Annotated in this window: 46 protein-coding genes, 6 tRNA genes, 1 pseudogene and 1 riboswitch (1 of these 54 running past the window's edge); of the genes and pseudogenes, 17 read left to right on the top strand and 36 right to left on the bottom strand. The window is 60.8% G+C overall.

Annotation, left to right across the window (positions count from 1 at the left end; translation table 11 throughout):
• Nucleotides 1-56: 56 nt before the first annotated feature.
• The 12 genes from CORAM0001_RS06315 to CORAM0001_RS10895 all read right to left on the bottom strand — a co-directional run bounded on the left by CORAM0001_RS06315 (nt 57) and on the right by CORAM0001_RS10895 (nt 11435).
• A tRNA-Ser gene (locus CORAM0001_RS06315) sits at nt 57-142 on the bottom strand.
• A gap of 187 nt (nt 143-329) precedes the next feature.
• Nucleotides 330-677: a metal-sensitive transcriptional regulator gene (locus tag CORAM0001_RS06320; protein ID WP_005510950.1), complete on the bottom strand. Its 348-nt coding sequence runs from the start codon at nt 675-677 to the stop codon at nt 330-332.
• Nucleotides 670-2868, bottom strand: coding sequence for a heavy metal translocating P-type ATPase (locus tag CORAM0001_RS06325; RefSeq protein ID WP_005510977.1), 2199 nt, complete (start codon nt 2866-2868; stop codon nt 670-672). The genes CORAM0001_RS06320 and CORAM0001_RS06325 overlap by 8 nt, the downstream gene beginning before the upstream one ends.
• Before the next feature lie 35 nt (nt 2869-2903).
• The gene (locus CORAM0001_RS06330; RefSeq protein ID WP_005510971.1) at nt 2904-3113 is read right to left on the bottom strand and encodes a heavy-metal-associated domain-containing protein; all 210 of its coding nucleotides are present in this window, start codon (nt 3111-3113) and stop codon (nt 2904-2906) included.
• 37 nt (nt 3114-3150) lie between these two features.
• Complete coding sequence (locus CORAM0001_RS06335) at nt 3151-4329, bottom strand: HNH endonuclease signature motif containing protein (RefSeq protein ID WP_005510879.1); 1179 nt, start codon at nt 4327-4329, stop codon at nt 3151-3153.
• A gap of 120 nt (nt 4330-4449) precedes the next feature.
• On the bottom strand, nt 4450-5970 hold the full coding sequence (locus CORAM0001_RS06340) for an AMP nucleosidase (RefSeq protein WP_005510969.1): 1521 nt from the start codon (nt 5968-5970) through the stop codon (nt 4450-4452).
• A gap of 172 nt (nt 5971-6142) precedes the next feature.
• Nucleotides 6143-6496, bottom strand: a complete 354-nt coding sequence (locus tag CORAM0001_RS06345) for a hypothetical protein (RefSeq protein ID WP_005510884.1) — start codon at nt 6494-6496, stop codon at nt 6143-6145.
• A gap of 10 nt (nt 6497-6506) precedes the next feature.
• A riboswitch (SAM riboswitch) is annotated at nt 6507-6627 on the bottom strand.
• A 116-nt stretch (nt 6628-6743) separates the two neighbouring features.
• A complete protein-coding gene (locus CORAM0001_RS06350) occupies nt 6744-7982 on the bottom strand; it encodes an Nramp family divalent metal transporter (RefSeq protein WP_005510940.1) in 1239 nt (412 codons plus the stop codon).
• A gap of 68 nt (nt 7983-8050) precedes the next feature.
• Entirely contained in the window at nt 8051-8503 is a 453-nt protein-coding gene (locus tag CORAM0001_RS06355) for a flavodoxin family protein (protein WP_005510893.1), read from the bottom strand.
• 24 nt (nt 8504-8527) lie between these two features.
• Nucleotides 8528-9469, bottom strand: a complete 942-nt coding sequence (gene gluQRS, locus CORAM0001_RS06360; protein WP_005510963.1) for a tRNA glutamyl-Q(34) synthetase GluQRS — start codon at nt 9467-9469, stop codon at nt 8528-8530.
• 539 nt (nt 9470-10008) lie between these two features.
• A complete protein-coding gene (locus CORAM0001_RS11515; RefSeq protein ID WP_244262009.1) occupies nt 10009-10128 on the bottom strand; it encodes a glutamate--tRNA ligase family protein in 120 nt (39 codons plus the stop codon).
• A gap of 29 nt (nt 10129-10157) precedes the next feature.
• Entirely contained in the window at nt 10158-11435 is a 1278-nt protein-coding gene (locus CORAM0001_RS10895; protein WP_157752538.1) for an MFS transporter, read from the bottom strand.
• A 202-nt stretch (nt 11436-11637) separates the two neighbouring features.
• Here CORAM0001_RS10895 and CORAM0001_RS06370 point away from each other — a divergent pair, with 202 nt between their 5' ends.
• Both CORAM0001_RS06370 and CORAM0001_RS06375 read left to right on the top strand, forming a co-directional pair.
• Nucleotides 11638-12330, top strand: coding sequence for an ArsR/SmtB family transcription factor (locus CORAM0001_RS06370; protein ID WP_005510924.1), 693 nt, complete (start codon nt 11638-11640; stop codon nt 12328-12330).
• Nucleotides 12331-12352: 22 nt separating this feature from the next.
• On the top strand, nt 12353-13129 hold the full coding sequence (locus CORAM0001_RS06375; RefSeq protein ID WP_005510854.1) for a queuosine precursor transporter: 777 nt from the start codon (nt 12353-12355) through the stop codon (nt 13127-13129).
• A gap of 59 nt (nt 13130-13188) precedes the next feature.
• On the opposite strand, the gene CORAM0001_RS06380 is transcribed toward CORAM0001_RS06375, so the two are convergent.
• The 5 genes and pseudogenes from CORAM0001_RS06380 to CORAM0001_RS06400 all read right to left on the bottom strand — a co-directional run bounded on the left by CORAM0001_RS06380 (nt 13189) and on the right by CORAM0001_RS06400 (nt 20027).
• Nucleotides 13189-13968, bottom strand: coding sequence for an ABC transporter permease (locus CORAM0001_RS06380; RefSeq protein WP_040361429.1), 780 nt, complete (start codon nt 13966-13968; stop codon nt 13189-13191).
• Between the two features lie 13 nt (nt 13969-13981).
• Complete coding sequence (locus CORAM0001_RS06385; RefSeq protein ID WP_005510868.1) at nt 13982-14935, bottom strand: ABC transporter ATP-binding protein; 954 nt, start codon at nt 14933-14935, stop codon at nt 13982-13984.
• 226 nt (nt 14936-15161) lie between these two features.
• Nucleotides 15162-16463 (bottom strand): tRNA guanosine(34) transglycosylase Tgt, encoded by a 1302-nt coding sequence (gene tgt, locus CORAM0001_RS06390; protein ID WP_005510890.1) that lies wholly within the window; start codon nt 16461-16463, stop codon nt 15162-15164.
• 625 nt (nt 16464-17088) lie between these two features.
• Nucleotides 17089-19512, bottom strand: a pseudogene (locus tag CORAM0001_RS06395) (MMPL family transporter); the annotation flags it as partial.
• Nucleotides 19513-19936: 424 nt separating this feature from the next.
• Nucleotides 19937-20027 (bottom strand) — tRNA-Ser (locus CORAM0001_RS06400).
• Between the two features lie 233 nt (nt 20028-20260).
• On the opposite strand from CORAM0001_RS06400, the gene CORAM0001_RS06405 reads away from it, so the two are divergent.
• Nucleotides 20261-21241 (top strand): diaminopimelate dehydrogenase, encoded by a 981-nt coding sequence (locus tag CORAM0001_RS06405; protein WP_005510907.1) that lies wholly within the window; start codon nt 20261-20263, stop codon nt 21239-21241.
• Between the two features lie 108 nt (nt 21242-21349).
• Here the strand turns inward: CORAM0001_RS06405 and CORAM0001_RS06410 are convergent, their stop codons facing one another.
• The 3 genes from CORAM0001_RS06410 to CORAM0001_RS06420 all read right to left on the bottom strand — a co-directional run bounded on the left by CORAM0001_RS06410 (nt 21350) and on the right by CORAM0001_RS06420 (nt 22751).
• Nucleotides 21350-21538 (bottom strand): CsbD family protein, encoded by a 189-nt coding sequence (locus CORAM0001_RS06410; RefSeq protein WP_005510930.1) that lies wholly within the window; start codon nt 21536-21538, stop codon nt 21350-21352.
• Nucleotides 21539-21673: 135 nt separating this feature from the next.
• Nucleotides 21674-22117, bottom strand: coding sequence for a nucleoside deaminase (locus tag CORAM0001_RS06415; protein ID WP_005510864.1), 444 nt, complete (start codon nt 22115-22117; stop codon nt 21674-21676).
• A gap of 76 nt (nt 22118-22193) precedes the next feature.
• Nucleotides 22194-22751 carry a tRNA adenosine deaminase-associated protein gene (locus tag CORAM0001_RS06420; RefSeq protein WP_005510946.1) on the bottom strand — a complete coding sequence of 186 codons (558 nt, stop codon included), beginning with the start codon at nt 22749-22751 and terminating at the stop codon, nt 22194-22196.
• Nucleotides 22752-22789: 38 nt separating this feature from the next.
• Between CORAM0001_RS06420 and CORAM0001_RS06425 the strand changes: the two genes are divergently transcribed.
• The gene (locus CORAM0001_RS06425) at nt 22790-23815 is read left to right on the top strand and encodes a prephenate dehydrogenase (protein ID WP_005510941.1); all 1026 of its coding nucleotides are present in this window, start codon (nt 22790-22792) and stop codon (nt 23813-23815) included.
• Between the two features lie 9 nt (nt 23816-23824).
• On the top strand, nt 23825-24673 hold the full coding sequence (locus tag CORAM0001_RS06430; protein WP_005510853.1) for a CoA transferase: 849 nt from the start codon (nt 23825-23827) through the stop codon (nt 24671-24673).
• 50 nt (nt 24674-24723) lie between these two features.
• Here the strand turns inward: CORAM0001_RS06430 and CORAM0001_RS06435 are convergent, their stop codons facing one another.
• The 5 genes from CORAM0001_RS06435 to CORAM0001_RS06455 all read right to left on the bottom strand — a co-directional run bounded on the left by CORAM0001_RS06435 (nt 24724) and on the right by CORAM0001_RS06455 (nt 30759).
• Nucleotides 24724-25713, bottom strand: a complete 990-nt coding sequence (locus CORAM0001_RS06435; RefSeq protein ID WP_005510857.1) for an LLM class flavin-dependent oxidoreductase — start codon at nt 25711-25713, stop codon at nt 24724-24726.
• Nucleotides 25714-25998: 285 nt separating this feature from the next.
• Nucleotides 25999-26071 (bottom strand) — tRNA-Arg (locus CORAM0001_RS06440).
• A gap of 221 nt (nt 26072-26292) precedes the next feature.
• Nucleotides 26293-29952, bottom strand: a complete 3660-nt coding sequence (locus CORAM0001_RS06445; RefSeq protein WP_005510852.1) for a phosphoribosylformylglycinamidine synthase — start codon at nt 29950-29952, stop codon at nt 26293-26295.
• A 636-nt stretch (nt 29953-30588) separates the two neighbouring features.
• A tRNA-Arg gene (locus CORAM0001_RS06450) sits at nt 30589-30664 on the bottom strand.
• A gap of 3 nt (nt 30665-30667) precedes the next feature.
• Nucleotides 30668-30759 (bottom strand) — tRNA-Ser (locus CORAM0001_RS06455).
• A gap of 223 nt (nt 30760-30982) precedes the next feature.
• Between CORAM0001_RS06455 and CORAM0001_RS06460 the strand changes: the two genes are divergently transcribed.
• The gene (locus CORAM0001_RS06460; protein WP_005510951.1) at nt 30983-32122 is read left to right on the top strand and encodes a histidinol-phosphate transaminase; all 1140 of its coding nucleotides are present in this window, start codon (nt 30983-30985) and stop codon (nt 32120-32122) included.
• A gap of 14 nt (nt 32123-32136) precedes the next feature.
• Here the strand turns inward: CORAM0001_RS06460 and CORAM0001_RS06465 are convergent, their stop codons facing one another.
• The 3 genes from CORAM0001_RS06465 to CORAM0001_RS06475 all read right to left on the bottom strand — a co-directional run bounded on the left by CORAM0001_RS06465 (nt 32137) and on the right by CORAM0001_RS06475 (nt 34077).
• Nucleotides 32137-33030, bottom strand: a complete 894-nt coding sequence (locus CORAM0001_RS06465) for a hypothetical protein (RefSeq protein WP_005510917.1) — start codon at nt 33028-33030, stop codon at nt 32137-32139.
• On the bottom strand, nt 33023-33715 hold the full coding sequence (locus CORAM0001_RS06470) for a hypothetical protein (RefSeq protein ID WP_081451105.1): 693 nt from the start codon (nt 33713-33715) through the stop codon (nt 33023-33025). Before CORAM0001_RS06470 ends, CORAM0001_RS06465 begins: the two co-directional genes overlap by 8 nt.
• Before the next feature lie 277 nt (nt 33716-33992).
• Nucleotides 33993-34077 (bottom strand) — tRNA-Ser (locus tag CORAM0001_RS06475).
• Between the two features lie 209 nt (nt 34078-34286).
• Between CORAM0001_RS06475 and CORAM0001_RS06480 the strand changes: the two genes are divergently transcribed.
• A complete protein-coding gene (locus CORAM0001_RS06480; protein ID WP_005510945.1) occupies nt 34287-35255 on the top strand; it encodes an NAD(P)H-quinone oxidoreductase in 969 nt (322 codons plus the stop codon).
• Between the two features lie 16 nt (nt 35256-35271).
• Here the strand turns inward: CORAM0001_RS06480 and CORAM0001_RS06485 are convergent, their stop codons facing one another.
• A complete protein-coding gene (locus tag CORAM0001_RS06485; protein ID WP_005510967.1) occupies nt 35272-36540 on the bottom strand; it encodes an aminotransferase class V-fold PLP-dependent enzyme in 1269 nt (422 codons plus the stop codon).
• A gap of 531 nt (nt 36541-37071) precedes the next feature.
• On the opposite strand from CORAM0001_RS06485, the gene wzm reads away from it, so the two are divergent.
• From wzm to CORAM0001_RS06500, 3 genes are all read left to right on the top strand, one after another.
• Nucleotides 37072-37980 (top strand): galactan export ABC transporter permease subunit Wzm/RfbD, encoded by a 909-nt coding sequence (gene wzm / locus CORAM0001_RS06490; protein ID WP_050773618.1) that lies wholly within the window; start codon nt 37072-37074, stop codon nt 37978-37980.
• Between the two features lie 46 nt (nt 37981-38026).
• Complete coding sequence (wzt, locus tag CORAM0001_RS06495) at nt 38027-38809, top strand: galactan export ABC transporter ATP-binding subunit Wzt/RfbE (RefSeq protein ID WP_005510871.1); 783 nt, start codon at nt 38027-38029, stop codon at nt 38807-38809.
• 166 nt (nt 38810-38975) lie between these two features.
• Nucleotides 38976-40082, top strand: a complete 1107-nt coding sequence (locus CORAM0001_RS06500) for a glycosyltransferase (protein ID WP_005510878.1) — start codon at nt 38976-38978, stop codon at nt 40080-40082.
• A 393-nt stretch (nt 40083-40475) separates the two neighbouring features.
• Here CORAM0001_RS06500 and CORAM0001_RS06505 read toward each other — a convergent pair whose 3' ends face one another.
• The 6 genes from CORAM0001_RS06505 to CORAM0001_RS06530 form a co-directional block, all read right to left on the bottom strand.
• Nucleotides 40476-41606, bottom strand: a complete 1131-nt coding sequence (locus CORAM0001_RS06505; protein ID WP_005510867.1) for a PDDEXK family nuclease — start codon at nt 41604-41606, stop codon at nt 40476-40478.
• 154 nt (nt 41607-41760) lie between these two features.
• On the bottom strand, nt 41761-42402 hold the full coding sequence (locus tag CORAM0001_RS10900) for a hypothetical protein (RefSeq protein WP_005510974.1): 642 nt from the start codon (nt 42400-42402) through the stop codon (nt 41761-41763).
• Nucleotides 42403-42412: 10 nt separating this feature from the next.
• The gene (locus tag CORAM0001_RS06515; RefSeq protein ID WP_005510931.1) at nt 42413-44335 is read right to left on the bottom strand and encodes a glycosyltransferase; all 1923 of its coding nucleotides are present in this window, start codon (nt 44333-44335) and stop codon (nt 42413-42415) included.
• 18 nt (nt 44336-44353) lie between these two features.
• A complete protein-coding gene (locus CORAM0001_RS06520; protein WP_005510889.1) occupies nt 44354-44872 on the bottom strand; it encodes a GtrA family protein in 519 nt (172 codons plus the stop codon).
• A 78-nt stretch (nt 44873-44950) separates the two neighbouring features.
• Complete coding sequence (locus CORAM0001_RS06525; RefSeq protein ID WP_005510882.1) at nt 44951-45934, bottom strand: hypothetical protein; 984 nt, start codon at nt 45932-45934, stop codon at nt 44951-44953.
• Nucleotides 45935-45985: 51 nt separating this feature from the next.
• Nucleotides 45986-46639: a hypothetical protein gene (locus CORAM0001_RS06530; RefSeq protein ID WP_005510965.1), complete on the bottom strand. Its 654-nt coding sequence runs from the start codon at nt 46637-46639 to the stop codon at nt 45986-45988.
• Between the two features lie 19 nt (nt 46640-46658).
• Here CORAM0001_RS06530 and CORAM0001_RS06535 point away from each other — a divergent pair, with 19 nt between their 5' ends.
• The 6 genes from CORAM0001_RS06535 (at nt 46659) to CORAM0001_RS06560 (ending at nt 55988) form a co-directional block, all read left to right on the top strand.
• Entirely contained in the window at nt 46659-46886 is a 228-nt protein-coding gene (locus CORAM0001_RS06535) for a hypothetical protein (RefSeq protein ID WP_005510976.1), read from the top strand.
• Nucleotides 46887-46999: 113 nt separating this feature from the next.
• Nucleotides 47000-48469, top strand: coding sequence for a decaprenylphosphoryl-beta-D-ribose oxidase (gene dprE1, locus CORAM0001_RS06540; RefSeq protein ID WP_005510894.1), 1470 nt, complete (start codon nt 47000-47002; stop codon nt 48467-48469).
• Between the two features lie 25 nt (nt 48470-48494).
• The gene (dprE2, locus tag CORAM0001_RS06545) at nt 48495-49256 is read left to right on the top strand and encodes a decaprenylphospho-beta-D-erythro-pentofuranosid-2-ulose 2-reductase (RefSeq protein ID WP_005510898.1); all 762 of its coding nucleotides are present in this window, start codon (nt 48495-48497) and stop codon (nt 49254-49256) included.
• A gap of 110 nt (nt 49257-49366) precedes the next feature.
• A complete protein-coding gene (locus CORAM0001_RS06550; RefSeq protein WP_005510919.1) occupies nt 49367-51388 on the top strand; it encodes a galactan 5-O-arabinofuranosyltransferase in 2022 nt (673 codons plus the stop codon).
• Nucleotides 51389-51520: 132 nt separating this feature from the next.
• Nucleotides 51521-54919 carry an arabinosyltransferase domain-containing protein gene (locus tag CORAM0001_RS06555; protein WP_005510904.1) on the top strand — a complete coding sequence of 1133 codons (3399 nt, stop codon included), beginning with the start codon at nt 51521-51523 and terminating at the stop codon, nt 54917-54919.
• Between the two features lie 40 nt (nt 54920-54959).
• The gene (locus CORAM0001_RS06560; protein ID WP_005510865.1) at nt 54960-55988 is read left to right on the top strand and encodes a TIGR00730 family Rossman fold protein; all 1029 of its coding nucleotides are present in this window, start codon (nt 54960-54962) and stop codon (nt 55986-55988) included.
• A gap of 27 nt (nt 55989-56015) precedes the next feature.
• Here CORAM0001_RS06560 and CORAM0001_RS06565 read toward each other — a convergent pair whose 3' ends face one another.
• The gene (locus CORAM0001_RS06565) at nt 56016-56999 is read right to left on the bottom strand and encodes a glycoside hydrolase family 25 protein (RefSeq protein WP_005510962.1); all 984 of its coding nucleotides are present in this window, start codon (nt 56997-56999) and stop codon (nt 56016-56018) included.
• Between the two features lie 106 nt (nt 57000-57105).
• Between CORAM0001_RS06565 and CORAM0001_RS06570 the strand changes: the two genes are divergently transcribed.
• A protein-coding gene (locus tag CORAM0001_RS06570) for a M13 family metallopeptidase (protein ID WP_005510906.1) crosses the window boundary here: on the top strand, nt 57106-57671 show its beginning. It continues 1468 nt past the right edge of the window; only the first 566 of its 2034 coding nucleotides appear in the window; its start codon is at nt 57106-57108; its stop codon lies off the right edge, out of view.

The raw sequence follows: 57671 nt of genomic DNA on the forward strand, positions 1-57671 counted from the left end.
GCCGTTGTGGCCAAAAACAAGAAAACCCCCGGCGTATACCGGGGGTTTTCACTCTGCGGAGGATGTGGGATTTGAACCCACGAGGGATGTGACTCCCGCACGCGTTCCAGGCGTGTGACATAGGCCGCTAGTCGAATCCTCCAACGTCGTTAAAGACTACCCAACAAACCCGGTTTTCCCAAAACACGCCAATCACCAGGGAAAACGAGACGTTTAAGCGGCACTCCCGACACAACCCACGCAACCAACAACCAGAAGCGAAAGCCGACCGCCGTTTCGCCGTTTCGCTTCACGACATCCCCTTCCCACTCCCGGAATTTTTCCGGGAGTTACTTAGCCAGACGAGCAATCGCCGCCGACGCCTCCTCCAGCTTGGCATCCAATTCCTCCTGGCCGCCCTCAGCCGCATGCACCACACAGTGATGAAGGTGAGCATCCAGAAGAGTTAACGCCAACGACTTCAACGCCGAATTCACCGCCGAAATCTGGGTCAAAACATCGATACAGTACTCTTCGTTCTCAATCATCCGACCAATGCCACGAACCTGCCCCTCAATGCGACGAATACGGGACTCATAACGCCGCTTCTCCACGAGATAACCGGGATCAGTGGTGTCATGGCAGCAAGAATCGTCGTCAAGCGAATGCGATTGCGACGAACAACAAGACTCACTCATGAGCTACTCCTTTTTGACTATCTGATTGACTCGGAGAAAAACCGCGCAGACGCAGACTGTTGCCGACCACAAAAACCGACGAAAACGCCATCGCAGCGCCAGCCAACATCGGATTCAACAACCCCAGCGCGGCGACAGGAATTGCCAAAACGTTATAGAAAAACGCCCAAAAAAGATTCGACCGAATCGTGCGGAGCGTCCGGCGCGACAACCGCAGCGCATCCGCAGCCGCCAACAAATCACCACGCACCAGCGTGATATCCGCAGCCTCCATCGCCACATCGGTGCCCGTGCCCATCGCCATGCCCAAATCCGCCTGCGCAAGAGCCGCAGCATCATTGATGCCATCGCCGACCATCGCCACACACGCGCCGTCAGCCTGCAACTTCTCAATCGTCGCGACCTTATCCTCCGGCATCACTCCCGAAATCACATCCTCGCGAGCAATACCGACCTCTTCCGCGACCCGAAACGCGGGGGTGGCGGCGTCGCCGGTCAGCAGAATCGGCCGCACCCCCCACTCCCGGAATTTCGCGACCGCAGCCGCCGACGTCGACTTCACCGAATCCGATACCGCCAACGTGCCCAGGAGCTCGCCGTCGCGGCGCACCGCAACCACCCCGGAATTTTCCCCAGAGCGGCCGACCTCGATGCGGTGGCCATCCACGGTGCCTTCAACCCCCACTCCCGGAATATCCCGGAAATCCGAAACCGGGAGTAGAGAATTCGGATCCGCCGCACGCACAATCGCCTGCGCAATCGGGTGGTGCGACGCTGCCTCCACCGAAGCAGCAAGCGGCAGCAAATTTTCGGGAGTGGGAGGGACCTCCGTCAACTCCATCACACCCGTAGTCACCGTGCCGGTCTTATCCAGCACAACCGTATCGACCTTCCGCGCCGACTCCAGCACCTCCGGACCACGCAGCAACACACCAGCCTTGGCACCTTCACTCGTGCCGACCAGGAGCGCTGTGGGCGTCGCTAAGCCAAGCGCACACGGGCACGCGATGATGAGCACAGCGACCGCAGCCGTGACCGCCTCACTCGCGCCGTGCCCCGTAAGCAACCACGCGCCCAGCGTGACCGCGGCGATCGCGATGACGGCGGGCACGAACACTCCCGAAACCCGATCCGCCAGCCGCTGCACCGGCGCCTTACCCGTCTGCGCCGCCTCGACCATCGCCGCCATCTGCGCCAACTGCGTCTCCGAGCCCACTCGCGTCGCCCGCACAAGCAGCCGCCCAGACGTATTAATCGTCGCCCCCGTCACCTCATCGCCGGGGCCGACCTCGACAGGCATCGGCTCGCCGGTCAGCATCGACGCATCCACCGCCGACGCTCCCTCCACGACAACGCCGTCCGTCGCGATCTTCTCACCAGGCCTAACGACGAACACCACTCCCGGACGGAGCTGTTCCACGGGCAGCCGCTTCTCCACTCCCGAACTTTCGAGAACGGAGACGTCCTTTGCGCCGAGCTTCATCAACTCCCGGAGTACCTGACCGGCGTTGCGCTTGGAGCGCTTCTCGAAGTAACGACCAATCAGCACAAACATGATGATGCCAGCCATCGCCTCGAGGTAGATGTTCATATCGGCATCACCGGGAGTGACCGTGAAGTGGAACTCGTGCTTGAGCCCCGGCAGCCCGGCGCGGCCGAAAAACAGAGCCCAGACACTCCAGAGGAACGAGGCGGTAGTCCCCATGGTGATCAGCGTGTCCATGGTGACCTCGCCATGACGCAGATTCTTCAGTGTCGCGCGGTGGAACGGCCAGCCGGCCCACACAAAGACCGGCGCCGAGAGCGTGAGACACAGCCACTGCCAATTAGTGAACTGGAGGGCAGGGATCATCGAAATTGCGATGACGGGAGTGGTGAGGATGACAGCGCCGATGACACGGTTACGCAGGTCTTCCAGCTCCCGGTCTTTCTCTTCGGGAGCAGCACCCGGTTCCTGTTCGGGCTCCTCCTGCGGAAGCTCAGCGGTGTACCCCGCTGCCACGATTGTGTCGATCAGTTGCTGCGGGTTGATGTCCGACGGCGCCTCCACATGCGCCTTCTCGGTCGCATAGTTCACGCTCGCGTTAACGCCATCGAGTTTGTTCAGCTTGCGTTGAACACGGTTTGCGCACGACGCACAAGTCATCCCGCCGACGGGGATATCAAGGGTGAGAAGTTGCTGCTCAGACATCCGCTTTCCTCTTTGGGGGTTTAGTTTGGGGGGGGTTAGTTTGCGGCCGCCTTGTAGCCAGCTTCATCCACTGCTGCGATTATGGCCGCGGTGTCAATGTCTGCATCCGAGGTCACGGAAAGGAAATTCCGGGAGCGGTCAACCTGGACATCAGTGATTCCCGGGAGTTCAGAGACTTCCTCCCGCACCGATGCCTCGCAGTGTCCGCATGTCATGCCAGTAACAGTAAAAGTTTGATTAGCCATACCCCAAGATATACCCCCTATGGGTATATCTGTAAAGCTATTCGCGCTGACGGTAGCCCGAGTAGGCCCGCCCCGCGAGGGCTGTCGGGAAGGCAAGGTTGAATTCGGGCGGCGCGTGCGGAGACGGCGGGTGACGGTAGACCGCGCCGGAGCCGTCGTCACGCTCGAGATGCCCGTTGAGGCCTTGCCTGTCGTCATCGTTGGCGGCGTTGTGCTCTTTGCAGGTCATGACCATGTTTTCCATGGTCGTGGTGCCCCCGTTTTTTCTGGCGACCAGGTGATGGGCCTGCCCGGCGTGGGCGGGGCGCGGGCACCCGGGCCACGCGCAGATGGGATTGTCGAGGATCATCGCGATGCGCTGTTCCTCCGTCGCCAGGCGCGGGTTGTGTATCGGGAGTAGGTCGGTCGGCGTGTTGTGCTCGTCGTAGACCAGCACCCAGCCGGTATCCGCGAGCAATGCCTCGACGAATTGTCCGGGAGTGAGGACGGAGCCGTTGGAGGTCGCCGCAAACCGCGGACTGTACTCCACGATGTCTTGCGCGGTTACGATGAGCGCGGGCTGGTAACGGAGCTTGTCGACGTCGTCAAGCGGCCCCTCCGACCCGTACGCCAAGCGTTCTGCCAGCGCCTGACCGATACACCGATCCCGGGTGTAATCCTCGTGCGCTTTGGCGATTTCGGCTGCGCGCACGGTCAGCGGCGCGACCAGGTCATCAATCATGTTCGCCGGACCGGTGACCTGCAGATGCTTCATCCCGCGGATGTCCGGATTCCGGGAGACGTGGGCGCGCAGGTGCTGCGGCGGCTCGTCGGCGCGATTGAGCTCCTTGACCTTGGCACGCATGTAGGTATCGAGCCCCTCGAAGTCGTAGGCAGCGGCGGCGCGGGTGAAGTCCAGGCGGTAGTACTCCCGGATTTCGACGTTGTTGAGCTGCCCGGAGCGCTTGTCGATCTGCATGACCGTGTCCAGCGACAGCTTCAGCTCCCGGGCGACCGCGACGGCCTTGTCGCGGGATTCAATATCGACATCGCCCTCGACGGTGCCGAACAGTCGCTCGGCGCAGCGCAGCAGACGCTTGAGCCGGAAGGGGTCGAAGCCGATGCTGGCTGCCAACTCCCGATGTCCGGTGGATTTTTCCGGGAGTGCGGCGCGCAGGTCGGCGAGCACGTCAATACCCCGTGTCGCCAGCGCGCTGAGCAGTCCCAATGTCGTCATGGGGCTAAGGCTAGCGTCCGGGAGTGGGCGGCTTCAATCGCTTTTTGGCGTTGTCCACAGCCGTCGTAAAGCATGCACAATCTGCACAAACGGGCTTGACGACGCCCTACCGGAAGTGCCCTACCGGAACGCGACTTCCCCCACTGGCCGGCGCAACTTCCGGGAGTGGAGGGCATCGGGAGCCGCGGCCATGTCCTCGCACGCGCGTACAGCGGCCATGAGGTGCTCTTCCTTGGAGGATTGGTAGAACTCGCGGGCGGATTTCGGGAGTTTTGGTTTGTCGTGTAGCGGCATGTCCGAGACGCTGAGCAGCGCGCCGTAGGGCACGCGGAAGCGGTAGCCGTTGGCGGCGATGGTGGCGGATTCCATTTCGACGCCGATGGCGGTGGATTTCTGTAGCTCCCGGTAGAGGTCGGCCTGGGAGCGCCACTCCCAGTTGCGGTCGGAGGTCGACAGAACGGTGCCGGTGCGCAGGCGCTTTTTCAGCTCATCGCCGGAAAGCCCGGAGACGCGGGCGAGCGCGTTGGTGACGGCGAGCTGAATTTCCGCAATCGGTGGGATGGGTTTTTCCAGGGGCACGTAGTTGTCGAGGACTCCGTCGGCGCGGTCGTAGCCGTTGGCGAGAATCATGTCGCCGATGCGCATGCGGCCGTCGAGGCCGGCGCAGTGTCCGACCATCATCCAGCAGTGCGGTCGCGTGACGGCCAGGCAGTCAGTGATGGTTTTGGCATTCGAGGGGCCGACGCCGATGTCGATAATGGTGATGCCGCATTGGTCGTCGCGAAGCAGGTGGTACGCCGGCATCTGCGAGGCGTGCGCATGCTGACGGCAGATTCCGGGAGTGGGGATGGCGCCGATGTCGTAGCGCTTCCCACCCGGGCACGCCAGCGCCGTGTACCCGTGCGGATTTCCGGGAGTGAGGGTGGCGGCGTATTCGAGGAACACATCAGTGTGCAGCTGGTAGTTGGTGAACAGCACGAAGCGCTGGATGTTTGCGGCGTGCGACCCGGTGTAGTGCTCGAGGCGCTGGAGGGCGAGGTCGATGCGCTGGGCGGTAAAGAGGCTCAAAGGCTTGATGAGAAGGCCCAGGTAGTCGGCTTCGCCGTCGGCGATGGTGTCGTCGATGCAGGCGGAGTCGATGGGGGTGAACGTTTTCTCCACTGCCGCCAACATGCTTGCCGACGCCCCTTCCCTCCCCGCCGCTTCCTCGGCAGCCGCATCGAAACCGCGGCACATCCGCAGTGGGATGGGCTGGTCGGAGACGCGCACCTCGACTTCGCCGCCGTGATTGGCGAGCAGGTCGGTAATTTGCTCGATGAGGTAGGTACGGAACATCACCGGGCGGGTGATGGTGGTGGCATACACTCCCGGACGGTCGACGAAGCCGTGTGACAGGGAGGGGTCGACATCCTCGACGGCGCTGCCAGCGGGGACGGTGAAGCGTAGTTCGGGGTAGTAGGCGCGCACCGGCCCACTCCCGGAATTCCCTTCGGTGGCGGCGGTGTACTGCTCGACTAGGTAGGCCATTCCTGCCCGGTGGATTTCGGTGAGCCGGTCGACGGCTGCGGCGGCGTCGGTGTAAAAGTCGCCTTCGCCTTCGGTGGGCCAGAACGGGGGCGTTGCGGAGTCTCGTACCTGCATAGCCCAAGGCTAGGCGGAGAGTTTCCTGCTCGCATCCGCGCCGCGCTCATCACCACGCTCACCCACGCAATGCCGCGCTCACTACATCAGACGCGCCACGCTCATCACACCAGACGCGCCACGCTCATCCACGCAACGCCACGTCCATCACGCGAAGCTCACTGCACCACGCTCAGTGCCGGCTCCACACTCCCTCGCGGCTTCGGCGAACCTCAAAGACCTGGTGCACGTGGTAACCGCCGATGGTGGGGATGGTGAGGAAGTGGCGGCCGTCGTCAAGCTCGTGCCAGAGGATGCGACCGTAGCGCACGCCGTCGCGGACATGGGCGCTGAGGTAGTCGGCGCGTTGTTGGCCGCGGAGGGTGGCATAGAAGGCGGGGTCGACGGGTAGTTGGACGAGATTCCGGGAGTGGGGGTCGATGTCGGCTTCTTGCAGCCGGATGGCGACGGGGCGGCCGTCGACGAGGAGGTCAGCAGTGTGACGGCTGAGGTGGACGATGTGGACGTCGCTTATTGTGGTGTGCATTTTGCGCTCCTATTCGCTCTTCCCCGCAGGCGATCTGTGGGGCTGATCTTCCTTTGGGGCACCGGATCCGCGAATCGGGCGGTTGCCTATCGACGCTGTCAAAGGCCATTTCTCGTCGATATCTAGTGATCGTGTCGCCCACCCTAACACCAACTAGACAGCTTTGTCTACCGTCAAGAGCACGCTTTACGACGAAGCCCCTCCCCCGCCACTCCCGAAAGCTGCCGCCTTCCACCTCGTCCGCTGACTACCCCTTCCCCATCAGCACCAGGACCACCAGCGCCACGTTGAGCGCGATAATGAGCCCACAGATAACCCACGCGACTCGGCGCAGTAGTGGGGTGTTGGCCCAGATGCCCATCTCAGCACGCGAGGAGGTCATATACACCAGCGGGACCAGCGCAAACGGGATACCAATCGACAGCACCACCTGACTGAGCACCAGCGCCCAGGTCGGCTCCGCACCGCTGACGATAATCAGCAGCGCCGGGATGATGGTGACTACGCGGCGCACCAGCATCGGCACGTGCACTTTCAACAGGTCACGCATAATCAGGTCGCCGGCGTAGCAGCCGACAGAGGACGACGCCAGCCCGGAGGCCAGCAGCCCAACGCCGAAAAGCACGCCCACCACAGGACCAAGTGCGCTGGTCACGGCAGCGTGGGCGCCTTCGATGGAGTCAGTCCCCTCCACTCCCGGAAGTGCTTCGGCCGCCAGACACAGCATGCCAATATTCACCGACCCAGCCAGCACGAGCGCACCGAAGACATCGATACGCGTGGCCCGCAGGTGTTGGCGCAGCGAAGCGTCATCTTCCACCTTGTACTCGCGGTCGCGCACCAGCCCGGAGTGCAGGTAGACCGCATGCGGCATCACGGTCGCGCCCAGCATGGACGCCGCCAGCACCACGGTGTGCGCGCCCTGGAAGCGCGGCAGAATTCCGTTGGCCATCTCCCCGAGGCTCAAGCCCGTGACAAACAGCCCGGCCAGGAACCCCACCGTAATGACCAGCAGGAACGCCACAATCACGCCTTCAAAAGTGCGTTGCGACCGCCCGCCCTGCAGCAGCAACAGCCCCAGCGAGACCACACCGACAATGACGCCACCGAGCAGCATCGGCGTTCCGAAGAGCAGATACAGCGCGGTGGCACCACCAATAATTTCCGCCACATCCGTCGCTGCTGCCACAATCTCGGCCTGCACCCAGTACGCCAGCCGCCCCGGCCGGTTCGAACCGAAGCGGTCGGCAACGCCCTCAGTCAGCGACCGCCCCGTCACCAGGCCATACTTCGCCGACAGGTACTGCACAACCATCGCCATGAGGTTGGACACCACCAGCACCCACAGCAGCAGGTACCCGTAGCTCGCGCCCGCGGACAGGTTCGCAGCCACATTTCCGGGGTCCACGTAGGCGATCGCCGCCACAAACGCAGGCCCCAGCAGACTCATCATGGGCTTATGGTTTTTCTCGCTTGACGACGTCACTTGCGACCCTTGTGCCCCTGAATCTTTCACCAGACCATTATTTCACGGTCCCGACACTAAATCTTCAATCAGCCCAAAATTTGGGCAGCCATGGTGCCACCGAGATTTACCAGGCGGTCGGGGATGTCGTCGTCAAGCGAACCGACAAACACGACGGGCTCGGCCGCAAGCTCCCACTTGTAGCCGGTCGTGATGGTTTTCATGGCGTTTTCCGCGCCGGTGGTGTCGAAGCCGCCGCGGATCCAGTAGGAAAATGGCAGCCCCTTGGTGACTTCCTGAGCTTCCCGGAAGGTGGTGTCGAAGAAGTGCTTGAGCGCGCCGGAGATGTAGCCAAAGTTGGCGGAGGTGCCGAGCAGGATGGCGTCGGCGCTGGTCAGGTCATCGATGGTGGCGTCGAGAGCCTCGACAACCTTGACATCCACGCCCTCTAGCGCGGGGTCGTTGGCGCCCTCTAGCGCATGGTTTAAGACTTCTTGCAGGAGCGGGGTCGGGGAATGGTGGACGACGAGAAGAGTAGGCATGCCCCGAGGGTAACGAAGCGGCCCCTAGAAAATCACCTGCTCGCGAGGAATTTCCAGACCCGCACGCAGGGCTTCCGGGAGGTCAGCGATGGAGTCGAGCTCGGCACTCCCGCCACCATCACTGCCGTTACCGCCACCGAGCGAATCCAGAATCCACCGCTGCGCTGCATCCACGGGCACCTCACCGAGAGTCACGTCGCCATCACGTTTGGACAACCGCCGCCCCTCAGAGTTCACCACCAGAGGCACGTGCACGAACGAAGGCGTCGCATTCCCCAAAAGACCAGCTAAGTACGCCTGTCGCGGGGCGGAAGACATCAGGTCATCACCACGCACGACCTCGGTCACACCCTGCTCGGCATCATCGACGACGACGGCGAGGTTGTAGGCCCACATGCCATCGGCACGCTGGAGGACAAAGTCATCGATCGGGGCGGTAATCTCACCATGCAGTTCATCGGTCGCGGCCCCCTCACTCACCTGCGATTTCAGGCGTATCGACGGCCTTCTCCCCGCCGCCGCAAATTCGGCCTTTTTCGCGGCGAGGTGCTCGTCGTCAAGCGAACGGCACGTGCCGGGATACTGACCTGGCACGCCATGTGGCGCGGAGGAGGCGGCGAGGATTTCACGGCGCGTGCAGAAGCAGGGATAGGTCAGGCCGCGTTGCGTGAGGTCGGCAAGCGCGGATTCATACAGGTCAGAGCGTTCTGACTGGCGGACCGGGGCGCCATCCCAGTCGATGCCGATGGCCTCGAGATCGGCGAGCTGCTGCGCCTCATGCTCGGGGCGGGAGCGCTGGCGGTCAATGTCCTCGATGCGCACGATGAAGCGGCCGCCCTGCGCGCGGGCGTGCGCCCAGGCCAACACAGCGGTGCGCAGGTTTCCCAGGTGCAGCCGACCGGTCGGCGAAGGAGCGTAGCGGCCGGTGGGTAAAGTGAAATTAGTCAACCGTTGGGAACTGGTCACAGGAATATGTTAGCGAGACCCCAAGATGATAGTTGAAATCTTGGGGAAAGATTTCCGGTTGAATAACTCAAATCATCTTGGAGGAAATTCATCTTTTACTCGAAAGACATTCATACCCTCTCAATAAAATCAAGGGTCTAATGTATGCGTGACTTTTGTAGGCGGATCTTTTAGAGGAGAACAATGTCATCACGTTTGCGCATAAATTGGCTAGCATCGATTTCCATTATCGGACTAGTCGTGAGCCTCCTCTGTCTCCTGGGCATCGCAAATGGGATGTACACATTGAGCAAACTAGCTAACCAGACTGCCGTTATGAGTACAGCAGCTATTACAGCTAAGACAGATCGTGCGCTGCTCTACTGCCTAATTGCTCTTGCCGGCATGATTGTGAGCTGTTTTACATTTATTGTTAATAGGATTCGCAGTAAGCGTGGAGCCAAGAAAAAATAATTAAACCCGCTCATCCTCTAGCTCCCGCGGACTCGAGCTCACAGAGGAAAACAAATTCGATAGTCTTCGCGGAGAGGCGCTCACCGTCAAGCGAACGATACGTGACGGGGTACTGACCTGGCACGCCATGCGGTGCGCAGGTTTCCCAGGTGCAGCCGACCGGTCGGCGAAGGGGCGTAGCGGCCGGTGATTGGATTAGACGACATGGCTACAACGGTAGTTAATGTCGCGCGCCCTACGTAGCTGCCGTAGTTTCCGTAGCCGCCGTGGCTTTCGCAGCTTGCCGACTACCCGCCACTGCAACCGCAACGGATAGCGCTGCGAATGCGATACACACAATTCCAACCACCGCGCTACTTCCACCACTCAGACCCGCCGCGAGCGGGCCAACTGCCGTTCCCACGTAGCCCACGATGTAGTAGCTGGAAACAGTCGCAGCAAGATCCTTTCCACGTGCCGCTTCCGAAACCCGCAGCAGAGAGTACTTGAAAGAGATTCCTTGGCCGACACCACAGATAACGGTTGCAATAACGAGCAAAACAGCAGTTGAGCTAAGCAAGCTCAGTGTTACGCCGCCCAGCCCGAGCACGAGAATCACCAACCCCACCGGATATGAGACCCGCTGCGCCCTCCGCCCGAGCATCACCTGAGTCACTGCCGATGCTCCGAGCATCAAGGCCGTAATCGACGCAATCTTTAGCTGCGTATCGAAGCCCATATCCTTCGCAGCCAGCGGAACTACGGACTGGAAGAGACCGTTGACTCCATACGCACAGCCAATCGCTAACGCTCCCGGAATGAAAACTCGAATCACATCCCGAGCCACACCAAACTGCGGCCGCCAGCTCACCGAATTTCTCTCGAAGCTACGCTCCCGCACCCGAGCGACACCAACCATCGACACCACGGTGAGCGCTGCGTAAATCCAATACGGCATCTGCAGCGGCGACGATGAAAACTGCGCCACCACAGCCGAGGCTAACGGCCCCAGAGCCAATGCCCCGGAGACCGCAACCGTGCTTGTGAGAGCACCAATCTGCGTGAACAATTTTTCCTGCAATAAAGCAGTAAACGAGCCGGTTGCTAGCCCTACGGAAAAGCCCGACACAATTCGGGCGAGATATAAGACGGCCTCATGTGAATCGACCAGCGCCGCTGCCAAGAACATCAGTGTTGAGACCAAGGACAACCCCATGCTGGTAAGCGCAATGGGTTTTCGCCCGAGTGAATCGGACAAGTGGCCGTAGGTCAGCGTAACGATGACCCCTACTGCGTAACAGGCAAAAACCACCACGGTTTTATCGGTGCTCAGCCCCCAGTCGCGCTGGTAGATGGCATAGAGTCCGGAAGGCATCGTGCTGCCGATTACTACGATGACCAGCCCCAGCGCGAGTGCTGCTCCATCTCGGACGTTGGCGGTTTTTACAGCACCCGCAGCCTTTGTAGCGTTCACGCGAGTATCAGCAGCATCTGCGGTACTCGCAGCCTTCGCGTCACCTGCCGTACCTGTCATCTCCACCCCTCCGGCCATTTCATACTTTCCGGTTATAGAAAGTATGTTTTCACAAAATAGTTTGGATGACTAGACTTTCGACAGAACTAACCCGCAGCACCTCACGTCGGCACGTCCAAACAAACCGCAAAACGCCCGTTCAGCCCCACCCTTTCGCTCACAACCACTTGCCTCAAAGACCACAAAGTGATTCGCTAACACCATGAAACAGCGCACGTACTTCGAGCAGGCAGCCGCGATTGCCGCAGAATGCTCGTCTCCCGTGCGCCTGGCAATCCTGGAGTACCTCCTTAAAAACGGTCCCACTCGCGTGCGCAGCCTTGCCGAGTCAACCAACATCGCCGAATCGACGCTGTCCAACAATCTCCGACGCCTCCGCGAAGCCGAAATCGTCGATGTCGAACGACAGGGGAAAAGCGCGACCTATTCCATCGCTAACCCTTCAATACGCCAGGTAATTGCCAATCTTTTCCAGGCTGCAGGCGCCGACACTGCCACACCTATCCCAGAGCACCAACCAGCAATTACCTTCGCCCGGTCTTGCTACGACCACCTGGCAGGATCCCTCGGAGTACAACTCACGCGGGCTCTGTTCGCCAAAGAAGCACTCATCACCGACGCCGGTGACATCACCTTTGGCCCCAACGCCGAGAAATGCTTCGCCTACCTCGGCACAGGCCTATCCAGCCTCGATGCAAGCAGGAAGACAGCATTCCTCTGCAACGACTGGACACACGCCGATTCTCACCTGGCCGGATCGCTCGGCGCCGCGCTCCTGCGTGGCCTCATTTCAAAGGGTTGGTTGACCCCAATCCCCGACTCCCGCGGACTCGAACTCACAGAGGAAGGCAAAGTCGGCCTCGAAGACTTCATCGGCACTCGCTTGGAGCCCTAAGCTGCAGGTAACATTCCCTCCCGTGACAAATAACGAAAACCTGCCCAAGTCTGGGCCGGGCAACGCCGAGGCTGCCGCTGTGAGCACCTCGCACGCGCCCGAGAACGCAACTAAGTCCGAATCCACAGCAACCACGCCACGCCACATCCCGGTACCGAAATCGCTGTACCCGATGTTCACGGCGATTTTCATCGGCGTGCTGATTGTCTCCAACATCACCGCCACAAAAGGCGTGGAAATCTTCGGCCTGGCCACCGACGGTGCCTTCTTCCTCTTCCCCTTGAGCTACGTCATCGGCGACGTGCTTTCCGAGTGCTATGGCTACAAAGCCACCCGCCGCACCGTGTGGACCGGTTTCGCCATCCTCGCCGGCGCAATGCTCTGCTTCTTTGCCGCCATCAAGCTCCCGGCGGCACCGTGGTACGAAAATCAGGAAGCATTCGCCACCGTGCTCGGCACCGTCCCGCAGCTTGTTCTCGCAGGTCTGGCCGGTTATGTCGTCGGTCAGCTGCTCAACGCCTGGTCGCTCAACGCAATTAAGAAACGCACTGGCGAAAAGGCTCTCTGGGCACGCCTGATGGGCTCGACTGTGGTTGGCGAGTTCGTCGACACGCTCATCTTCTGCTCCATCGCCGCCACCGCTATCGGCATCGACACCTGGGGTACCTTCGTCAACTACGTCATCGTCGGCTTCATCTGGAAGACCGCCGTCGAGATGGTAGTCATGCCAGTCACCTACGCCGTCATCGCGTGGGTCAAGCGCCGCGAAGGCTACTACGACACGCACGTTCCCGCTTAACGACGAAAAGTGCCGCGACCTCGCCTGAGATGCGAGTAGTCGCGGCTCATTTTGTTTTTCTACTTCACATCCCGTTTGGCATTGGCCCAAAGAGCAACGCCAACAGCCACAACGATCCAGGCCACCAGCACCACGATGTTGAACCACATCGGCTGCGTCATGCCAGCCTCAAAGCCGGTGCGAGGATTCTCCGGGTTTGCCATCAGACCACCCAGCTGAGTTGATAACTGCTGAATGCGTGCACCCGGCGTGACCAGCCACAGTGGCCGGAAAATCGCATACGCCGCTGCCGCGAACTCCAGCATGCTCTCCACCACCAGGATCCACACCAACGGAATGGCGACAGCGGCCACGCGCGAGCGTGTCAAAACGCCTAGCGACATCGCGATTAGTCCAAACACAACGAAGCCAAGCACTCCGGCGAGCATGTCCGTGGCAGCGTCGCCGCCCTTGAACTCCACGCGCGGGGAAACCGTCACCGATAACCAAGCAAGCGCCACACCAATGACCCAACAGACAGCAATCAACACAAGCGTCAGCGTCATCCGCGCGGACAGCCACAGACTCCTTCGGTCCTGCGTCAAGAACGCATGCGCATTCATCTGATCGTTGTACTCACCCGCCAGGGTGGAGCCACCAAAGGCAATCACAATCATGTTGAAGATCACGGTCCCCAACAGCAGCATTTCCCAATCAGCGGTCGCACCAACGTCCGCCGCCATGCTGAAAGCCGCCATCGGCCCAGCTATCGAGCCGACCAACAACACCACATACACCCACGTGCCACGCAGGCTGGCTAGCTTCGTCCATTCCGACCGCAAAGCGTTTCCAAAACTCATCTCAGTCACTCCCCTACTGCCCAATCGCCTGCGCGCGGTATTCCTGCGATTCCTGGGTCGCAGCCAGGAACTTTTCCTCCAGGTTGTCGCGCTTCGTCTGCAACCGCGTCACGAGCAGCCCCTCACGCAGGGCAGCGGCCGCAATGTCGCGGCGGAGTTGCTGCTCGCTGATGTCGTCGTAAAGCGGAATGCGCAATTGCTTATCGACGTCAACCCCCTGCGCCACCGGCCCCAACGCCTGTAGCAGCCGAGCAGGGTCATCGACCTCAACTTCGATGACCGTGCCATCGGCGAGGAACTCATCCATGCTGTACTCACCGATCATGCGGCCGCGCCCGATGACGACGATGCGGTCGGCGGTGAGCTGCATCTCGGAAAGGAGGTGCGACGACACGAGGACTGCGCAGCCCTGTGCGGCCAGCGCCTTGATGGTGTGGCGCATCCACGAGACACCTTCGGGGTCGAGGCCGTTGACCGGCTCATCCAAGATCAGATGCTGCGGCTTGCCGAGCAGAGCTGCCGCCACTCCCAGCCGCTGCTTCATACCCAGCGAGTAGCCGCCGACCTTGTCCTTTGCGGCCTCGGTCATGCCAACTTGCTCGAGGCACTCCTCCACGCGAGCGTCAGGGACGCCGGCACCACGGGCGAGAACCCGCAGGTGCGCGCGACCCGAACGAGCCTTATTGTGCCATCCGGCATCCAGAATGGCGCCGGCGATGCTGGGCTTATTCTTCAGCGTGGAAAAGGGCTGGTTGCTGTAGGTGTTGCCCAGGGAATCCGTCCCGGTGAACAAGGCCTGGCCCGTGGTCGGGGCGTCGAGGCCCAGCATGCAGCGCATGGTGGTGGACTTGCCGGAGCCATTTGGGCCGAGAAAACCTGTCACTACACCGTCGGGAACGGTGAAGGACAGGTCATCGACGGCTAATTTCGAACCGTACTTCTTGCTGAGTCGTTCAACCGTGATCATGTCCTCCATGATGCCGGTTGAGACTGCCTCGCGCAGTAGAGCTAGGTCTAGTTTTCTGGGCTTCCCCCGGGCCCGCCCAGCCGCCACTTCACGCCACTGGACTGATTCGGGTGTTCCCTGCCACTTCACGCCACGGGTGTCACCTCATGCCACCTCCACAGCTGGCACGAGGTGACATGGCTGTCGTGAAGTGAGAAAAGGTAGAAGCCCAGCCCCCAGCCGGCCCCTAATTCCCCACCGCACGGCCACCGTTGGCGTAGTAGCGGCCCATGAACTCATCGCGGTACTCGAAGAACCGGTCCTCCAGGATCGCAGCGCGAATGTTCTCCACCAGCTGCACCATGAAAAACAGGTTGTGAATCGTGCACAGCGTGCCAGCCAGGTATTCCTTGGCCTTCAACAGATGATGCAGGTAGGCCCGGGAATAATTCAGCGAAGTGTAGGAGGGCACCTCCGCATCCACGGGTCGGAAGTCGTTCTTGAAGCGGGCATTCGTCAAGGTCATCCGACCATCGAGCGTGTACACACCACCACGTCGGGCAAGCCTCGTCGGAGCCACACAGTCAAAGGTGTCGGCACCGGCCTCGACAGCGGCGAAAATATCATCCGGTTCAGAAATCCCCAGTAAGTGGCGGGCGCGGTCGTCGGGAAGCTCGTCGTTGACCCAACCGCAAATCAGGCCCAGGTTCTGCTTCTCAATCGCCCCACCAATGCCATAGCCGTGGAAGCCGAGCTGGCCGGCGTCCTCGAACTCGCGGGAGAGCTCCACCAGCCCGCGGGCGGCCTTGCGGCGCAGGTCTTCGTACTGCGCACCCTGGACGACACCGAATAACTGCTGGATGGGCAACTGGCCGTCGTCAAGCGAATGGACGTGCGCGTCAACCTGACCGCGCGCAATCGTCAGCTCATTGTGCGCCTCCAAGCATCGACGCGCCCAGCGGTGCGTGCGCTCGACGGATGCCTCCTGGTAGCCGCGGGTGTTCATCAGCGTGGTGAGCTCGTCGAACGCCATCATGATGTCGGCGCCCAGCGCGTGCTGAATACGCATGGACACCTCTGGCGTGAAACGGTGCTCGGAGCCATCGATGTGCGAACGGAAAGTCACACCGTCCTCATCGACGAACGCGTTGCGCTCCTTACCCTCGGCGACGATGTCGTCTTTCTGCATGCCGGTGACGTCCATCGCGAGGGTCTTTTTAAAGCCCGCACCGAGGCTGAGCACCTGGAATCCGCCGGAGTCGGTGTACGTCGGGCCGTTCCAGTTGGAGAACTTAGCCAACCCGCCGGCCTGGTCGACAATCTCCTCGCCGGGCTGCAGGTACAGGTGGTACGCGTTCGACAGCATCGCCTGCGCACCGGTGGACCGCACCTGCTCCGGCGTGAGCGTCTTCACCGTCGCCTTCGTGCCGACCGGAATGAACGCCGGCGTAGCAATATCACCATGCGGGGTGTGGATGGTGCCAGCACGTCCGCGCGCGCCTTCGATTTGCTTTACGACGTCAAAGCCCGTCGTCCTCGACTGCGACATGAAGCTCCTTGGTTGTGGTCCAGTGCTAATGCCTTGAGGTTACCTGGGTGCTATTCGCAAGTTACTCAGCGCTGTCGTTTTCCTCGGGGTGGGCAGCGTTTTCCGGGTCCCACACGGCGCGGTTGTGACGCGGTGCCTCCTCTTGGAAACCCTCGCGTTTCATCAGTTCCGCAACAGTGATCTTCTTCCGCCTGCGAGCCGGGCTGTAGTACGGGCGGACCTCGACGTCCGTGGCATTTTCCGGGTTCGGCTGGGCGTCGGTTGGTTCAGCTGGCTCGGGCTGCATGAGCTGTTCGGTCGGTTCGGTCGGCTCTGCCTGCTCCGGCTGTTCTGCCTGCTCTGGCTGTGCCGGCTGCTCCGGCTCAGCTGGCGCCGTCGGGGCAGACAGTTCGTCCTGCTCGGCCTGGTCAGCGGGTTCAAGCTCCTTCAGCTTTGCCTTCTTCCGCTTCGGAATCCAGCGGTTACGCTTCTTGGTCGCGACAGCCACAGCGGCACCACCAGCCGCGCCCGCTGCGCCAGCATCGACTTCACCATCGACGCTGTCTGCTTCGTCCTCGTCAGCGTCGCCAAAGCCACGCCCAGCGCCTTCGCTTTCGGGCAACAGGGACTCACCGCGAGCCATACGCTCGCGGCGGCCCTTCTCTACCAGCTCCTCGGAAACCTCTTCCAGGGCAGAGCCTTCGACATCCACAGAAGGCAGCACCTTGTCCAGCCACTTCGGCATGTACCAGGTAGCGCGGCCAAGCAGGAACATGGCTGCCGGGATGAAGGTCATGCGGATAACGAAGGCGTCGAAAAGCACTGCGGCACCCAGCGCGAAGCCGAATACCTTGATGATCGCCAGGGGCTGCCCGGCGAACGCCGCGAAGACGGAGATCATAATAATCGCAGCGGCCGTGACCACACGAGCGCCGAGAGTAAAGCCCTCAACGACCGATTCTTCGACCGCGTTGTACTTCGACTCTGGCGAGGATTCACCCTTGTTGTGGGTGTAATGCTCGCGCATGCGGGAAACCAGGAAGACCTGATAGTCCATGGCCAAACCGAACGTCACACCAATGAGGAAGATTGGCACAAAGCTGACCAGCGGACCCGGAGTGCTAATCACACCCCAGAGGCCATCCTGGAAAAATGCCACCGTGACACCGAATGCGGCTGCGACAGAGAGCAAGAAGCCCACGCCGGCAGTTACCGGCACCATCAGGGAACGGAAGATCATCAGCAGCAGAATCACTGCCAGACCCACGACAACGCCCAAGTAGAGCGGCATTGCGCCCTGGAGACGGTCGGTGATGTCAATTTCGATAGGAACCAGGCCAGTGACACCGGTGAATAGGCCGGTGGTTTGCTCAATCTGCTTCTGCTGATCGCGCACCGCGTTCATCAGTTGCTTGGTCGCAGGATCGAGCGGACCCGACTTCGGGGTCATGATCATCTTGACCGCAGTGCCGTCATGATTCAGGCCAATCATCTGGATGTGCTCGACACCGACGTTGGATTTGAACTGGTCGACAGCGTAGCTATAGGAAGCCTTGCGGGCGGCCTCTATGTCAGAGAGTTCCGGGTTGGTCTGCTTCAGGGACTCGATAAGCGGTTTGAGCACCGGAGCATCGGGCTTCACATCGTCCGACTTGGCAATAATGATGAGCTGTGAATTTCGTCCCGCGCCGAAGCCCTCTTCAATCATGGTGATGGCCTTGCGGTTTGTGCTGTCCTTCGCCGCAGTAGAGTCCGACGGCAGCGCCAGCTTCAAGTGCATAGCCGGGTAGGCCAACGCCAACAGCAAGACGATACAGCCGACCAGGAACAATCCTGGGGCCTTGTGCACGAAGGTGACCCAACGGCGCCCCATCGTCATCTCGCCGAAGAAGGAAGAGCGGCGTCCCTTGCGCGCATTACGCGAGGGGTTGCCAGCAACGCCGGGCACGCGGCCAGCGAAGACCTTGTCGCCCAGCAGAGACATAACTGCCGGCAGCAGGGTCAGAGAGACCAGCACTGTGAAGGCCACCGTGATTGCCGCCGAAATACCCATCAGGGACATGAACGGCACCTTGGCCACCGTCAGCGCTGCCAACGCGACGATCACAGTGAGGCCAGCGAAAACCACAGCGGAGCCCGCCGTACCCGTAGCCATGCCGATGGCGTCTTCATTGGTCATCCCTCGGGCTCTTTCTGCCCTGTAGCGAGAGAGGATGAACAGTGCGTAGTCAATACCGACAGCCAGGCCGAACATGACGGCAAGCACCGGGGTAATCGAGTTGACGTCAGTGAATGCGGTCATCAATGTCACACCGAAGACACCGATGATGATGCCCACTACCGCCGTCACAATAGGCAGGAACGAAGCCACCAGCGAGCCGAAGGTGACAACCAGCACGATAAACGCCACGGTCACACCGATAATCTCCGAGGTCGGCGCTACCTCAATCGCGGGCTGCATGCCCGGGCCAGAGGCCTCGACCTTGATACCTGCGTCACGACCGGCCTGCATGGCGTCGAGAAGCGCCTGCATATTCTCCGGCTCGATGTCCTGCGGCATCTTGGCATCGAATACGAAGGTGGAAATACCGTAGCGACCGTCATCGGACACGGTACGCAGGGCATTGGCATCGGCCTCGGCAACATCCTTGGGCAGGCCGGCGGCCATGCCCTGTTCCTTGACCATCGCCTGCATCTTCGGGTTGAGGTCTACCGGGTTGTGAAGCTGCAAATCGTCGGCGATTTGGCCGACATTGTCGCGGATGCCGTTAATGACCTGGTCAACAGCTTCCTTATTCTGTGGGTCATCGAGCCTCTGCCCCTCGGGGGCCTCGAAGGCGACATAAATACGCTGCTCTCGAATTGGGTTCGGAACATCGGGGAACTTTTCCTCAATCACGTGCGAAGCCGTTGCCGACGGCATGCCGGGGATCGAGAACTGGTCGATGAACCCCTTCTGGAATGCGGCAACTGCACCGCCCAGCCCCGCCAAAATCAGGAACCACGCGATGATCACAGTCCATTTATGCAGGTAGGAGAACCTGCCGAGTTTGAACAAGGCCTTTGCCATGTCAAGTTTCCCTTACGTCTAATATTCGCCTGGACCGCCCCAACTGCAGCTTCCCCAAGTTCGCGCTAACCAAGCACTCTCTCGTACTTCACCTGCAGTTTGAAGCCTCTTCGCTACTCCGATGCTAGCGACCACCCCGGATTGGCCAACATCAACTCTGGCGCTGACACGGTCATTGGGGGCGGGCACGACATAAAAACCGGAAATACTTTTGCTAAGAGTAGCGGACTTCCCGGATAAACGTGAACAATGGGGTGTGTGTTACTGATGTTATTTTTGTGATTTAGGCGCTCCAGGTCGGGCGCCTCCCCATTTGCCGCTTTACGACGGACACCTCCCACACTCCCACCGCCCCCAGACAATCTGGGCCGATTAAATGCAAAACCCCCGGTGCTCCTACTTAAAGGAACCACCGGGGGTTTATTGGCGGTGACGGAGGGATTTGAACCCTCGGTACGGGGTTACCGCACAAAGCATTTCGAGTGCTTCACCTTCGGCCGCTCGGACACGTCACCGCTAGAAAACGTTACAGGTAGCCCCTTTATCTACCAAATCCCCAGGTCAGAGGGGCCAGGCCTTCGCCAAGCCGTACGCGCCGCACTACAACCTGCGCCGCCCCAAGCCCGTCAACCCTCCACCGCGCTATTCGGGGTGGCCAACGCCCGCTGAGATATGAAGGAATAGTCTGTAGCTTGAAATCTAGAAACTTAGATACAGAAGTACAGCCGCACAGAAAGGGTTCTCCCTCATGATTCGTTCCGCCATCATCGGCTACGGCAATTTGGGCCGCAGCGTCGAAAAGGTCATTGCTGACCAGCCGGACATGGAACTCGTCGGCGTTTTCTCCCGTCGCGATTCGCTGGACACCGAGGCCCGCGTACTCCCGGCGGCGGATGTCGAAAAGTATAAGGATGAGGTAGACGTGCTGTTCGTGTGCCTCGGCTCGGCCACCGATGTCCCGGAGCAGGCTCCTGACCTGGCAAAGAACTTTACGACGGTCGACACCTACGACAACCACCACGAGATTCCGAAGCACCGCGCGGCCATGGAGGCCGCCGCCCGCGAGGGTAACAACATCGCCATGATCTCGACCGGTTGGGATCCGGGCCTGTTCTCCCTGAACCGGGTCCTGGGCGCTGCCATCCTGCCGGGCGCAGACCAGATGACTTTCTGGGGACCGGGTCTGTCGCAGGGCCACTCCGATGCCGTGCGTCGTGTGCCGGGAGTGAAGAAGGGTGTCCAGTACACCAAGCCGAACCCGGAAGCTATCAAGGCCGTGAAGAAGGGCGAGGGCGCAGACCTGAAGGGCAACGAGTGCCACCTGCGCCACTGCTTCGTCGTCGCTGAAGAGACCGGCAACGCCGACGAGGATGCCAAGCTCAAGGAGCAGATCCGCGAAACCATCGTGACCATGCCGGATTACTTTGCCCCTTACGAGACCATCGTGGACTTCATCTCCGAGGAGGAGTTCGACCGCAACCACCAGGGCATGCCGCACGGTGGCCAGGTCATTACCCGCGGCCAGGCCGGTACGTCCGGTCACGTCATCGAGTTCGGCCTCGACCTGGATCGCAACCCCGACTTCACCGCAGCTGTCCAGGTTGCCTACGGTCGCGCTGCCTACCGTCTGAAGCAGGCTGGCGAGTCCGGTGCCCGTACCGTCTTCGAGATCGCCCCGTACCTACTGTCCGCCGAACCACTGGATGACCTGGTGGCTCAGAAGCTGTAGCCAGCCCCAACGCTGGCAGCCGGCCATCGAAACACAAAGAACCCCAACCGCCTCCGCATATCAGACGCGGAGACGGTTGGGGTTATCTCTACCCGAGAACTAAGCGCTTTACTTGTCAGTCAGCTTGCCCAGGGTCTCAGTAGCCTTGTCCTTCAGGTCCTCAGCACCCTGCTTGACCTTCGAAGCAGCCTGCTCGCCCTTGCCCTGGTTTGCCAGGTCGTCGTTGCCAACGGCGTCGCCAGCAGCTTCCTTAACCTTGCCGCCCAACTCGTCGGCCTTGTTCTGCAGCTCGCTCATTATGTAAGCCTCCTATGTAAACGACTTATCTATTCTCTAGAGCCACCGTCTAGCAGCTCCACTAGTTCCGACGGTACGTGAAAAAGAAGGCCCGTCACGGACACGACGGGAATTGTGACCTAACTGTGACCCCGCTCACGTTCCCGACTGCCGTTGCCGTTCGAAGAATTCCCGCAGGTAAACGGAGCATTCGTCGGCAAGCACACCCCCGCGCACCTGCGGCGTGAATGCGTGGGCGGGATCACGGATGACATCGGCGATAGAGCCGCACGCGCCGGTCTTGGGCGACCACGCGCCGAAGACCACACGCCCCACGCGCCCCATGACGCACGCACCGGCGCACATCACGCACGGCTCCAGCGTCACGACCAACGTGCACTGCTCCAGCCGCCAGCCGTCACCAACAGCGCGGGTGGCCTCGCGCAACGCAATGACTTCGGCGTGGGCAAGCGGGTCACCATCAGCTTCCCGACGGTTCGAGCCCCGGCCCACAACCTTGCCCTCGGCATCCACGACCACAGCTCCCACCGGCACATCCCCGGGTGCCGTGTGAGCAGCTTCGGCGATAGCCAGGCGCATCCACTCTTCGTCGAGAATGTCCTGTTTTCGACGGGGCAGGGCGCTTGGCCGCTCGGGCAAATGACCTTTGTCAGGGTTAGTCGTCATAGGGGTCGTAGTCATCATCGTCGCCGTCGTAGTCCAGGTCGGCGACATCGGCGAGCTCCTCGGCACACCCCAACTCCTCGGCAATGGCCAGAAGCTGCTCGGACGCCCACAGCGACTGATCGTCACAGATGGACTCCAGGGCTTCCTCCGAACAGCCCAGGTCAGCGAGGATATCCATGTCTCCTTCGGCCCAGGCGTCGACATCGTCGAGCTCGTCCTCGTCGAGGTCGGGGATATCCAGATCCAGCTCGTCGAACACATCTGCCGCAATGTCATCGGTCACGGCAGCGGTAGCGTCGGAAAGCACAACGCGCAGCGACCCAACGCCCTGGCGCACAAGAATGAAGTAGTCGTCGTCGATATTGAGCATTCCGACAGCAGCGCGTTCCGAACGCAGATTGCGCAGCGCCTGTGCGGCATCAGCGAGGGAATCGGTGGCGTCGTCCCCGAGGTCGACGACGCGCCAACCGCGCTCCCCCATAGTTACGGCAACCGCGAAGGAGCGGTCGTCATCGGAGGTGTACCCTCCGGAAAAGGTCGTGCTCATAACCCACAACGCTAGTCGCTGTATGTCATGCTTGTCAGGTGAGCAATTTCGAGTCCCCCTCCCCTGCTTCGTCCTCCCTGTCAGCTGCACAACTACCCGCGGTATGCATCCTCGGTTTGGGCCTCATCGGTGGCTCCATGATGCGCGACCTGCGGGCCCATAACGTCGAATGCTTCGGTTGGAATCGCTCGTCCACGACGGTCGAGGAGGCCACGAAGGAGGGATTCGACGCCAGTACAAATCTTCAAGCCACGCTCGAACGTGCTGAGGCCAGCCGCGCGCTCATCGTGATCGGCACCCCCATGACGGCCGTCGGCACAATGCTGGATGCCATCAACGAGCACGCCCCCAGCTGTGGCATCACGGATGTGGTCTCCGTGAAGGCGGCCGTCGCCGCCGAGGTCTCCGCGCGCGGGATGGAGGAACGCTTCGTCGGCGCGCACCCAATGGCGGGTTCCGCGCAGGCGGGCTGGTCCGCCACGCTCGAAGGGCTTTTCGACGGCGCCCCCTGGGTCATCACCTACGACCTGGCAGCTGCTGCCGACGCTGCGGGAAAGCCCGTCCCGGAGCGCTGGATTGAGGTCTTTTCGCAGGTCGCCAACCTGGGAGCAGCTCTTGGCAGTCAGCTCATTCCAGCGCTGAGCGATCACCACGATGCCAGCGTCGCCCGCATCTCCCACATGCCACACCTGGCGGCCTACGCAATTGCCGCCGCTGGGGAAGCCGGTGGCCCCCTGGCCATTTCGCTTGCAGCTGGCTCTTTCCGCGACTGCACTCGCGTCGCCGCTGCCGCTCCCGACATGGTCATGTCCTGGTGTGAGAACAACACCGAACCCGTGCTCGCCGCGCTTGACGACGTGATCGAGCGCCTCACCGCCGCGCGCACCCAGTTGGCCACCGAGGGAACCGCTATGGACCTGGCCAAAATCGGCCAGATTGCCCGTGTTCGCTACGAGGCCCGCCCCGCTCACCGCCCGATTTTCCGACTGCGCGTCGGCGAGGGCGATTGGATCAACCAGTTGAAGTTGGCCGAAAGCGTCGGCGGGCAGGTAGATGTGTTCTAGTGTGGAACTATGTTTTCCCCCGAGCTGCACACCAGCCTCGCAGGCATCACTGTCGTCAACTTCGCCATTAACGTTCCGGGGCCACTGGCCGCTCAGTACTTGGGTCGGCTAGGTGCCCGGGTGATTAAGGTCGAACCACCCACAGGCGACCCCCTCGGTGCCTTCGGCCGCCCCTGGTATGAAGCTATGTCCGCAGGTCACGAGATTATCCAGGCGGACCTAAAGAGCGATGAGGGCCGCGCACAGCTGAGCTCGCTGATCGATGAGGCCGATGTGGTCATCACCTCGGTTCGCCCCTCCGCGCTGGAGCGCATGGGTCTGGCGGGGCTCCACGAACGCCCGAATGGCCCGGTGCATATTGACATCGTCGGTGACACCGACGCTCCAGAAACACCTGGCCATGACCTGACTTACCAGGCGGAGGCCGGAACCCTCACGCCTCCAGCCATGCCGTCGGTGTTGTTGGGCGACATCCTGGGCGCACACTTGGCGGTCACCGCTGCCCTTGCCGGGTTGATTAAGCGGGCGGGTGCGGGTGTGGACGTCGTAAAGCAGCCTGGCCTGCACTGCCGCATTGGCCTGAAGCAGGCGGGCGAGGCCGGGGCCGCGCCGCTGAAGTACGGCATGACGGCACCCGGCGGACTACTCGGTGGCGGCCTGTGGACGTATGGTCTCTACCCCAGCGCCGACGGTTATGTGGCCGTGGCGGCGCTGGAGCCGCACTTTGCCGCCGCCCTGACCGAGGCCACGGGGGCGAGTAGCCGCGAGGAGCTTGCAGCCTTCCTCGGCGAGCGCACCAACGCCGAAATCATGCAGCTTGCCAGCGAAAAGGCGCTGCCGCTGGCTGCGGTGGAGTAAGCGGGTCAGTTTAAGGCCGCGCGCATCGGGGGCACCGGGGGCCTGGAGCCTTACGCGGTCAGTCCTGCGGCCTCTGCGGTGAGTTCCACCGAACGCAGTCGGTCAGGAACCTTCAGCGATTGATGAGCCACAATCAGCTCATCCGCCGTCGAGAACTCACCGAACTGCGCAATCTGCTCACGCACCTGCGCCACCGTGCCGACCGCCGTGTGACGGAACATATTCTGCACCTGACGCCCCTGCGGAGTATCCATCAGAATCTCCGCCTCATCGTCGGTGAGGTGATGCCCACCGCGGCTGAGGAACCGCCTGACCATGTTCCTGCGGGTAGCGAAGTACTGCTGCTGCGCGTCCTCTTCGCTTTCCGACGCAATGACATTCATGGCCGCAAAAGCGTACGGCTTATCCAGCTGCTCAGAGGGCCGGAACTGCTCGCGGTAGACCGCGATCGCATCGAGGAGTGCGTCCGGCGCGAAGTGCGAAGCAAATGCGTACGGCAAGCCGAGCGCCGCTGCGAGCTGAGCACCAAAGAGCGAGGAGCCCAGGATGTACAGCGGCACATGGGTGCCGCGACCCGGAATTGCGTTGATGCCCTTAATCAGCGACTCATCGGAGAGGTAACCGCGCAACTCCTGCACATCCTGCGGGAAGGAATCGGAAGAGCGCGGGTCACGCCGCAGCGCACGCATAGTGGCCTGGTCCGTGCCCGGCGCGCGACCAAGCCCCAGCTCAATGCGATCCGGGTACAGATTCGCGAGCGTGCCGAACTGCTCCGCAACCGTCAGCGGTGCATGATTCGGCAGCATGACGCCACCAGAGCCGAGGGTGATGCTCTCGGTTTTTGCAGCCACGGCTGCGATAAGAACTGCCGGCGACGAGGACGCGATGGAGTTCATATTATGGTGCTCTGCGTACCAAATACGCTGATAACCAGCCTTTTCCGCTGTCTGCGCCAAATTGATGGAGCCCTGTAGGGCGTCGGCGTGGGACTGTCCCGAGGCTACGGTAGCTAGGTCAAGAATGGACTCAGTACGAATCATGGTTCCACAGTGTAGACCGTTAGGCGGATATTGCGAGTTTGAGATGCTTCGAATACTAAGGCGCTGGGGTTTGGGGTTTGGGGTTTGCGGATGCGGGTGGCTCGTGGGTGGTGTTCACTCATCGATGAGGTATTCACATATCGATGAGCTATAGCCTGGCCACAAGTGAATAGCTCATCGACATGAGCGCAGGCAGTGCCAATACCGCGCGCATAAGTGCCGGAAAACCATCGATAAGTCGGGCAGACAAAAAGACCCGCACCTTATCGGTGCGGGTCTGCATTGTGCGCCCGAAGGGATTCGAACCCCTAACCTTCTGATCCGTAGTCAGATGCTCTATCCGTTGAGCTACGGGCGCATTTTGTTGTTATTCAGTGACTCCGGGTGACTCCCTTGGCCCCTGCAACGAATAGATACTTTACTCATCCTGCGAAGTTTTACAAAATCCGCTGTTCAGAGACGCATTCCGGGCAATCCAGAAAGAGTCTTATGCTGCAACTGCGCCACCCGCTATCGCTGCGGGTGGCAGCGTTAGCTGTGTGCGGCGGAGGCTATCCGCCGCACAGCACCAGGCCAGTTCTACTCGCCGCGGACCCAGCGGACAGCGTTGCCGAAGATGTCCTGCTCACCAATGCCCGGAATGTTGCGCATCAGGCCCTCGCGGAAACGCTCTGGGTGGCCCATCTTGCCCAGAATCCTGCCGTCAGCACTGACAATGCCCTCAATGGCGTAGGAGGAACCGTTCGGGTTGGCTGGCGCTGTCATCGTCGGCACGCCGTCGGCATCGACGTACTGGAAAGCGACCTGACCGGCTTCGAACAGGCGGCGGGCCTCGTCCTCGGAAACCACAAAACGGCCCTCACCGTGAGAAACCGGCATGAGGTGGGTCTGGCCTGGCTTGAAGCCACGCAGCCACGGGGAATCCACGGTCGCGACGCGAGTGGTAGCGATACGCGAAACGTGACGCAGCTGGCGGTTGTGGGCCAGGGTCGGCGAGTCCTCGCGGAGCTGCGCCGGGTCGCCGTACGGCAGGAAGCCGGACTTGACCAGCGCCTGGAAACCGTTACAAATACCGAGCACAAGACCATTGCCGGCCACGAATTCCTTGACGGCGGCTGCGACGTCGTCGGAACGCAGGAACGCGGCGATGAACTTGGCGGATCCGTCCGGCTCGTCACCCAGGGAGAAGCCACCGGAGAATGCCAGGATGTCGGCGTCCTGAAGCTTCTCGATAAACACCTTCGTATCCTCCGCCAGCATCGCCGGGGTCAGATTGCGGATCACGTGGAACTCGTAGGTAGCGCCCGCTGCGGCGAATGCCTCGGCCATGTCGTACTCGGAGTTGGTACCCGGGAAGACCGGCAGCAGCACGTGGACATCCTTCTTCCCCGGGCTCTGCAGGGCGGTCTCGGTGGCACTGACCTGGGTAGCGAACTCCGGCAGGGCCTCGCCCTCATCGTCATTGAGCGGGAAGACCTCACGGTAACCGGACTCCATTGCCTCCAGGGCCTCGGCGACAGTGAAGGACTCCTCACCGAATCGCAGCGTGCCCGACTCGTCGGCGGTACCAATCTTCACAGCACCCTCAACGACCCCATCAACAACCTGACCAGCCGGAACAGCGACGACAATGGAGCCCAGCGGAGCCTCCGGAAGGGATGCCTCCAGGACCACGCCCAGGCCCACGCCATTGCCCACAGCCATGTTCACCAAGGTCGCAGCCAAATCTGCATTGGCAACAGCCGAGGCCGCAGCCGGACGCAGCTCGCGCACAGCAGCAAACAGTTCGTTGAGCTGCTCGTAGTTCGGTTCCCCTGACCCGAGCGGCTTGTGCGCAAACAGGTAGAGGTCGAAGTTACCGGCCGGGATTGCAGCGGACACGGCATCGGTCTCGTCCATCGCGGCAACTGCGAAGGTCACCAGGGTCGCCGGCACGTGCAGGTCCTCACCGTAGGTGCCGGACATGGAGTCCTTACCGCCAATAGCCGCAACCTGGAAGCCGTCCTGAGCCTCGAGCAGGCCGAGCAGAGCCTGCGTAACCTCGCCCCAGCGCTGCGGGTCCTGGTCCAGGCGCTGGAAGTATTCCTGCACACTCAGCCAGGCGCCGCGCGGATCGCCACCGGCCGCTGCGAGCTTGGCCAGAGCCTCCACGACGGAGTAGGAACCCATGAGGTACGGGGACTCGTCGGCAAGCGATGGCGAGTAACCCCAGGTCATGACGGACGCGGTGCTCGTCCCGCCATCGACCGGCAGCGTCTGGATCGACGCCTGCTCGTCGGTCTTCTGCGCCGCACCGCCGTACGGCATGAGCACGGTGGAGCGGCCGACGGTCGAGTCGAACTGCTCGATCATGCCCTCCTGGGAGCCCGCCGTCGCCGCACGCAGCGACTCCAGCACGCTCGTCGGGGCCTGCTTCACGACGCCGCCCTCCGCGGCAACCATCTCGACGTCCTGGGCGCGGTCAGCACCGTTGGTGTCAATGAATTCACGGGAGAGATCGAATACGACCTCGTCGCCCATGAACATCCGCAGACGACCGGTGTCGGTGATGTCGGCCAGCGCGACGGCCTCGATGTTCTCTTCGGCAGCGGCGGCGATGATGAAGTCGGCGTCCTCCGGGCGCACGACCAGCGCCATGCGCTCCTGGGACTCGGAAATCGCAATCTCGCGGGCATTCAGACCGGCGTACTTCAGCGGCACACGCTCGAGGTGAATGTCGATGGAATCAGCCAGCTCACCGACCGCAACGGACACGCCACCAGCACCAAAGTCATTACAGCGGACAATCTTGGTGGCGACGTCCTCGCGGCGGAACAGGCGCTGAATCTTGCGCTCGTTGACCGGGTTACCCTTCTGCACCTCGGCGCCGGAGCGGCCCAGCGAGTCCTCATCATGGGCCTTCGACGAACCGGTCGCACCGCCGACGCCATCACGGCCAGTGCGGCCGCCGAGCATGATCACGACATCGCCCGGCGCAGGTTCGAGGCGCTTGACGTTGTCCGCCGGAACAGCGGCGACGACGGCACCGAGTTCCATTCGCTTGGCGACGTATCCCGGGTGGACCAGCTCGCGCACACCGGTGGTGGCCAGACCGATTTGGTTGCCGTAGGAGGAGTAGCCAGCTGCGGCACGAGAGGAAATATCGCGCTGCGGCAGCTTGCCCTCGAGGGTCTGCTCGCGCGGAGTGTTGATGTCACCTGCGCCGGACAGACGCATGGCCTGGTAGACCCAGGAGCGACCTGACAGCGGATCGCGAATCGCGCCACCTAGACAGGTGGAGGCACCACCGAAGGGCTCGATTTCGGTCGGGTGGTTGTGGGTCTCGTTCTTGAACATGAGGAGCCACTTGCGGTCGTCACCCTCGACGTCGACGTAGACAGAGCAGGCGTTGATTTCCTCGGAAACTTCCTGGTCATCCATAACGCCCGTGCGACGCAGTTCGCGGCCCATGATGGTGCCCATGTCCATCAGGGTGCGTGGCTTGTGAGTACGACCGTTGAGCTCACGCAATTCGTCGTAGCGACGCAGCGCGCGATCCAACTGCGCGGCAAAGCGCGGCTCGTTGTTCTCGATGGAGGTCAGCTCGGTGTTGAAGGTGGTGTGGCGGCAGTGGTCCGACCAGTAGGTATCCAGCGCGGACAGCTCCACCTCGGTCGGAGTGCGCCCCTCGGAGCGGAAGTAATCCTGGATGGTCTTCAGGTCGGCCAGCGACATGGCCATACCATCGGATGCGAGCAGCTCGGCCAGGCCCTCGTCATCCAGCTCGGTGAAGCCCGGGTACTCCTTCAGCGGCTCAATCTCGCCCATGCTCGGACGGCGCAGGACGCTCAGGTTCTTCTCCCCCGACTCGACCGGGTTAATGAGGAAGGAGCGCACAGCGTCATTCACCGGAGCGTCGAAAACATACAGTGTTGCCGAGGTGATCTGCGCCTGCGTTTCCGGACGGAGCAGGCGCAGGGCCTGCTCTGCGGCATCGGCGCGCTGGTCGTACTGGCCAGGAAGCGGCTCGACAGCAAGGTAGTTCCCCAGCTCGGCGGGGGCCGGGAGCTCGGCCAGCTCGTCGACACGCGAATCAGCAACTACCGACTCGCGCAGCGCGACGAGATCCTCCTCCGTCGCATCGAAAGCATCGTAGAGATAGTAGATTGCCACCTCGCCGTCCTGGCCGATCGAGGACAGCAGCGTAGCTTCCTCATTGCGGAACTCGGGCTTACGGCGAACGGCTAGACGGGCGTCCATCAAGGCTCCTATCGAAATACGGGGAGGGCAACCGGGGTCTAAGTCTATTGCAACTGTTCAGGATAGGAAAATGTCCCCCGGAGTGCGAGGGGCGCGAGGCGGCGCGGGGCGGCGCGGGACGGAAGCCCCGATTGACCAAGTACAAGGCCAGGCTAATCGGATTCGGCCGGGCAAAGGCTGCGCGGGGGTGTTGGAGGTACGGCCGTGGCGGCTCAGGGAGGCGGCGAGTCGGGCGGCAGGTCCGGGTTGGTGCCTGTTGTTGCACGTTGCTACCTGTTGCTGCGCGTTGCTGAAGCAAGGGAGCTGGTTCGTTGTCTTATCGATGCATAGTTCACCCATCGATTCGCTATAGCCTGGCCACAAGTGAACAGCGCATCGACAAGTGCACACGTAGCACCCACAGCGCGCGCATAAGTGGCGCAAAACCATCGACAGGTCACGAGAAACCATCGATAAGTGACCGAACCCTGGCCACAAGTGAAGGACCGCGCTGCCCCGCCCCGCGCTGCCCCGCCCCGCAATGCCCCGGCTCGCGCTGCCCCGCCCCGCAATGCCCCGGCTCGCGCTGCAATGCCAGGTAATAAATGCCAGGTAATAAAAACAAAAAGACCCGCACCTATAAAGTGCGGGTCTACATGGTGCGCCCGAAGGGATTCGAACCCCTAACCTTCTGATCCGTAGTCAGATGCTCTATCCGTTGAGCTACGGGCGCGTGTGGCGGAGGCGAGAGGATTCGAACCTCCGGCCCGTCGCAAGACAGGCAACTCCTTAGCAGGGAGCCCCATTCGGCCGCTCTGGCACGCCTCCAAAACCACTGGCATCAATCCCGCTTCAGCAAGGCTGTTCGCCATTGCGTGGACGAGACCAAATAACCGCAGCCAATCCTACAGAACACAAGAATTGAAAAGCAAAACACCCGCGGAGCCACCAATAATGGCGCCAATAGTGGCACCACAAATAGCGACCATACCTTGGGATTTTGCGGAGATTCTGTACTGCCCAATCCGGACCATGTTCTACAGTTAGGCCTATGACCAACGATGCATCTTCAGTTCAGCCAAAAACCCGCGCCGACCTCGAGCAGGTTCCGGCCTATGTCCCGGGCAAGGCTGTGCCCGGCGCGCTGAAGATCGCGTCCAATGAAATGGCCCAACCGCCACTGCCCTCGGTGGTGAAGGCCATCTCGCAGACCATCGCTGACCCAACCACCAGCCCGAACCGCTACCCGGACATGGGCGCGGTTGACCTGCGCATTAAGCTCGGCGAGCACCTGGGTCTACCCATGGAGCAGGTCGCGGTCGGCTGCGGCTCCTCCGCTCTGTGCCTGCAGCTCGTGCAGGCCACCTGCACGGATGGGGATGAGGTCGTGTTCCCGTGGCGCAGCTTCGAGGCCTACCCCATTCTCGCTCGCGTCGCCGGGGCTACTCCGGTGCCGGTGCCGCTGGATGCGCAGGGTCGCAATGACCTCTCAGCAATGGCTGCCGCGATCACCGACCGCACACGTCTGGTTTTCGTCTGTAATCCCAACAACCCAACGGGCACGACCATCACTCGCGAGGCATTCGCGGAGTTTATGGCGCAGGTTCCGGGCGATGTTGTAGTCGCTCTCGACGAGGCCTACATCGAGCTGGTGGACGAGGCCACTCATGCCGCCACCCCGTTGGCGCATGAGTTGCTGGATACCTACCCCAACCTGGTCGGTTTGCGCACATTCTCCAAGGTCTACGGTTTGGCCGGGCTTCGTGTGGGCTACATGTTCGGTCCGGAGAAGCTTGTGGAGGCCGTGAATAAAGTCGCCATCCCCTTCTCTGTGAACACCCTCGCGCAGATCGCCGCGCTCGCGTCGCTGGACGCGCAAGAGGAGCTCTCCGCACGCATCGCTGAGGTCCGTGCACAGCGCGTCGCTGTCACCGAGGCCATCAATGCCGCCACCGGCCGCGAGACGGTGCTGCCGAACTCGCAGGCCAACTTCATTTGGATTGACGAGGGTCGGATCGCGGATCTCTCATTGCTTGACGACGTCTCGGTGGCCACCACCACGGATCTCGGTGACTTCCTGGCGCAGCGCAACATTCTCATCCGCTGCTTTGCCGGCGAAGGTGCTCGTATCACCATCACTACTGAGGAAGAGACCTCGCAGCTGCTGGCTGCGCTCGGGATCGAGCGCTAACAGCTATCGCTCAGCTAGCAGCTACCGGCGCGGCCGGTGGTCGCGCCACCGCTGCGCTCAATCGCCTTTGCGATGCGGTCAAGCATTTGCTGGCCGGTCTCATAGGTGCCGTCGTCAGGCTGGGCTGCGATAGCGACACCAACGAAGGTGCCCGGCTTCTTGCCCGGCAGATAGCCGAACTGCCGCACAAGGTAGACGCCTTCATCATCTGGGCCCCAACCACCCTTGAAGTGGGCGCCGCGGATGTGTCCGAGGCCGTAGGACTGCTCGTCGGCAATCTGCCCCATGAGGTCAGCGACCTTTGGGCCCGCCTCGATGCACTGCAAATTGGCGCCGAAAACGGCTTGGTCGCGCAAATCCCACTGTGTCTGCCCGAAGACGGTGTATTCCGCGCGGATGCGGTCAGTGCCCATGACGGTGCGGGTGTCGTGGCCCTCTCGGAGAATCTCGTCGGTGGTCGCGCCAGCGGTCGCATCATCGCCCAGGGAGTACCACATGGACTCAGCCGCATCGTTATCGGAAACCGTGATTGCAGATTCCACCTGCGCATCCACGCCCGATTGGCGCACATAAGCCACCGCAATCGGCACCTTGGAGGTAGACCAGGCCGGACCCGTTTTGAAGTCACCCGTGGAAACCACTTCGGAATCCTTATCCGGCGTTGCCAGAGCGGCGCCGGCCAAACCACCGAGTTCCTTTTGCGCGGACTTCACGGCCTCGACAACTTCGCGAGGCATTTCACCGGGCACAACTTTCCCGTCGGAGGATGCGCCGCCGGGGCCGTCGTCAAGCGAATTGGACAGCGTCGGCGATGGCATGTCCGCCGAGTCGGTGCCGATGGTGCAGGCGCTCAGGCCGAGCGTGACGACGGCGGTTGCGGCCAGAGCTACTCGGAGACGTTTAGACAATGTGCACCGTCGCATTCGTACCGCCAGTGCAAGTGACAACCTCACCGTTATCGCGGCAGGTCATGGTGTAAGTCTTGCCAGTTGTTGGGCTGCTAGCGGTGACAGTACCGTTGAGCTTCTTCGTAAGTTGATACTGCTCAACGAAGGAATTGCGCACGTTGGTGGCAAACTGACAGGTCGTCGTGTTACCGCCGACATCTTCTGCATATACCAAGTTCAAATCACCCGGATCTCCTGAGCCGGAGCAGTGACGCCAATTCGATGGCGGCTGGAACCCTTCAGCGCGACGCTTTTGCTCAGCGGTCGACGAGGTGGAGGAATCCTCAGCACTAGCAGACTGAACCGACTGGGACGAGTTGCTGTCGGCCGAATTCGCTCCCTTCGAATCGGAGAAGTAGAAGTAAGCCATTGCGCCGACTAAGAGAGCGACCGCAACGAGTGCTAGGACAATAACCGCGATGGTCAGCCCCTTGTTGTCATTGCGCGGCGCGGCAGCCGGACCAGCTTGCGGACCTGGAACATAGGGGGCGGGGCGGTATGGTTCAGGCTGCTCCCGCTGTGCCCCATCCACAGCGCTCCACGCATTTGCCGGCGTATCTGCGGAGGGTTGATCATCTGACGTGTACGGATTTATGCTCCACTCACCGAACGAGTCGTCCGAGTGGTTGCTCCGATTCGTTGCCATTGTTCGACCTTTTCCCTCAATACCGTCCGCCAGTATGACGCAGGGTTTGTATTACAGCAAGACCGAGCTTACCGGTTTTGGCAATTCGCCCGTATTGTTTCAGGCCACAGTACACATTGGCCGACGCAATTAAATTACCTCCGTAAAATTACGTGTGGCAGATTTCGGACACACGACCCCCCGACCACATGCGACCGGGGGTTTACGTTCTGTAACTCGCCCTTTTAAGAGAAATGAAGAAACCCCCGGTAGAACAACTACCGAGGGTTTCTATCTGCGGAAGCAGGGGGATTTGAACCCCCGGAGGTGTGACCCTCGCTGGTTTTCAAGACCAGTGCATTCGGCCGCTCTGCCATACTTCCAACGCCAACATCATAACCGCATACCGCCGTAAGGCAGCAAACGCCCTCATAGCACCCCTTGCCAGCACCTTTCGCTAAACCTTTCACTAGCCCCTCTTCCCAAACCACACCCCAAGCATCCACCTCTACAGACATAACTATTTTTGCTAATTGCAAAAGAGCTTGAAATACCGCGTGCATAACCAGTTTTTGCATTACCTTTGAAGACTATGAAGGCAATCATTCAGACTGATCTTTCCAACCCCCGCGCCCTGGAATGGGCCGATGCTCCGGAACCGACTCTCGAGGATGGGCAGGTGCTGGTCAAGGTCAAGGCCGCTGGCGTAAATCGCGCTGACCTGCTGCAGGCCGCTGGCCACTACCCGCCACCGAAAGGCGTGACCGACACCCTCGGCCTGGAGTGCGCGGGTGTCATTGAAGAGGTCAAGGGTGACTCTCAGGGCTGGAAGGTCGGCGACGAGGTCTGCTGCCTTCTCTCCGGTGGCGCTTACGCCGAAAAGGTCGCAGTCCCGGCCGGCCAGATTCTCCCCCTGTCACATGGCTACTCCTTCACCGAGGCCGCATCCATCGTCGAGGTTGCCTGCACGGTGTTCTCGAATGTCGTGATGATTGCCGGCCTAAAGGAAGGCGACCTGCTGCTGGTCCACGGTGGCGCGGGAGGCATCGGCACTTTCGCTATTCAGATGGCCAAGCGACTCGGCGCTCGCGTCGCAGTCACCGCCGGTTCAGCGGAGAAGCTGGCTAAGTGCAAGGAGCTCGGCGCCGACATCCTCATCAACTACAAGGAAGAGGACTTCGCGGAAATCGTTGCAGCTGAAGGCGGCGCCAATGTCATTCTGGACATCATGGGCGCAAAGTACCTCGACCGAAACGTCAAGGCTCTGGCGAAGGACGGCCACCTGGTCATCATCGGCATGCAGGGCGGCGTTAAGGGCGAGCTCAACATCGGCCGCCTGCTGAGCAAGCGCGGCTCCATTACCGCCACCGGCCTGCGCTACCGCGATCTCGCTGACAAGGCTCGCATCGTCAACGCCACAGAGGACACCATCTGGCCAATGCTTGCCGACGGCACCGTCACCCCTCAAATTCATGAGGTCATGGATATGCGCGACGCAGCCAAGGCCCACGAGCTGCTCGACAGCGGCGCGGTCAGCGGCAAGATTGTGCTGACCGTCTAGTTAGTTGGCTGCCTAGCTAACCGAGCGAGGCAACTGCGCGCACGAGCTGGTCAATGTCGTGCGGCGTGTTGAACGGCTGGAGGCCAACTCCCACGGCGCCTCCAGCCTCATCGATGCCCATGGCCTCCAGCAGTGGCGATTCATATGCATCAACAATGCTGGTCACGAGGCCATTATCCAGCAGCCTGTCCACGACCACCTTCGCCGACACTCCATCAACGAGGAAGCTAACACGCGGAATGTGCTGTGCTCGCGACACACTCGCGAAAGAATCATCTTCGGTATCCATGCCGATGATGTACACCCGCGGCAGGGTCATCAACGCCGCAATCAGGCGTTCCGACAACGTCGTCAAGTAGCGAGAAACCTGCGGCATCGCCGTTTCAATGCGATGCCTACGCGACCCCCTCGCCGTGCTATCCAGCGATGCCAGGTGCAGCACCGATTCCGACACCCCGCCGAGCAGTGCCGGCGATACCGGGGAAACCTCAATCCGCTCAACGCCGCGCGCATTCGGCACATAGCTTAACGACGTCATGCGCTCGAACATCTCGGGATCTCTGAACACCAAAGCCGCGACCTCAGGCCCGCCCAGCACAGAGGCATCAACCAGCATGATGTCGGCGCCCAGCTTGCTCATCGACACATCAAGGTAGGCGACAATATCCGAGGCGTCGACCAACACCCAGGCGTTAGAGTGCTCATGCACCCGCCGAGAAATGTCAGCTACCGGGGCAATGGTGCCAACGAACGGATCCGCGGCCGGGACGACAACGAGGCGAGTGTGCTCGTCCACAAGTTCGTCGAACTGCCAGGACGGCAACGTGCCCGAGGACAAGTCGGCCTCAGCAATCCGGACTTGAGCTCCGTAGAGATTGGCTGCCCGGCGTAGTGGTGCGTGTATGACCTGCGAACCGATGCGAGAAATCACCAGGTTAGAGCCGAGCGTCAAGCGTCGACTCATTGCGGACGTGAACTGCTCCATGAGCACCTCACGCGAAGATCCCAGCACCACACCGGCGACCGGGCCACCAGTGAGGTCCGCAAAAGCCCGGCGCGCACTGGCGGTTAGTTCCGCTGCAGCGGGAACGCCCGAGCTGCGCGACTGGCCATGAGCCCCTGCCCCAGTCTCACCGGGAAGGGACTTCTGCGCATTGCGAAATGCAGAAATCATCGCAGCCTGGACACGCTCGGGCACCTGGGTGCGTTGACCCGCATTGAGGTATGTCCACCCGTCGGAAAGCGACGAGTAAGCACCCCTGGTTGTCGGCACATCGAAGGCCATGAAAACCCTTTCCCGGTTTTGAATTCAAGCTGCGATATCTATTTCAGAGTTAACTCTGCAATCACCCACGAATCGAGCGTCCATGCCTCGAACCGTGTATCGCTTGCACATCTTAGTTGGAGCCAATTCTATCGAAGCAACCCCATATAGGATAATCTTTATTCCCTCTTAGTAGTTGCTTAAAATTGGCCGAACTTTTCCTGCCTGTAGCCATGCGCGAGCACTCCCGGTGCGTGAACAATATGCACCAGCTGCATGCCATAAAGCAGTTACAGCGGCGATTGTATGTAAGTTTTCCAGGGTCACATAACCAGTCACATAACCAACTGTGGAACCAGCCTAAGAAGCACCACGTCACCACCAATGACGACCATCCCGCGCAACCGTTGTTCGCCGTCACGACGTGGAATAATGGCTCGCCCGGTGCCGTCGGTATTCAATCTAAACCGCCCTAGCTAGTAGTTTGGAGACGTGACTAACGCAGAAAATGATCGCCAATCCGCAGCTGCAGCCGACCAACCGGCCGATACTGTGCGCAGTGGCTCCGCTATCCGCACGGAGGAAACTCTCCGTCGTGACATTGCGCGCATAACTGACGCAACAGGTGAAGCACCGGCTTTCAAGTCGCGTTCCCGCACCATGGGCGCTGCCTGGCAGGATTTGGTTACCGGCTTCGGCCAGCGCGAGCTGTGGCTGCAGCTGGGCTGGCAGGACATCAAACAGCGCTACCGCCGCTCCACGCTTGGCCCTCTGTGGATCACCATTGCCACCGGCGCCATGGCCCTCGCCCTCGGCCTGCTGTACTCGCTACTGTTCCAGCAGGAGCTGGCGTTCTTCCTGCCACACGTGACCGTTGGCCTGATCATCTGGGGCTTCATCTCCGGCTGCGTGCGCGAGGGAGCAACCGTCTTCATTGAAAACGAAGGCCTAATCAAACAGTTGCCCAGTGCACTGAGTGTTCACGTCTACAGGCTGGTATGGCGGCAGCTGCTCTTCCTGGCCCACAACATGGTGATCTGGCTGATACTCGTGCTGGTCTTCCGGCCGGATTTGGGCTGGAACTTCTTCCTGGTCATCCCCGCGATGGCGCTGCTGGTGGTCAACGGTGTGTGGGTGACGATGTTCTTCGGCATCATCGCTACGCGCTACCGCGACGTGGCACCACTGCTGGATTCCCTAATTCAGCTGGTGTTCTACATGACCCCGATTGTGTGGACCACCAAGACACTGGAGGAACAGGGCGGTGCCGTCGCCGAACGCGCACGCATCGCAGAGATCAACCCGCTGTTCCACTACCTGGAAATCATCCGTGCCCCGCTAACCGGCGAGCCTGTGGATACCTACCACTGGTGGATCGTCCTCGCCTGCACCGCAGTCGGGCTACTGCTGGCACTCGGGGCCATGCGCCTGTGGCGCTCCCGCGTGAGCTACTGGGTTTAGGCCGCAAGGACCGTCGTAAAGCGAATAGAACTAGCAAGGGATAAGCATGGTCAGCATTGATACTTACAACGCGTGCGTTGACTTCCCCATTTTCGACGCCAAATCGCGGTCGATGAAGAAGGCGTTTCTCGGCGCCGCGGGTGGTGCGATTGGCCGCAATGACTCCAACGTCGTGGTCATTGAGGCTCTGAAGGACATCAACATTCACCTGCGCGAGGGCGACCGCGTCGGCCTGGTAGGCCACAACGGCGCAGGCAAGTCCACGCTGCTGCGACTCCTGTCGGGCATCTATGAGCCCACGCGCGGTGCTGCCGATGTACGCGGCCGTGTGGCTCCGGTATTCGACCTCGGTGTCGGTATGGACCCGGAAATCTCAGGCCTGGAAAACATCATCATCCGCGGTCTGTTCCTGGGGCAGACGCGCAAGCAGATGAAATCCAAGCTCGACGAAATCGCAGAATTCACCGAACTCGGCGACTACCTGCACATGCCACTGCGCACCTACTCCACCGGTATGCGCGTGCGACTGGCGCTCGGCGTGGTCACGTCCATTGAGCCGGAGATTCTGCTTCTCGACGAAGGCATCGGAGCCGTCGACGCCGCATTCATGGCGAAGGCCCGAACGAAGTTGACCGAGCTGGTCGACCGCTCCGGGCTGCTGGTGTTTGCGTCGCACTCGAATGAGTTCCTGGCGCAGCTGTGCGACACGGCGCTGTGGATCGATCACGGTACGGTTCGACAGGCAGGGCTTGTCGACGAAGTGGTCGAAGCCTACGAAGGTAAAGAGGCCGCCGACCAGGTGCGCCGCGTGCTCGCGCAGCGACGGTAGTAGTTTCGCCGGGAGTCCGGGCGCAGTTGCCCATCGTGGCCTAGCGGGCGGCTCGCGGGCAGCTGGTGAGCGGCTGGCGGGCGGCGCGGATGCTTGGAATTGCCCACCCGGAGCAACATGGCAAGATAGACAGCAATAAAAACAGTAATAAACGGTACTTCACCCGATGGAGAACGAAGTGAGCGAAAACTCGGCTGACCACCCAAAGCACGATGAGGCAGCAACGGCCGCAATCGTGGTGACTCACAACCGCATCGAGGACCTGCGTCAATCGCTTCCCATCGTTGCTAGCCAGACCCACATGCCGAAGTGGCTCATCATCGTCGACAACGGCAATGACCCAAAGGTCAAGGAGCTCGCTGAGCAGGTGGCGGCGCAGCAGTCGTCGGAAAGCGGATCGGCGCCGGAAATTCACTACCTCGGCTCCAAGACGAACCTGGGCGGCGCTGGTGGTTTCGCACTGGGCATGCTGACTGCGCTGTCGCTGGGCGCGGAGTGGATTTGGTGCGCCGATGACGACGGCCGCCCGGAGGACTCCTACGTGCTGAAGGCGCTGCACAGCTGCGCGCGACGCCACCAGCTCGATGCTGTCTCGCCGGTGGTCTGCGATATTAAGGCCCCGAACAAGCTGGCATTCCCCCTGCGCCGCGGGCTGGTGTGGCGTCGTCACCGCGAGGAGCTTTTCGAAAGCGGCATCAACCCCAAACTCCCCGCAGTACGCGACTCTGAGGGGCGGAGATGGTTCACCAATTTCGCAGTTCAGAAGGCTGCGACCGGGCTCGAACTGCCTAGCGACCTCGAAATCATCGACAGCAACCACGACCTCCTGCCCGGCATCGCGTCCCTGTTCAACGGCGCGCTGTTTAGCGCCCGCTCGCTGGAACAGCTCGGCGTTCCCGACTACCGCCTGTTCATCCGCGGCGACGAGGTCGAATTCCACCGCCGCCTAGTCCGCTCCGGCCTCCGGTTCGGCACATGCTTGACGACGGCCTACCTGCACCCCTCCGGATCGGGTGAATTTGTGCCCATTCTCGGCGGCAAGATGCACACGCAGTACCCGACCAATGACTTCAAGCGCTACTTCACCTACCGCAACCGCGGCTACCTGATGAGCCAGCCCGGCATGCGCAAGCTCATGCCACAGGAGTTCCTGCGCTTCGGCTGGTTCTTCCTGGTCCAGCGCCGCGATGTCCGCGGCTTCTACCGCTGGTTCAAGCTTCTGAAGCAGGGCCGCGCGGAGAACTTCGAGCGCTTCGATCCGAAGTCGAAGTAGTTCGGGCAAGCATTGCGGCACTGACCTGCATATTTGACCTCGCCCGGGTCGTGTAGCCCGCATTTCGAGTACTCAGTGCACAAAAGTGTTACCTAACCCCTGGTTCCCTTTTCCTCCACTGACATATCGATGAGGTATTCACTCATCGATGCGCTACAACCTGCGCATAAGTGAATAGTCCTACGATAAGTGCGCGGGCCAGGCCAACAGCATGGCCATAAGTCCTGAAATATCATCGATAAGTGGCGGGAAGTTGGCCATAAGTCAGCACGACGGCCCAAAAGTGTCGATGAATGAAGTGAAACTGGCCATAAGTCGCTGGAAATCCGAGCCAATCCGCTCGAAATCGTTGCCAGTCCGGTCAGCACAATTGCAATAGGTCAGCAGCTGAACTTAGCTGGAGTCGCGCGAGGTCGGTGCATTTTCCAGAAGCTGCAAACGCTGCTTACGCTGCTGGATTCTGGACTCACGGAGCTGCCGATCTTTATACGGCACAGTGGCTTGACGAAAACGCCCAACTTCGGACGAAAACACCAACCCACCTGCCTGAATGCGCTGCCTCTGCCGAATAGCGAACTGTCGCAAGACCTCCACGCAGTCCCCATTAATGACCTGTGACCATTGGAAGCGGAGTACATCTAAGTGGAGATTCCTCAGACGCTTCTCCCGAGCTTGCTCTTTCAGAAGCACAGTCTCCGTAGCCGCTACCCCGCCACCGGAATACTTAGTCAGCCCATCGAACTCAATGATCAAATTCAGATGAGGCACATAAAAATCGACGCGCCCAATGAATCCTCCGCTGTCATAGAACTCGACTTGTTGCATGAGCACGCATTTTTCGTCGTAAAGCGTGGCAATTCCTGAGTCGATTATGCATTTCTTTGTGATTGACTCACCGATGGTTTCGCTGTGTGCGCTGGCAGTTCGAAGGAGCTCACGGGCACGACGGGTCCCCGGGGAACGTGGGTAGTTTGTGAGGACTGTATGCAATTCTTCGAGGTCACACCACTGTCGTAGTGCGGTGTCAACGACGATTGGCCCGTTTTCGGACTCGCTGGTGCGGCAAATATCGATGACGGTTTTCGGCACATCGGTAACGCAGCGCCCACCAATGCGAACGATGTCTTGTTCGAGGATTTTGCCGCCGACATGGCGCAATCCGCCGCCAGGTCGGCGCAGGCCGGAATTGGCAAGCGCGATTGTGGCATTTCGGACAAGCAACGGGATGCCATGCAACGCAGCGGCTGCTTCTCCTGTAATGATGGTCTCCGAGCCAGGCTTGACCAGCGCTTTTATCTGTAGTTGAAAACGTTCGAATGCTGACAGCGCATTCCACCGTGAGCAATCGATGTAGGTGCCATACGCCAGTCTGAGCAGGGATCCATCTCGAATATTTGCGCTTCCGACGTGCCCGTGCAGATTATCCAGCTCTGACTTGGCACTGACATATTCACAAGGATGCTTGATTTGTTTCTGCACAGCCGCGTGGATGAGGCCATCGGAATCGTAAGTCCAGTTAGGCATTGGTTTAGGCACGCTCCCCGAGGTGGGCTACAGGAATTCACGCATGGAATTAGTGCCTTCATTTATGGCCGACTCCGTGAAAATTGGCAGCAGAAAAGCCGCCGAATTGCCCGTTTCTGTGGACAATTTGGCGGCTGTGGATAACTGTCAAAAGTTAACCTCTTGGTGCATCTTCGAGACGGATACCAAAAGGGACTCCGGGATCAGAGGGCCAATAGTATTCATCATCCGAAAAGGTAATAGTGGCGCGCTCGCCATCGCTGTGCAGTGCCGGATTGACGATTGCCTGTTCAATCGTGCGCGTCTCCGGCCCGTTTTGCCCCGACAGCTGTGCAGTAACTTCGGTCGGCTGGTCCAGAATCAAGATTGCGTAAGGTCCCCTGTCCGGTGAACCGGGGTTAGGATCCTGGCGCTGCTCATAGGCTAGAACTTCTGCTTTGGTCTGGAAAACCTTCACGGTTCCCGTAATCGAATTGGTTCCAGACGTGCTTGACGAAGAACTAGAACCCGAACCAGACCCAGACCCCGAAGCCTGCTGCCCCGCCGTCGGATTCGGGCCACCATCGTCCCCAGCACTGCTGCCAGCACCGTTGTCATCAGCAACCACGGCATTGCTTTCGCTTGACGACGACACACTGCCCTCGGCAGCCGCCGAATCGTCACCTCGATCCCCGGACATCTTGATAAACAGGAACAGAGCCAGCAACAGGATAATCAGCACCAATAGCCCCAAAATGGCGATGAGCTGTTTGCGCGTTTTGTCGCCTGAGCTATACGGCGGCGTGGGAGTAGTCATGACCGTAAAGCTACTCGCCCTGGAAGAACTTCTCCCAGTTTTCCTCGCTGGTCAGCGACGGTACGGCGGCACGCCACTGCTTCGCAAGGTCGTCCCACTTGGAGGAAAGTTCGCGCATGAGGCTGATGGCCTCGGCGCGCATGGACTTTTCCTTATCCAGGTCGCGGACCAGATGACGCACACCGTTCTGGGAGGCATCGGTGACCCAGACATCGTCGAAGGTGGAAATGTGCCACCAGAAGGAGTCCTCGAAGGCCACGGCCACCGGACCCGGGCGCTTCTTGCCCATCTGGGTGTACGCAAGCCGCTTTGCCATCGTCTTGTTTTCGCTGGAAATCTCGTGTGACGGCGGACGCACCGGGGTCAGACCGCCCGGCATTTCATGCATGGGCAGCAGCTCGGTCTCCGGGAAGTTCTTTCGACCAGCAGAGATGCGAGCGAAGTCGCCCTGCGATGCGTTCTTCAGCACCTCTGGTCCACGCAACAGGTCACGGACAGCTTCCATTTGCGTCCAGGCCAGGCCGTAGCGCATGGAGACCAGGTTCGAGAGGATTCGTCGTGAAGCGACGTTGACCATGTCCTTGGCTGTGACATCACCGTGCATCGTGGCGGCGATAAGCGCGTTGCGCAGGCCGAAGTACTGGGCAGCGTTTTCGATGTCCTTCCAGTAGAAATCGGCGTGCCAAACGGCTGCGCCCGGAAGGGTGTCGGTCGGGTAACCGGCCTTGGCAGCGCGGAAGCCAAAATCAATGTCGTCGTACTGGAAGAACAGCGGCAGCGCCAGGCCAATCTTCTTAATGACCTCGGACGGCACCAGGCAGGTCCACCAGGCGTTGTAGTCAACGCCCAGGCGACGCAGCTGGTGGTACTTGCGCACGTCCACGTCGGCGTAACCGAACTTGGGGTCGTTCTCCTCGACCGTCAGCGCCTTCCAGTTGTAGGTCTCACCGGTGCGGAAGAGGCTGGTCGGGTTGAACAGGAAGAGCATCTGCGCGCCGAGCAGCATCGGCTTTTCCGCGCATACGGCCAAGGCGGATAGGCGCAGGGTGGTTTCGGGCTCGGGGCGGATGTCGTCGTCGGTAAGCAGCACCATGCAGTCGCCCGCAGCGGTGGCATCGCGCATGCCGCGGGAGAAACCGCCGGCGCCGCCGAGGTTCGGCTGGTGGACAACGTTCAGGCGCTCGCCGAGAATCTCCTTGGCCTGGATGAAGTCAGCTTCGTCGGCCGGGTGCTGTTCGCCCTGGTCAACGACGCGGATGGTGCGAACGCGCTCAAGGGCTGGCAGGTCCTCAGCCAGCGTGGCGACGGTTCGAGCACAGTCAACCGGTCGGTTGTAAGAACAAATGACCAGGTCAGTCGGAATATCGCGCTTGATAGCCGACTTGGGCACAACATAGCGGACATCGGAAATCTTTGCGCCTGCGTCCTCGGTGTCGAAGCGCAGGTGAATGGCACCGCCATCGGCGAAGCGGTCCAGCGGGACGGTCAGGCGCACCTCTTCATTGGCAGAACCCGACATTGGCGAGTGCTCACCGGTCCAGTTGCCGTCGGCATCCGAGCCGCCCGCTGCCCAGGAGTCCTCCAAGCGTAGGTGGCCGCCGATGTCCTCAGTGTAGGCCAGCACACGCGCGGAACCGACCACGCGTGCACGGATTTCGACCTGCTTAATTGAGGTCCAGCGCTGCCAGTAAGAAGCTCGGAAGCGACCGAAGTAGGTGTCAGTGCGCACTACGGTGTGGCGACCGAGCGTGATCGAGTTACGGGTGGCCTGCACCGAGCTGTCGTAGGCGCCAACGCCTTCGACTCGGTAGTACAAATCCGGCTCCACCCAATCAGCTGGGGGAGCAAACAGCACGCGCTGAATAGTCAGCATGTCAACATCGGTTTCGGCGGTCAGCTGAGTGGATTCCTTATTAGAAGCAGTCGAAGTCACGTCCCCCAGCGTATCGCGCTATTTCACACGGAAGATGAATACACGCTGAATGATGAAGTTAATTACCGTCGCAACGCCTTGCGCGACGACGAATGCGCCGAACTGTGCCCACTGCGCGTTCCAGCCCCAGGATTCGACGAGCCAGGGCTGCAAGACATTGAAGATACCGACCTGGGTGGCGTAAGTGATCAGGTACAGCACCGCAACTGCCAGCACCTTCTTGGCCGAGGACTTTGACTTGAATGTCCAGCGGCTATTGATGATGTAGGCCGTAATCGTGCCGAAAACCCAGCCGACCGTCTTGCCCCAGAAGTTGGTCGCCCCGAAGAGGTTGAGCATGATGAACGTCAGGCCGAAGTCCACCACCGCCGCGATGACACCGGAGATGATAAAGCGCATCATCTGCACTTTCAGGCCGTGCTCGTCCTTGACCTCCGTCGTCATCGGCGCCGCGGCCGAGTCCTCTACGACAAAGCCGTTTCCGTGGGAGCCGTTTTCGCGGTTCGGGTTTTCATTTGCTGTTTCATTCGCTGACACGCCTAGGAATTCTAGGCCACCGGCCAGCTAACAAACAGCCAGCGCGAACACAAAGAGGCAATAAAGAGGAGAAAAGAACTAACGCCGCAGCGCCTCACGCAGCAGATCCAGCCGCTCCACCGGCGAGAGTGCATCCTCCCCAGCTAGTCCCAGCGCACTCATCTCCGCCCAGCTAGCCGCTGCCAATTCCTCCACGTCCTCGCCGGATAGCGGGATGCCCTCGTCACTCTCCCAGCCGAGGCGCTCCATCACATGCGCCGCCACATCATGCCGCAGCTCATCCGAGGTCAGCGCCGCCAAACACAGCAGTTCCACCAACGCCGCATCGTGCCCGGCCGGGTCTTTCTCGGCGTCCTCTATAGGCAATGCACGCAATCGCTTGACGACGCTCTCCCCCGCCTCCCCGGTCAATTCCAGCGCGGTTGATTCCGACCTCTGCAGGTCCAGAGCCTGCAACAGGGGCACGAATTCAAACACCCCCGACCTCTCGATGATGTCCACCACATCGGCACGAGCGGTGGCCAACGTATTTTGAATAGAGTCCCGTCCGGTCAACTCCCTATTGATTGCGGCAATATCTACCGACTCCTCCGCGTCCACATCCCCCAGTGCGCGGATCGAACCCGAGCCACCGATGCACAGGGCATCCGGGGTGGCCTCATCGCGGGCAAAAGCTTCCCTGACCTGCAAAGTATGTTCCCACAGCCCCCATTGCCAGATAAGGGTATCGCCGGGACTTTGCAGCACCTCGGCGACTGTGGTGGACAGGGGAACATCGACGACTCCAACCGCTGCGGGTCTGCCGCCAGTCACCAACTGCGCCGCAGACTCCACCGCAGAGCCGGGCAAATGGAACTTCGTCGGCACGCTTTCGTCGCCCCACCCAAAGATGACCGCTAACACGCGGGACAGGCTTCGCAGATCCATCTGGTCATTGACCCCGAAGACGCGGTGGGCACTGCACGGTTCTTCCTCTAAAGAGGCACCGATAATGAGCGTGGCCGGTTCCGTGGCCACGCGAACGCCTGGGAAGGCGACTACGTTATCGGTCTGTGCTGCCATACCTCACAGCGTACGCAGGAAAAACAAGGTGGCCTGGATAGCAAAAACCCGCTACAATGCGCGCGTTTTTACCAGTGGAATCTGGCGAGGCTCCGCACCCCACGGCTCTACCAGGTACTTGCGACGCAGGCGCTGCGACTCCACAGCCATCCACTGCGCGACCAGCTCTTCTACCCCGCGGGCAAGCCCCAGCACCGGTCCTGCGACTTTTTCGCCAACATGCGGAAAATCAATGACCTCCACGTCGTTGACCTTGGGAAACCGCGGCTCCGTCAGATTTCCCTTGCCGGGCTTGGCCTTCTCTTCCTTCGCGGCGGCGCGCAGCTGTCCGATGTGGTCACGAATGCCGGCCACGGATGCCGGCAGGTCAATCACCGTGGCCTCCGCCTGTTCAATCGCCTGCGATAGCAGGTCCGCCCCCTCAGCACTCTCAGCACTCTCAGCTGCAGCGTCACCGTCACCATCGCCCGCAGTCACAGTCGCAACAAAGCAACCGGTGAGCAGATTGGTGGCGGCCTCCAGGGCTCCGTCGTCAAGCGGATCGACCAGCCATGCACCCGACAACCTCTCACCTGCAAAGGACGGCGAGAGCTCCACATGCCAAATGACAACGGGCGATGTGGAACTACATACGGCAAGGGTCTGCGGAGTAGCAGCGGGCGTGGACGTCATGAGGTTGATGGTATCGCGAGTGGCGGATCCCACGCGGGGTAGCCTGTATCGCATGTTCGACTTTTTTAAGAAGAAGCCGCGCGAAACCATCAATATGGCCGCCGAGTACACCAATACCCCGCTGTCGAACCAGATGGTCATGCTGTTTGCCGAGGAACTGCCCATCCTCGACAGCAAGGAACGCGCACAGGTCTACCGCGCACTCGAGGCCTACGACGGCCCGCAAATCACCTCGCAGGAAATGCTGCCGGAAGAGATCCGAAAGATTATGGATCTATAGTCTCTCCGTACATTTCGCTCGCTTTTCGACGGACCGTGCACGGCCCCAAGCGTGACCAACACCTCGGAGCGTCACGGGCGACGGAGCCGGTGCAAAGGGGTAGCCTAGCCTTGATGTCCACTAACACTAACGGCAAGTCCAGCACCGATGCTTCGAACGGTGCCTACGGAGCCGTACACACAGAAGCCAGGACCCTGACCGGTTGGGGTCGTACCGCCCCCGCTAAGTCCCAGGTGCTGTCGACGCCGGACTTGGATGAAATCGTTAACGCCGTCAAGGCTGTCGCAGACCAGAACTCCGACAAGCCTGCCCACCTGCGCCGCGGTGTAATTGCCCGCGGTATGGGCCGCTCTTACGGCGACCCCGCCCAGAACTCGGGCGGTCTGGTCATCGACATGCAGAAGCTCAACAAGATTCACTCCATTGACCAGGAGTCGGCGATTGTTGATGTCGACGGCGGTGTCACGCTGGACCAGCTGATGAAGGCCGCACTGCCCTACGGCCTGTGGGTGCCGGTGCTGCCGGGTACCCGCCAGGTGACCATCGGTGGTGCCATTGGTCCGGATATTCACGGTAAGAACCACCACTCTGCAGGTTCCTTCGGCAACCACGTGCTGTCAATGGAGCTACTGGTCGCTGACGGCCGCATCCTGCACCTCGAGCCGGAGGGCTCCGCGGACGACCCGGACGGCAAGCTGTTCTGGGCAACTGTCGGCGGCATGGGCCTGACCGGCATTATTGTCCGCGCTCGGATCAAGATGACCAAGACCGAGACGGCTTACTTCATCGCTGACGGCGACATGACCCACACTCTGGACGAAACCATCGAGTTCCACTCCGATGGCTCCGAGGAGAACTTCACTTACTCCTCCGCGTGGTTCGATGCCATCTCGCCGGAGCCGAAGCTGGGACGCGCCGCAATTTCCCGCGGTTCGCTGGCAACCCTGGCTCAGCTGGAGGAATACGCCCCGAAGCTGGCCAAGGATCCGCTGAAGTTCAACGCTCCGCAGCTGGTGACCGTGCCGGATATCTTCCCGTCCTTCACCATGAACAAGCTGACCATGATCAGCATTGGTGAGCTGTGGTGGCTGAAGTCCGGTACCTACCGCAACCAGGTGCAGAACCTCACGCAGTTCTACCAGCCGCTGGATCTCATCGGCGAGTGGAACCGTGGCTATGGCTCCAAGGGCTTCCTGCAGTACCAGTTCGTTGTCCCGCGCGAGGCCGTCGAGCCGTTCAAGGAGATTGTCCGCGATATCCAGCGCTCCGGCCACTACTCAGCACTAAACGTGTTCAAGCTGTTCGGCGAGGGTAACCGCGCTCCACTGTCCTACCCGATGCCGGGTTGGAACGTCTGCGTGGACTTCCCAATCAAGCCGGGTCTCGGCCAGTTCCTGGACGACCTCGACCGTCGCGTCATGGAGTTCGGCGGCCGCCTCTACCTGGCCAAGGAGTCGCGCACTTCCGCCGCTAACTTCCACCAGATGTACCCCGAGATGCAGAGCTGGCTGGACACCCGCAATGAGATCGACCCGCACGGTGTCTTCGCCTCTGACATGTCTCGCCGACTGGAACTGCACTAAAAGAACCGAGAGGATTTAAGCCCCAATGATTAATGCTGTAGGCGCTGCCCAGTCCATTCTGCTGCTCGGCGGCACCAGTGAAATCGGTCTGGCTATTACCGCCGAGTTCCTGAAGAAGGGCCCGGCCAAGGTCATCCTGGCTTCCCTGCCGAACGATCCGCTGCGCGAGGCTTCCGCTGAGAAGATGAAGGCCGCCGGTGCTTCCGAGGTGGTCACCCTCGACTTCGACGCAACGGACTTCGACTCCCACCCGGAGGTCGTCGATAAGGCATTTGCCGACGGCGACGTGGACATCTGCATCGTCGCGTTTGGCATGCTTGGCGACGCCGAGGAGCTCTGGCAGAACCAGCGCAAGGCCGTCCTGGCTGCGAACATCAACTACACCGGTGCGGTGTCGATGGGTGTTCTGGTTGGTCAGAAGTTCAAGGCTCAGGGTCATGGCCAGTTCATTGCCATGTCCTCCGTTGCTGGCGAGCGCGTGCGTCGCTCCAACTTTGTCTACGGTTCCACCAAGGCCGGCCTGGATGGTTTCTACCTGAACCTGGGTGAGGCTCTGGAGGAGTACGGCGTGAAGACCCTGGTTATCCGCCCTGGTCAGGTCCGTACCCGCATGTCCGCTGACGTGGACGAGGCTCCGCTGACTGTGAACAAGGAAGATGTCGCCAAGCTCGCGGTGAAGTCCGTCGAGGCGGGCAAGACCCTGGTCTGGGCTCCGCCGGCATTCCAGCTGGTGATGATGGTGCTGAAGCACATTCCGCGCCCAATCTTCAAGAAGCTGCCGATTTAAGAGCGCGTTTCGAAGGACTCGATGAAACTTGGCGGGGCTTGACGGGCTGACGTACCCACCTTTAGCTCCGCCGTTCGTCGGAGTCCGATTCCTGTGCAAAACTTGAGGGCATGGTAGACAAGCAGGCCGAAACCTCGAGTGCTGACACCACAGGTGCCGACATCACTAGCGCCAACACAACGGGCGCACGACCCTATAGTGAGCTGGCTGACGAAGACCGTTATGAGATCTTCAATGACGACCAGCTCTCCCTCAAGGCTGCCCTCCTCTACCTGGTCGCAGCGCTTGTGGGCGGTTCGGTTATCGCTCTGGCGTCCTGGTTTGTGTTCCACCGCCTGTCACTGCCTGCCTTTGGCGGCTCGCAGCTGACCAGGTCGGTCGCAACAGCGCTGATTGTCATCACACTGACGCTCACCACTGTCCTGCTGTATTTTTTCGCCACCAAGGGCAAAGACAATCGCCCCCGATGGCTAACGTGGTTGACATACCTAATGGCTTACATGTCACCGGCCATTTTGGTGGTCTCTGCCGTCGGCCTGCCGCTGGGCTCGACCAAGCTGTGGCTGGACGGCCTGTCTGTCGACCAGGAGTTCCGCACTGAATACCTCACCAGGATGGCTGCGGAGCCTGGCCTGCACGACATGTCGTACATCGACATCCCGTCTTTCTACCCCGCTGGTTGGTTCTTCCTGGGCGGACGCCTGGCCAATATTCTTGGCATTGCCGGCTGGGAGGTCTTCCAGCCCTGGGCGTTGATTACACTCGCCGCTGCTGGCTGTGTTTTGGTCCCGGTGTGGCAACGCCTGAGCGGCTCCCTGCCCGTGGCCACTGGCATTGCGCTGACAACCGCGGCGGTCGCTCTGGCCACTGTTGCCGATGAGCCTTACGCCGCAGTCGTTGCTATGGGTCTTCCGGCGATGACTGTGATGGCCTGGCGCGGTCTCACCGGCGCTTGGTCCGCCATGTTTGGCGTGCTCGTCTTCCTGGGTATTTCTGCGACTTTCTACACTCTTTACACTGCCGTCGGCGCGCTTATTGTGGTCGTGTTGGCCGTGGTCGCGTGGACGTCGTCAAGCTCGTGGATGCCTGTAGTGCGCCTGATTATTATGGGCGTGGGATCGATGCTGATTGCGGCGACGGTGTGGGGTCCGTACATGCTGGCGGTTGCGACGGGGGCACCGCGCTCGGGCGCGACAGCGACGCATTACCTGCCGCCGGAGGGCGCGCAGCTGCCTTTGCCGATGTTCGCCGCCAGCGTAATCGGTGTGCTGTGTTTCATCGGTGTCGTGCGCATGCTGGTCAGCGCCACAGAGCCGGATGCGCGTGCTCTCGGCCTGGGCACGCTGGTGCTCTATGGCTGGGTAGTGGCCTCGATGGTGGCGACGTTGCTCGGACGCACGCTGCTGGGGTTTCGCCTCACCGCACCGATTACGTTCATGTTGATTGCGGCTGGTGTGGTCGCGCTTGCCGACGCCCGTCTCAACGGCATCGAGAAGTACTGGCCGCAGGCGACACCAGCTCACATTGCCAAGCGTGTTTCCGCGGTAATGGCGGCAGTCTTGCTGCTGGCGGGCATTGGCTACGCGCAGTCGATTCCGAATAAGTTGCATGGCGCCATCGACTTGGCTCATACCGACACTGACGGTAACGGCGAGCGCGCGGACCGCTTCCCACCGAACGCCGGGGCGTGGTACTCAGCGGTGGACCAAACGCTGAAGGAGGCAGGGCTCGATCCGGCCCAGACAGTGGTGCTGACGGATGAGAAAAATTTCCAGGCACTCTACCCCTGGTACGGATTCCAGGCACTGACCAGCCACTACGCTAACCCACTGGGTGAGTTTGACCGCCGTAATCAGGCATTGGAGGAATGGTCGGAGATTCGCGACCCCGATGAGCTCGTGCAGGCAATGGTCGAAACACCGTGGCGCGGACCAGATGCCATTGTGCTGCGGGGCGAGGTTGAGACGTCTGATGGCGAGGATGCCGCGCCACTGACGTTGGACATCGCGGATGATATCTATCCGAACAATCCGAATGTGGTCTTCCGGAGCCTGAATTTTGCCCGCTCTGCATTTGAGAAGCACTGGCAGCTAAACCAGGTCGGCCCGTTCGTAGTGGCGGTTCGCAAGTAGGTATTCGCAAGTAGGTATTGGGCGGCTATCCCCTGCTGTAAACGTGATTCCTGTTACTAATGTGGAAACTGTGATGTAACTTTCGCGTTGCAAACTCAAAGAAAAACGCCAATTACCGTAGTATCTTTCCTTGTGACTGCCGAAACTAAAGAAATCAAAGAAAGTGTCGACGGCTCACCCGAAGTGACCATCGACCGCGTGGAGAGACCGCCTATGGACGGCCCCTCTCCTACGACACTGACTCGTTGGACAGCGATTATCGCTGGAATCGTCGGTTTCATTTGCTTTGTCATCACACCGTTCCTCCCGGTCGTGAATACTCAGTCCTCCGTGTCTTGGCCTCAGCGCGACACACTGAACTCAGTGGATGCACCGCTTATGGCGCAGGCACCGTTGGATTTGAGCGTCAATCTGCCTCTGTCGCTGACGGATGAACTCTCCGACAAGCGGACGACCCTGTTGTCGACTATCCCGCCGACCGCGGATAAGCCGACCAAGCGGGGTCTGATGGTGCGTTCGGGCAAGGACGGCCTCGACGTCATTCTGCGCGACAGCGTGGTGATGAGCCTGGATAAGAAGGAGCTTGCCAGCAACAAGGGCAAGATCCTGGAGATCCGCTCAAACGAGCATGAGACCACCGTCAACATCGACGGCGCCAAGAACGCCGACGGTGAGAAGCTCACCGCCACCGTACAGGGCGATTACCGTCCGCAGGTCACCGGTATCTACACTGACCTGCCCGCTGACGGCGACGCGGCCAAAGCGGTAGCCGATGGACTCGATGTCCACATGAACATCGACTCCCGCTACACCTCACATCCGACAGTGGTGAAGTACATCGTCATGTACTTGGGTCTGCTTCTGACACTGGCGTCCCTGGTCGCGTTGGCTCGCATTGACCGTATCGACGGCTCCTCCTTTACCCCACTGTTCAAGCGTGGCGCGTTGAAGCCAACTCCGCTAGACCTTCTGGTCGGCGCGATTCTGGTCGTTTGGCACTTCATCGGTGCAAATACCTCCGATGACGGTTACATCTTCACTATGGCGCGCGTGTCCGAGCATTCGGGTTACATGGCGAACTACTACCGCTGGTTCGGTGCTCCTGAGTCACCATTCGGCAGCCCGTACTACGACCTACTTTCCCTGATGGTGAAGGTCTCGACCGCATCTGTGTGGATGCGTCTGCCTGCGCTGTTGTCCGCACTATTGGTGTGGTTCATTATTTCCCGCATGGTCATCCCAAGGCTCGGCGATCAGATTTCCCAGCGCCGAGTGGCCTACTGGTCTGCTGCCGGTGTGCTGCTGGCCTTCTGGCTGCCGTACAACAACGGCCTGCGCCCGGAACCGGTCATCGCTCTGGGTTCCCTGCTGACCTGGGTATTCATCGAGCGCGCAATTCTAACTCGACGCCTGTTGCCAGCTGCAGTCGCAGTGGTTATCGCCACGCTGGCACTGGGTTCGGGTCCAACGGGCCTGATGGCAGTCGCCGCCCTGCTCGCGGGTATTCCGATGCTGGTGCGCATTGTCGTTGAGAGGCACAAGGCTCTCGGCGGTGGCTGGCAGGCCCCATTGATGCAGATTGCTCCGTTCCTGGCCGCGGGCACAGCCATTTTGGTGGGTGTCTTCGGCGACCAGACGCTGGCCACAGTGCGCGAGTCCATTCGCGTACGCAGCATCATTGGCCCATCGGAGCCCTGGTACAACGAATACGTTCGCTACTACTGGTTGGTACTGCAGTCAGTTGACGGCTCTTTCCCACGCCGCTTCCCGGTCTTGATTGCACTCACGTGCTTGGGCATCACAATTGCCGCGCTGCTCCGTCACCGCACCGTTCCGGGGGCTCTGGCAGGCCCGTCGGCACGCCTGGTGTTCATGTTCATCGGCACCATGTTCTTCCTGACCTTCACCCCGACGAAGTGGACTCACCACTTCGGCGTGTACGCGGGCATCGCGGCTGCTCTGGCAGCGCTTGCTTCCATGGCAATCAGCCACTGGGTAGCAGGCAACCCTCGCAACCAGCTGTTCTTTGCCGGTGGATTCACCTTCATCCTCGCTTTCTCGCTGATGGGTATTAACGGCTGGTGGTATGTCTCCTCCTACGGTGTGCCGTGGTTCGACAAGACCATTCAGTTGCGCGGCCACCAGCTGGGTTCAGCAGTATTGGCTCTGGCCTTGCTACTGCTGCTGGCTGGTGCCGTAATGAACTTCGTCCAGGAATTCCGCACCGAGCCGAAGTCGCAGGAAAAGTCGGCACGCGTGCGCCGTATCAATGCAGTTGCATCGTCCCCGATTGCGGTGACGACGCTGCTGGTGACGATGTTCATGGTGGCTTCGCTGGGCAAGGGCGCAGTCTCGCAGTACCCGGCATACTCGGTCGCCTCAGGAAATATCCGCTCCTTGGCTGGTCAGACATGTAATCTGGCGAGCGATGTGCTGATGGAAACCGATCCGAACGATGGCTTCCTGAATACCGTCGATGGCAAGCCGCTAGCGAAATCGCTGCGCGGTAGCGGCAAGAACCGTGGCTTCGACCCGAACGGCGTCCCGTCAAACATGAAGGCCGAAGCTGTGGACACCAGCCAGAGCCAGGCAAGTACTGCCGACACTGATGATCAGTCTACTGATCCGGAAGCCACAGTTGAGGGCGGTTCCGCGTCGGGCACCGACGGCGGCAAGCGCGCCGACAAGGGTGTCAACGGCTCGCAGGTCGAGCTGCCATTTGGTTTGAATCCGGATAAGGTGCCGGTGCTTGGCTCCTACTCCGAGGACATTCAGCGTCCTGCAAACCTGGAAACTTCCTGGTTCCAGCTACCTGAGATTGACGAGGACCATCCGCTACTCGTCGTATCGGCGGCCGGCCGTATCTTCCACCACGACATCAACGGTGTGGCTCAGCCGGGTCGCAAGCTGGTGGCACAGTACGGTCGCAAGGGCGGCGACGAGGATGGCTTCGAGGTCCTCTCCGAGTCGGAGCCGATTGATATCGGCCCTGCTCCGACCTGGCGTAACCTGCGCTTCCTGACCGAGGAGATCCCAGAGGGAGCCACCGCTGTGCGACTGGTCGCGGAGGACAATGACGTCTCCGAGGATCAGTGGCTGGCGCTGACCCCGCCTCGCCTGGCCGAGCTGCAGTCGATGACTGATGTCATTTCGCCGGAAACTGCGACTATCCCGGACTGGCCGGTTGCCTTCCAGTTCCCGTGCCAGCGTCCGTTCGACCACTACGCCGGTGTCGCGGAGCTTCCGGAGTACCGCATCACTCCGGACCGTGGTCTGAAGGTCGTCGGCGCAGATGTCTGGCAGTCGGTCGATGGCGGTGGTCCGCTCGGATTCTCCGACGCTGTGAATGAGGCTACGTCCGTACCGACTTACCTCAAGAACGACTGGCGCCGCGACTGGGGTTCCGTCGAGAAGCTCTCGCCGCGTCCGAATAAGGACAAGGTCAAGCCGGATGTCGCCGAAATTGAGTATGAAGATATCACTCACTCGGGTCTATACTCGCCCGGGAAGATGATTGTGAAGGATCCCTAGGCGAAAGAGCCTCGGCGCTTCCTTCACCTAAGGAGCCCGAGTGACTGCACAAACCCGTTCCATCGTTGTCGCCGCAATGGTTGTGACTGACCCGGTGGGGCGGGTTTTGTGCGTTCGCAAGCGGGGTACGGATACGTTTATGCTGCCTGGCGGCAAGTTCGAGCCGGGTGAGTCCGTCGATAACCCGGAGGTCACTGCCGCGCGCGAAGTCTCTGAAGAACTCGGCGTGGACATCGAGCTATCGCAGTTGCGTCCGTGGAATATCGCCCGTGCGGCCGCTGCCAACGAGGCGGGCTTCGAGGTCGTCGGCCACCATGTGCGCTATGTCGGCGAGTTCACCGATGAGCTGGCGAACGTTCAGCCCCACGCCGAGATTGAAGAGGTCCGCTGGCTCGACCCCTGGCTACCGACCGGGAAAATCGCCCCTATGCTGGTCGAAACCACTCTGCCGAAGCTCCGCGAAGAGCTGCCCCAGCTTGCCGCTGGCCGTGAGCAGCCACAGCGCGCACTGTCGTCACTAACTGTTTTCTGCGGCTCCGGCTTCGGTAACGATCCTGCCTGGCGCGTCACCGCCGAACGCCTCGGCCAGACACTCGCGGAGAATCGGGTGGAGCTCGTCTACGGTGGCGCGGCGATTGGTCTTATGGGCACGGTTGCTAACGCGTCGCTTGACGACGGCGGCAGTGTCACCGGTGTCATCCCCGAGGTCCTGGTCAAGAAGGAAATTGCCCATCCGCGGCTGACTCACCTGGAAACTGTTGCGACTATGGCCGACCGCAAGTCGCGCATGTACGAGCTTGGCGATGCTTTTGTTGCGCTCCCCGGCGGCGCGGGCACGCTGGAGGAGTTCTTCGAGGTGTGGACCCAGCAGCACCTGGGGATTCATGCCAAGCCAGTGGCGTTGCTGGGTCCGTCTGGCTTTTGGGAGCCGCTGTTGGCTCTGCTCCGCAACGTTGTGGATGCGGGCTTTGTGCGGCCGGAGCTTCTCGATGCGCTTATCGTCGTCGACGATGTCGACAAGCTCCTGCCTGCGTTGATTGCGTGGCGTGCGGGGCGGACGAAGTTTTAGCCTGCCCCCAGACTCCACAACACACCGCTAGTGAGCAGCAGCCAGCTGCTGCAGCTCAGCTTCGGTGCCGTTGAAGACGTCCTCGTCCACGTTGGTTGGAATACCATCGATGCGACCGGTAGAGGAACGCTGCCAGAAGGCCATGCTCTCCCAACCGCCCGGCAGTGAGGTCGGAGCACTGTCTTCGTAGGCGGCGAGCCACAGCGGGTAGTCGGTGAAGTCGGTCGAGTTACCCATCGAGTGCTGCCAGAACCAACGGTAGGTGTAAATCATCGGGGTTTCGCCGGTCTTTTCCTCAACGCGCTCGAGGAAGTCCTTGGTCCATTTCTGCAGCTGGGTTGGGTTGAGGCCATTGTCCAGCTCGATGTCCAGCACCGGTGGCAGTGTCTTGTCTGTGGAGATTTGTTTATCGCGCTGCTGCAGTGCTTCTACGTACTGGTCAGCCTGCGCAATTGCGGAGCGATCCGGGTGTGCCTTGTGGTAGCTGCCCACATACAGACCGGCCTTCGCTGCGGCGATGGAGTCCTCGAGGAAGTACTTCTGGTCACCTTCGACACCGTCGGTGGCCTTGATGAAAGCGAACTTCTGGCCGCTGGCTGCGACCTCGTCCCATTTCAGCGCTACGCCACCTGGGCGCTGCCACTTAGAGACGTCCACACCCTTCGGCCCCATGTGGAAACCGGTGCGTTCCGACTTAGTCGATGAATTCTCGGATGATTCAGCCTGATCGCTGGGCTCAAGGTTGGACTCAGCGCCCTCAGTTCCCTGCTGCCCCTCTGCATTCGGAGCAACAGGCGCATCGGTGATGCTCGGTGATTCAGTCAAAAAGTCGAGCGACCCCTTGGAATCAGCAGCGGACGGGTTGGAGTACGCAGATGCTTCCTGCGGCTGTGCGTCTGCCGGCGCAGTAACGCCCAGGGTCAACGGGGCAACGGCCACGATGCCTGCCAGAGCGGCGCGGCCCGGGCGTCGCTTCAGCACCGCGGTCGCGGAAAGTGGAAGAAATTTCATGGTTTGCACCTTACCCCCTAAACCACTTCAGCCCCATTCGTAAGCCTAAACTTATCCCACCCCTCCAGTCACAGCTTCAATCCGCCCTTGCCCCTAGACTGGCGGCATGACAAATAGCACTGATACTGAGACCCAGTCCGCAACGTCCCAATTCTCAACGACTCCTCGTCCACAGGATGACCTCTACTTGGCCATCAACGGTGAGTGGATTAGCAATCACGTCATCCCGGCTGACCGCCCCATCGATGGCGCCTTTTACAAGCTGAGGGATGAGGCGGAGGAAAACGTCCGCGAGCTCATCACCACTGCCGCCGATGCGGATCCGAATTCCCGCGTCGCTCGCTTGTACAACTCTTTCATGGACGAAGCCGCTATTAATGACGCCGGCGCTGCTCCACTCGCGCAGGATTTAGAAATGATTGCCTCCGCCGAGAACGCACATGAGCTGGCGTTGGCGCTCGGCCGCCTCGACCGCCTTGGTGTCGGTGGTGCGCTCGGGTACTGGGTAGAGAAGGATTCTGGCTCGGACCTGGATGCTCTTTATCTGTTGCAGTCGGGCCTCGGCCTCCCGGATGAGGCTTACTACCGCGAGTCTGGTCACGCCGACACCCTCGCTGCCTATGAGCAGCATGTTGCCGCTATGTTGAAGCTCCTCTCCTCGCATGATGACGG

This window comes from Corynebacterium amycolatum SK46 (assembly GCF_000173655.1).
Taxonomy (GTDB): Bacteria; Actinomycetota; Actinomycetes; order Mycobacteriales; family Mycobacteriaceae; genus Corynebacterium; species Corynebacterium amycolatum_A.

Bases quoted from the DNA above. Each gene is read 5' to 3' on its own strand.
- CORAM0001_RS06320 (WP_005510950.1), bottom strand. From the start codon at position 677: ATGAGTGAGTCTTGTTGTTCGTCGCAATCGCATTCGCTTGACGACGAT.
- CORAM0001_RS06325 (WP_005510977.1), bottom strand. From the start codon at position 2,868: ATGTCTGAGCAGCAACTTCTCACCCTTGATATCCCCGTCGGCGGGATG.
- CORAM0001_RS06330 (WP_005510971.1), bottom strand. From the start codon at position 3,113: ATGGCTAATCAAACTTTTACTGTTACTGGCATGACATGCGGACACTGC.
- CORAM0001_RS06335 (WP_005510879.1), bottom strand. From the start codon at position 4,329: ATGACGACATTGGGACTGCTCAGCGCGCTGGCGACACGGGGTATTGAC.
- CORAM0001_RS06340 (WP_005510969.1), bottom strand. From the start codon at position 5,970: ATGCAGGTACGAGACTCCGCAACGCCCCCGTTCTGGCCCACCGAAGGC.
- CORAM0001_RS06345 (WP_005510884.1), bottom strand. From the start codon at position 6,496: ATGCACACCACAATAAGCGACGTCCACATCGTCCACCTCAGCCGTCAC.
- CORAM0001_RS06355 (WP_005510893.1), bottom strand. From the start codon at position 8,503: ATGCCTACTCTTCTCGTCGTCCACCATTCCCCGACCCCGCTCCTGCAA.
- CORAM0001_RS11515 (WP_244262009.1), bottom strand. From the start codon at position 10,128: ATGTCGTCTAATCCAATCACCGGCCGCTACGCCCCTTCGCCGACCGGT.
- CORAM0001_RS10895 (WP_157752538.1), bottom strand. From the start codon at position 11,435: ATGACAGGTACGGCAGGTGACGCGAAGGCTGCGAGTACCGCAGATGCT.
- CORAM0001_RS06370 (WP_005510924.1), top strand. From the start codon at position 11,638: ATGAAACAGCGCACGTACTTCGAGCAGGCAGCCGCGATTGCCGCAGAA.
- CORAM0001_RS06380 (WP_040361429.1), bottom strand. From the start codon at position 13,968: ATGAGTTTTGGAAACGCTTTGCGGTCGGAATGGACGAAGCTAGCCAGC.
- CORAM0001_RS06385 (WP_005510868.1), bottom strand. From the start codon at position 14,935: ATGATCACGGTTGAACGACTCAGCAAGAAGTACGGTTCGAAATTAGCC.
- tgt (WP_005510890.1), bottom strand. From the start codon at position 16,463: ATGTCGCAGTCGAGGACGACGGGCTTTGACGTCGTAAAGCAAATCGAA.
- CORAM0001_RS06405 (WP_005510907.1), top strand. From the start codon at position 20,261: ATGATTCGTTCCGCCATCATCGGCTACGGCAATTTGGGCCGCAGCGTC.
- CORAM0001_RS06410 (WP_005510930.1), bottom strand. From the start codon at position 21,538: ATGAGCGAGCTGCAGAACAAGGCCGACGAGTTGGGCGGCAAGGTTAAG.
- CORAM0001_RS06415 (WP_005510864.1), bottom strand. From the start codon at position 22,117: ATGCGCCTGGCTATCGCCGAAGCTGCTCACACGGCACCCGGGGATGTG.
- CORAM0001_RS06420 (WP_005510946.1), bottom strand. From the start codon at position 22,751: ATGAGCACGACCTTTTCCGGAGGGTACACCTCCGATGACGACCGCTCC.
- CORAM0001_RS06430 (WP_005510853.1), top strand. From the start codon at position 23,825: ATGTTTTCCCCCGAGCTGCACACCAGCCTCGCAGGCATCACTGTCGTC.
- CORAM0001_RS06435 (WP_005510857.1), bottom strand. From the start codon at position 25,713: ATGATTCGTACTGAGTCCATTCTTGACCTAGCTACCGTAGCCTCGGGA.
- CORAM0001_RS06445 (WP_005510852.1), bottom strand. From the start codon at position 29,952: ATGGACGCCCGTCTAGCCGTTCGCCGTAAGCCCGAGTTCCGCAATGAG.
- CORAM0001_RS06460 (WP_005510951.1), top strand. From the start codon at position 30,983: ATGACCAACGATGCATCTTCAGTTCAGCCAAAAACCCGCGCCGACCTC.
- CORAM0001_RS06470 (WP_081451105.1), bottom strand. From the start codon at position 33,715: ATGGCAACGAATCGGAGCAACCACTCGGACGACTCGTTCGGTGAGTGG.
- CORAM0001_RS06480 (WP_005510945.1), top strand. From the start codon at position 34,287: ATGAAGGCAATCATTCAGACTGATCTTTCCAACCCCCGCGCCCTGGAA.
- CORAM0001_RS06485 (WP_005510967.1), bottom strand. From the start codon at position 36,540: ATGGCCTTCGATGTGCCGACAACCAGGGGTGCTTACTCGTCGCTTTCC.
- wzt (WP_005510871.1), top strand. From the start codon at position 38,027: ATGGTCAGCATTGATACTTACAACGCGTGCGTTGACTTCCCCATTTTC.
- CORAM0001_RS06500 (WP_005510878.1), top strand. From the start codon at position 38,976: ATGGAGAACGAAGTGAGCGAAAACTCGGCTGACCACCCAAAGCACGAT.
- CORAM0001_RS06505 (WP_005510867.1), bottom strand. From the start codon at position 41,606: ATGCCTAACTGGACTTACGATTCCGATGGCCTCATCCACGCGGCTGTG.
- CORAM0001_RS10900 (WP_005510974.1), bottom strand. From the start codon at position 42,402: ATGACTACTCCCACGCCGCCGTATAGCTCAGGCGACAAAACGCGCAAA.
- CORAM0001_RS06525 (WP_005510882.1), bottom strand. From the start codon at position 45,934: ATGGCAGCACAGACCGATAACGTAGTCGCCTTCCCAGGCGTTCGCGTG.
- CORAM0001_RS06535 (WP_005510976.1), top strand. From the start codon at position 46,659: ATGTTCGACTTTTTTAAGAAGAAGCCGCGCGAAACCATCAATATGGCC.
- dprE1 (WP_005510894.1), top strand. From the start codon at position 47,000: ATGTCCACTAACACTAACGGCAAGTCCAGCACCGATGCTTCGAACGGT.
- dprE2 (WP_005510898.1), top strand. From the start codon at position 48,495: ATGATTAATGCTGTAGGCGCTGCCCAGTCCATTCTGCTGCTCGGCGGC.
- CORAM0001_RS06550 (WP_005510919.1), top strand. From the start codon at position 49,367: ATGGTAGACAAGCAGGCCGAAACCTCGAGTGCTGACACCACAGGTGCC.
- CORAM0001_RS06565 (WP_005510962.1), bottom strand. From the start codon at position 56,999: ATGAAATTTCTTCCACTTTCCGCGACCGCGGTGCTGAAGCGACGCCCG.